Source organism: Caulobacter sp. UNC279MFTsu5.1, assembly GCF_900114015.1.
In the GTDB taxonomy this organism is placed as follows: domain Bacteria; phylum Pseudomonadota; class Alphaproteobacteria; order Caulobacterales; family Caulobacteraceae; genus Caulobacter.
This window is the reverse complement of sequence record NZ_FORN01000019.1, coordinates 1-54,630: the sequence shown is the minus strand read 5'-3', so window position 1 is coordinate 54,630 and position 54,630 is coordinate 1. Positions and strand designations below refer to the sequence as shown.

The 54,630-nt window shown below is 70.2% G+C and carries 57 protein-coding genes and 1 pseudogene (1 of these 58 only partly in view); 39 read left to right on the top strand and 19 right to left on the bottom strand.

Translation table 11 applies throughout. The features are described 5' to 3' along the window. The 4 genes in view from BM066_RS12555 to BM066_RS12540 are tightly spaced (at most 19 nt apart) and all read left to right on the top strand, a layout consistent with a single transcriptional unit that may run on beyond the window. Nucleotides 1-634 carry the final stretch of a replication-associated recombination protein A gene (locus tag BM066_RS12555; protein ID WP_089928387.1) on the top strand. It extends 668 nt beyond the left edge of the window, so only the last 634 of its 1,302 coding nucleotides appear in the window; its start codon lies off the left edge, out of view; it ends in the stop codon at nucleotides 632-634. Continuing rightward, nucleotides 631-1,404, top strand: a complete 774-nt coding sequence (locus BM066_RS12550) for a hypothetical protein (protein ID WP_089928384.1) — start codon at nucleotides 631-633, stop codon at nucleotides 1,402-1,404. The genes BM066_RS12555 and BM066_RS12550 overlap by 4 nt, the downstream gene beginning before the upstream one ends. Further along, nucleotides 1,401-2,219, top strand: a complete 819-nt coding sequence (locus tag BM066_RS12545) for an RluA family pseudouridine synthase (RefSeq protein ID WP_089928381.1) — start codon at nucleotides 1,401-1,403, stop codon at nucleotides 2,217-2,219. Before BM066_RS12550 ends, BM066_RS12545 begins: the two co-directional genes overlap by 4 nt. A 19-nt stretch (nucleotides 2,220-2,238) precedes the next feature. After that, the gene (locus BM066_RS12540; RefSeq protein WP_089928378.1) at nucleotides 2,239-2,751 is read left to right on the top strand and encodes a CC0125/CC1285 family lipoprotein; all 513 of its coding nucleotides are present in this window, start codon (nucleotides 2,239-2,241) and stop codon (nucleotides 2,749-2,751) included. On the opposite strand, the gene BM066_RS12535 is transcribed toward BM066_RS12540, so the two are convergent. Beyond that, nucleotides 2,748-3,992: a hypothetical protein gene (locus tag BM066_RS12535; RefSeq protein ID WP_089928466.1), complete on the bottom strand. Its 1,245-nt coding sequence runs from the start codon at nucleotides 3,990-3,992 to the stop codon at nucleotides 2,748-2,750. The two genes, BM066_RS12540 and BM066_RS12535, sit on opposite strands and share 4 nt — an antisense overlap. Before the next feature lie 276 nt (nucleotides 3,993-4,268). On the opposite strand from BM066_RS12535, the gene crcB reads away from it, so the two are divergent. The 4 genes from crcB to BM066_RS12515 all read left to right on the top strand — a co-directional run bounded on the left by crcB (nucleotide 4,269) and on the right by BM066_RS12515 (nucleotide 8,144). Next, nucleotides 4,269-4,655, top strand: a complete 387-nt coding sequence (crcB, locus tag BM066_RS12530) for a fluoride efflux transporter CrcB (RefSeq protein WP_089928375.1) — start codon at nucleotides 4,269-4,271, stop codon at nucleotides 4,653-4,655. Beyond that, complete coding sequence (locus BM066_RS12525; RefSeq protein ID WP_089928372.1) at nucleotides 4,652-5,641, top strand: RluA family pseudouridine synthase; 990 nt, start codon at nucleotides 4,652-4,654, stop codon at nucleotides 5,639-5,641. The genes crcB and BM066_RS12525 overlap by 4 nt, the downstream gene beginning before the upstream one ends. A gap of 58 nt (nucleotides 5,642-5,699) precedes the next feature. After that, nucleotides 5,700-5,906: a hypothetical protein gene (locus tag BM066_RS12520; protein ID WP_089928369.1), complete on the top strand. Its 207-nt coding sequence runs from the start codon at nucleotides 5,700-5,702 to the stop codon at nucleotides 5,904-5,906. 129 nt (nucleotides 5,907-6,035) lie between these two features. Next, nucleotides 6,036-8,144, top strand: coding sequence for a putative bifunctional diguanylate cyclase/phosphodiesterase (locus BM066_RS12515; protein ID WP_177218448.1), 2,109 nt, complete (start codon nucleotides 6,036-6,038; stop codon nucleotides 8,142-8,144). On the opposite strand, the gene BM066_RS12510 is transcribed toward BM066_RS12515, so the two are convergent. After that, the gene (locus tag BM066_RS12510) at nucleotides 8,141-9,415 is read right to left on the bottom strand and encodes a DUF1501 domain-containing protein (protein ID WP_089928367.1); all 1,275 of its coding nucleotides are present in this window, start codon (nucleotides 9,413-9,415) and stop codon (nucleotides 8,141-8,143) included. The genes BM066_RS12515 and BM066_RS12510 overlap by 4 nt on opposite strands. Further along, complete coding sequence (locus BM066_RS12505) at nucleotides 9,412-10,794, bottom strand: DUF1800 domain-containing protein (RefSeq protein ID WP_255367572.1); 1,383 nt, start codon at nucleotides 10,792-10,794, stop codon at nucleotides 9,412-9,414. The genes BM066_RS12510 and BM066_RS12505 overlap by 4 nt, the downstream gene beginning before the upstream one ends. 107 nt (nucleotides 10,795-10,901) lie before the next feature. On the opposite strand from BM066_RS12505, the gene BM066_RS12500 reads away from it, so the two are divergent. Together BM066_RS12500 and BM066_RS12495 are read left to right on the top strand one after the other, a co-directional pair. Further along, entirely contained in the window at nucleotides 10,902-11,627 is a 726-nt protein-coding gene (locus tag BM066_RS12500) for an ATP12 family chaperone protein (RefSeq protein WP_089928364.1), read from the top strand. A gap of 129 nt (nucleotides 11,628-11,756) precedes the next feature. After that, complete coding sequence (locus BM066_RS12495) at nucleotides 11,757-13,289, top strand: acyl-CoA carboxylase subunit beta (RefSeq protein WP_089928362.1); 1,533 nt, start codon at nucleotides 11,757-11,759, stop codon at nucleotides 13,287-13,289. A gap of 7 nt (nucleotides 13,290-13,296) precedes the next feature. On the opposite strand, the gene BM066_RS12490 is transcribed toward BM066_RS12495, so the two are convergent. The 4 genes from BM066_RS12490 to BM066_RS12475 all read right to left on the bottom strand — a co-directional run bounded on the left by BM066_RS12490 (nucleotide 13,297) and on the right by BM066_RS12475 (nucleotide 17,650). Next, nucleotides 13,297-13,794 (bottom strand): DUF2199 domain-containing protein, encoded by a 498-nt coding sequence (locus BM066_RS12490; protein ID WP_089928359.1) that lies wholly within the window; start codon nucleotides 13,792-13,794, stop codon nucleotides 13,297-13,299. Between the two features lie 25 nt (nucleotides 13,795-13,819). Further along, entirely contained in the window at nucleotides 13,820-15,385 is a 1,566-nt protein-coding gene (locus tag BM066_RS12485) for a hypothetical protein (protein WP_089928356.1), read from the bottom strand. Nucleotides 15,386-15,392: 7 nt separating this feature from the next. Then, nucleotides 15,393-16,715, bottom strand: coding sequence for a hypothetical protein (locus BM066_RS12480; RefSeq protein WP_089928353.1), 1,323 nt, complete (start codon nucleotides 16,713-16,715; stop codon nucleotides 15,393-15,395). Nucleotides 16,716-16,807: 92 nt separating this feature from the next. Then, complete coding sequence (locus BM066_RS12475) at nucleotides 16,808-17,650, bottom strand: RsiV family protein (RefSeq protein WP_089928457.1); 843 nt, start codon at nucleotides 17,648-17,650, stop codon at nucleotides 16,808-16,810. A gap of 132 nt (nucleotides 17,651-17,782) precedes the next feature. Here BM066_RS12475 and BM066_RS12470 point away from each other — a divergent pair, with 132 nt between their 5' ends. From BM066_RS12470 to BM066_RS12445, 6 genes are all read left to right on the top strand, one after another. After that, complete coding sequence (locus tag BM066_RS12470; protein ID WP_143093723.1) at nucleotides 17,783-18,277, top strand: hypothetical protein; 495 nt, start codon at nucleotides 17,783-17,785, stop codon at nucleotides 18,275-18,277. Between the two features lie 96 nt (nucleotides 18,278-18,373). After that, nucleotides 18,374-19,267, top strand: coding sequence for a polyprenyl synthetase family protein (locus BM066_RS12465; RefSeq protein WP_089928347.1), 894 nt, complete (start codon nucleotides 18,374-18,376; stop codon nucleotides 19,265-19,267). Then, nucleotides 19,264-20,235 (top strand): ABC transporter ATP-binding protein, encoded by a 972-nt coding sequence (locus BM066_RS12460; protein WP_089928344.1) that lies wholly within the window; start codon nucleotides 19,264-19,266, stop codon nucleotides 20,233-20,235. The genes BM066_RS12465 and BM066_RS12460 overlap by 4 nt, the downstream gene beginning before the upstream one ends. Next, nucleotides 20,235-21,434: an ABC transporter permease gene (locus tag BM066_RS12455; protein WP_089928335.1), complete on the top strand. Its 1,200-nt coding sequence runs from the start codon at nucleotides 20,235-20,237 to the stop codon at nucleotides 21,432-21,434. Before BM066_RS12460 ends, BM066_RS12455 begins: the two co-directional genes overlap by 1 nt. 11 nt (nucleotides 21,435-21,445) lie before the next feature. Further along, on the top strand, nucleotides 21,446-21,928 hold the full coding sequence (locus BM066_RS12450; RefSeq protein WP_089928309.1) for a sterol desaturase family protein: 483 nt from the start codon (nucleotides 21,446-21,448) through the stop codon (nucleotides 21,926-21,928). 33 nt (nucleotides 21,929-21,961) lie between these two features. Further along, nucleotides 21,962-22,420: a hypothetical protein gene (locus tag BM066_RS12445; protein WP_089928306.1), complete on the top strand. Its 459-nt coding sequence runs from the start codon at nucleotides 21,962-21,964 to the stop codon at nucleotides 22,418-22,420. A gap of 148 nt (nucleotides 22,421-22,568) precedes the next feature. Here BM066_RS12445 and BM066_RS12440 read toward each other — a convergent pair whose 3' ends face one another. The 3 genes from BM066_RS12440 to crtY are packed head-to-tail and all read right to left on the bottom strand — an operon-like array spanning nucleotide 22,569 to nucleotide 26,181. Continuing rightward, nucleotides 22,569-23,504: a phytoene/squalene synthase family protein gene (locus BM066_RS12440; protein ID WP_089928302.1), complete on the bottom strand. Its 936-nt coding sequence runs from the start codon at nucleotides 23,502-23,504 to the stop codon at nucleotides 22,569-22,571. Next, the gene (locus BM066_RS12435) at nucleotides 23,501-24,997 is read right to left on the bottom strand and encodes a phytoene desaturase (RefSeq protein WP_089928298.1); all 1,497 of its coding nucleotides are present in this window, start codon (nucleotides 24,995-24,997) and stop codon (nucleotides 23,501-23,503) included. The genes BM066_RS12440 and BM066_RS12435 overlap by 4 nt, the downstream gene beginning before the upstream one ends. Beyond that, nucleotides 24,994-26,181, bottom strand: a complete 1,188-nt coding sequence (gene crtY / locus BM066_RS12430; protein ID WP_089928296.1) for a lycopene beta-cyclase CrtY — start codon at nucleotides 26,179-26,181, stop codon at nucleotides 24,994-24,996. Before crtY ends, BM066_RS12435 begins: the two co-directional genes overlap by 4 nt. A 109-nt stretch (nucleotides 26,182-26,290) precedes the next feature. Here crtY and folD point away from each other — a divergent pair, with 109 nt between their 5' ends. After that, complete coding sequence (gene folD, locus BM066_RS12425) at nucleotides 26,291-27,169, top strand: bifunctional methylenetetrahydrofolate dehydrogenase/methenyltetrahydrofolate cyclohydrolase FolD (protein ID WP_089928293.1); 879 nt, start codon at nucleotides 26,291-26,293, stop codon at nucleotides 27,167-27,169. Nucleotides 27,170-27,263: 94 nt separating this feature from the next. Here the strand turns inward: folD and BM066_RS12420 are convergent, their stop codons facing one another. From BM066_RS12420 to BM066_RS12410, 3 genes are all read right to left on the bottom strand, one after another. Next, entirely contained in the window at nucleotides 27,264-27,746 is a 483-nt protein-coding gene (locus BM066_RS12420) for an Hpt domain-containing protein (protein ID WP_089928289.1), read from the bottom strand. A gap of 120 nt (nucleotides 27,747-27,866) precedes the next feature. Then, nucleotides 27,867-28,649, bottom strand: coding sequence for an NAD kinase (locus BM066_RS12415; protein ID WP_089928286.1), 783 nt, complete (start codon nucleotides 28,647-28,649; stop codon nucleotides 27,867-27,869). Between the two features lie 205 nt (nucleotides 28,650-28,854). Then, a complete protein-coding gene (locus BM066_RS12410; RefSeq protein ID WP_089928453.1) occupies nucleotides 28,855-29,943 on the bottom strand; it encodes a DUF2336 domain-containing protein in 1,089 nt (362 codons plus the stop codon). A 186-nt stretch (nucleotides 29,944-30,129) separates the two neighbouring features. On the opposite strand from BM066_RS12410, the gene glpK reads away from it, so the two are divergent. After that, on the top strand, nucleotides 30,130-31,620 hold the full coding sequence (gene glpK, locus BM066_RS12405; RefSeq protein ID WP_089928284.1) for a glycerol kinase GlpK: 1,491 nt from the start codon (nucleotides 30,130-30,132) through the stop codon (nucleotides 31,618-31,620). Nucleotides 31,621-31,634: 14 nt separating this feature from the next. After that, complete coding sequence (locus BM066_RS12400; protein ID WP_089928451.1) at nucleotides 31,635-32,585, top strand: SMP-30/gluconolactonase/LRE family protein; 951 nt, start codon at nucleotides 31,635-31,637, stop codon at nucleotides 32,583-32,585. Nucleotides 32,586-32,587: 2 nt separating this feature from the next. On the opposite strand, the gene BM066_RS12395 is transcribed toward BM066_RS12400, so the two are convergent. After that, on the bottom strand, nucleotides 32,588-33,049 hold the full coding sequence (locus BM066_RS12395; protein WP_089928281.1) for a hypothetical protein: 462 nt from the start codon (nucleotides 33,047-33,049) through the stop codon (nucleotides 32,588-32,590). A 60-nt stretch (nucleotides 33,050-33,109) separates the two neighbouring features. Here BM066_RS12395 and BM066_RS12390 point away from each other — a divergent pair, with 60 nt between their 5' ends. Continuing rightward, entirely contained in the window at nucleotides 33,110-33,595 is a 486-nt protein-coding gene (locus BM066_RS12390) for a MarR family winged helix-turn-helix transcriptional regulator (protein ID WP_089928278.1), read from the top strand. Here the strand turns inward: BM066_RS12390 and BM066_RS12385 are convergent. Both BM066_RS12385 and BM066_RS12380 read right to left on the bottom strand, forming a co-directional pair. Further along, complete coding sequence (locus BM066_RS12385; protein ID WP_089928275.1) at nucleotides 33,592-34,269, bottom strand: uracil-DNA glycosylase; 678 nt, start codon at nucleotides 34,267-34,269, stop codon at nucleotides 33,592-33,594. The genes BM066_RS12390 and BM066_RS12385 overlap by 4 nt on opposite strands. A 2-nt stretch (nucleotides 34,270-34,271) precedes the next feature. After that, the gene (locus BM066_RS12380; protein WP_089928273.1) at nucleotides 34,272-34,877 is read right to left on the bottom strand and encodes a LabA-like NYN domain-containing protein; all 606 of its coding nucleotides are present in this window, start codon (nucleotides 34,875-34,877) and stop codon (nucleotides 34,272-34,274) included. 14 nt (nucleotides 34,878-34,891) lie between these two features. Here BM066_RS12380 and folK point away from each other — a divergent pair, with 14 nt between their 5' ends. From folK to BM066_RS12355, 5 genes are all read left to right on the top strand, one after another. After that, complete coding sequence (folK, locus tag BM066_RS12375) at nucleotides 34,892-35,428, top strand: 2-amino-4-hydroxy-6-hydroxymethyldihydropteridine diphosphokinase (RefSeq protein ID WP_255367571.1); 537 nt, start codon at nucleotides 34,892-34,894, stop codon at nucleotides 35,426-35,428. 84 nt (nucleotides 35,429-35,512) lie between these two features. Then, the gene (locus BM066_RS12370; protein WP_089928270.1) at nucleotides 35,513-37,573 is read left to right on the top strand and encodes a M13 family metallopeptidase; all 2,061 of its coding nucleotides are present in this window, start codon (nucleotides 35,513-35,515) and stop codon (nucleotides 37,571-37,573) included. 59 nt (nucleotides 37,574-37,632) lie between these two features. Next, nucleotides 37,633-38,232: a YdeI/OmpD-associated family protein gene (locus BM066_RS12365; RefSeq protein ID WP_089928267.1), complete on the top strand. Its 600-nt coding sequence runs from the start codon at nucleotides 37,633-37,635 to the stop codon at nucleotides 38,230-38,232. 156 nt (nucleotides 38,233-38,388) lie between these two features. Then, a complete protein-coding gene (rpoZ, locus tag BM066_RS12360; protein WP_007671240.1) occupies nucleotides 38,389-38,748 on the top strand; it encodes a DNA-directed RNA polymerase subunit omega in 360 nt (119 codons plus the stop codon). Between the two features lie 173 nt (nucleotides 38,749-38,921). Next, on the top strand, nucleotides 38,922-41,072 hold the full coding sequence (locus BM066_RS12355) for a RelA/SpoT family protein (RefSeq protein WP_177218450.1): 2,151 nt from the start codon (nucleotides 38,922-38,924) through the stop codon (nucleotides 41,070-41,072). Nucleotides 41,073-41,113: 41 nt separating this feature from the next. Here BM066_RS12355 and kdsA read toward each other — a convergent pair whose 3' ends face one another. Both kdsA and BM066_RS12345 read right to left on the bottom strand, forming a co-directional pair. Next, the gene (gene kdsA, locus BM066_RS12350) at nucleotides 41,114-41,965 is read right to left on the bottom strand and encodes a 3-deoxy-8-phosphooctulonate synthase (RefSeq protein ID WP_089928264.1); all 852 of its coding nucleotides are present in this window, start codon (nucleotides 41,963-41,965) and stop codon (nucleotides 41,114-41,116) included. A 31-nt stretch (nucleotides 41,966-41,996) separates the two neighbouring features. Next, nucleotides 41,997-42,404, bottom strand: coding sequence for an NUDIX domain-containing protein (locus BM066_RS12345; RefSeq protein WP_089928261.1), 408 nt, complete (start codon nucleotides 42,402-42,404; stop codon nucleotides 41,997-41,999). A 75-nt stretch (nucleotides 42,405-42,479) separates the two neighbouring features. Here BM066_RS12345 and BM066_RS12340 point away from each other — a divergent pair, with 75 nt between their 5' ends. From BM066_RS12340 to BM066_RS12280, 14 genes are all read left to right on the top strand, one after another. Then, nucleotides 42,480-42,728, top strand: coding sequence for a type II toxin-antitoxin system ParD family antitoxin (locus tag BM066_RS12340; protein WP_089928258.1), 249 nt, complete (start codon nucleotides 42,480-42,482; stop codon nucleotides 42,726-42,728). Further along, a complete protein-coding gene (locus BM066_RS12335; protein WP_089928255.1) occupies nucleotides 42,725-43,030 on the top strand; it encodes a type II toxin-antitoxin system RelE/ParE family toxin in 306 nt (101 codons plus the stop codon). The genes BM066_RS12340 and BM066_RS12335 overlap by 4 nt, the downstream gene beginning before the upstream one ends. 31 nt (nucleotides 43,031-43,061) lie before the next feature. Next, entirely contained in the window at nucleotides 43,062-43,646 is a 585-nt protein-coding gene (gene pyrE / locus BM066_RS12330; protein ID WP_089928252.1) for an orotate phosphoribosyltransferase, read from the top strand. Between the two features lie 5 nt (nucleotides 43,647-43,651). Continuing rightward, nucleotides 43,652-44,407, top strand: a complete 756-nt coding sequence (locus BM066_RS12325) for a pyridoxine 5'-phosphate synthase (RefSeq protein ID WP_089928250.1) — start codon at nucleotides 43,652-43,654, stop codon at nucleotides 44,405-44,407. After that, entirely contained in the window at nucleotides 44,404-44,805 is a 402-nt protein-coding gene (acpS, locus tag BM066_RS12320) for a holo-ACP synthase (RefSeq protein ID WP_089928247.1), read from the top strand. The genes BM066_RS12325 and acpS overlap by 4 nt, the downstream gene beginning before the upstream one ends. A gap of 282 nt (nucleotides 44,806-45,087) precedes the next feature. Next, a complete protein-coding gene (locus BM066_RS26450) occupies nucleotides 45,088-45,228 on the top strand; it encodes a hypothetical protein (RefSeq protein WP_177218447.1) in 141 nt (46 codons plus the stop codon). A 169-nt stretch (nucleotides 45,229-45,397) separates the two neighbouring features. Further along, nucleotides 45,398-46,246 carry a signal peptidase I gene (gene lepB / locus BM066_RS12315; protein ID WP_089928244.1) on the top strand — a complete coding sequence of 283 codons (849 nt, stop codon included), beginning with the start codon at nucleotides 45,398-45,400 and terminating at the stop codon, nucleotides 46,244-46,246. A gap of 13 nt (nucleotides 46,247-46,259) precedes the next feature. Next, a complete protein-coding gene (rnc, locus tag BM066_RS12310; protein ID WP_089928443.1) occupies nucleotides 46,260-46,958 on the top strand; it encodes a ribonuclease III in 699 nt (232 codons plus the stop codon). Between the two features lie 167 nt (nucleotides 46,959-47,125). Then, the gene (gene era, locus BM066_RS12305; RefSeq protein WP_089928242.1) at nucleotides 47,126-48,094 is read left to right on the top strand and encodes a GTPase Era; all 969 of its coding nucleotides are present in this window, start codon (nucleotides 47,126-47,128) and stop codon (nucleotides 48,092-48,094) included. 208 nt (nucleotides 48,095-48,302) lie between these two features. Then, the gene (locus BM066_RS12300; RefSeq protein ID WP_255367570.1) at nucleotides 48,303-49,178 is read left to right on the top strand and encodes an arylamine N-acetyltransferase family protein; all 876 of its coding nucleotides are present in this window, start codon (nucleotides 48,303-48,305) and stop codon (nucleotides 49,176-49,178) included. Beyond that, a complete protein-coding gene (gene recO, locus BM066_RS12295) occupies nucleotides 49,179-49,910 on the top strand; it encodes a DNA repair protein RecO (RefSeq protein ID WP_089928237.1) in 732 nt (243 codons plus the stop codon). It begins immediately after the preceding gene. A 93-nt stretch (nucleotides 49,911-50,003) separates the two neighbouring features. After that, nucleotides 50,004-52,280: a DNA topoisomerase IV subunit A gene (gene parC / locus BM066_RS12290; RefSeq protein ID WP_089928234.1), complete on the top strand. Its 2,277-nt coding sequence runs from the start codon at nucleotides 50,004-50,006 to the stop codon at nucleotides 52,278-52,280. A 126-nt stretch (nucleotides 52,281-52,406) separates the two neighbouring features. Next, on the top strand, nucleotides 52,407-53,771 hold the full coding sequence (locus BM066_RS12285; RefSeq protein ID WP_255367569.1) for a serine hydrolase domain-containing protein: 1,365 nt from the start codon (nucleotides 52,407-52,409) through the stop codon (nucleotides 53,769-53,771). Nucleotides 53,772-53,901: 130 nt separating this feature from the next. Then, nucleotides 53,902-54,237, top strand: a complete 336-nt coding sequence (locus BM066_RS12280; RefSeq protein WP_089928228.1) for a UrcA family protein — start codon at nucleotides 53,902-53,904, stop codon at nucleotides 54,235-54,237. Between the two features lie 265 nt (nucleotides 54,238-54,502). Here BM066_RS12280 and BM066_RS27350 read toward each other — a convergent pair. Further along, a pseudogene (locus tag BM066_RS27350) lies at nucleotides 54,503-54,630 on the bottom strand (hypothetical protein); the annotation flags it as partial.

The following is a 54,630-nucleotide window of genomic DNA, read 5'->3' as shown; positions in this document are numbered from 1 at the left end:
GCTGAATCCGACCCAGCTGACCCAGTTCTTGCAGAAGCGCCGTCCGGCCTACGACAAGAACCGCGAGGAGCACTACAACCTGATCTCGGCCCTGCACAAATCGGTGCGCGGCAGCGATCCGGACGCGGCGCTGTACTGGCTGGCGCGGATGCTGGAGGGCGGCGAGGACCCGCTGTTCATCGCCCGCCGGCTGGTGCGCATGGCGTCGGAGGACATCGGCGCGGCCGATCCCTTGAGCCTGCTGCTGACCACGGCCGCCAAGGACGCCTACGACTTCCTGGGCAGTCCGGAGGGCGAACTGGCCCTGGCCCAGGCGGTGGTGCACATGGCCAGCGCGCCCAAGTCCAACGCCGTCTACAACGCCTACAAGGCCGCCCGCCGCCTGGCCAAGGAGACCGGCAGCCTGATGCCGCCGGCCCACATCCTCAACGCCCCGACCAAGCTGATGAAATCACTGGGCTACGGCGACGGCTACGCCTACGACCACGACGTCGAGGGCGGGGTCTCGGGCCAGAACTATTTCCCGGACGGGATGGAGCGGCCCAGCCTCTACGAGCCCAAGCCGGTCGGGGCCGAGGCCAAGGTCAAGGAACGACTGGACACCTGGAACCGCCTGCGGAGAGACGGCAAGTGAAGCTTACCCCTGCGGTCCGCGTAATCGCCGCGATCGCCCTGGTCCTGCTGCTGGCGGGCGGCGTCCTGTTGTGGCTGGCCGCCGTCACGCCCTGGCACACCGATTCCGGCGCCTATTTCGCCGCGTTGCAGAAGCTGCGCGCCACGCTCTATTTCGGCCAGCCCGACGCCGAAACCTTCAAGCGCGCCACCGCTCGGTTCGCCGCGCTGCAGAGCCAGTACGCCACCCGCAAGTGGCTGTACGCCGACCTCGCCTACGCCTGTTTCGGCCTGGGGGCCTGCGCGGTCGTCATCGCCGGCCTGGCCTTGCGGTTCGGGGCGCGGCTGCTGCGGACCCAGAAGAACGCGCTGGTCGTGCTGGGCGTGACGCTGCTGGCCCTGGCCGCCACCCTGGCGGGGCTGGCGGCCGATCCCCTGCACCGGTTCTATCGCGAGCAACTGCCCGAATGGTCCGACACCCTGGAGATTCCGCTGGCCGGGGCGCTGGTGGCGATGATCCCGATCGCGACGATCACCCTGCTGCTGGTCGTCCCGCCGCTGGTCTTCCGGCGCCGGGCCAGCGGGCCGCTGCTGGTCTTCACCCGGCCGCCGCATTGGCCGTCGATCGTCGCCAACGCCGTCTACGCCCTGCCGCTGGCCTTCGCGGTGTTCCTGCTGACCAGCTTCGCCTCGCGGGGCGGCTGGGCCCTGGCGCCGGCGGGCCTGATGCTGCTGTGGCTGTTCCTGAACGGCCGGGCGCTGTGGATCGCGCCGAGGGGGGAGGCCGCATGAGCCGTCCGCCCCCCGGCAAGCCGCCCAGGCGTCCGCCCGGCGTCGCCGCACCCAAGGCGTCGGACGCGCCCATCGTCCTGACCCCGGAGGAGATCGCGTTCACCCGGTCGCTGGTGATCCACGAGGACGACAGCGTCTTCGTGCTGAACAAGCCGGCGGGACTGTCCAGCCAAGGCGGGCGCATCCGGGCCCATACGTTGGACGACCTGCTGTGGGCCCTGGCCCGGCGCGACCGCCCGCGTCCGCGCCTGATCCACCGGCTGGACCGCGACACCTCGGGCGTGATCCTGACGGCCCGCACCAAGCCGGCCGCGACCTTCCTGGGCAAGGCCCTGATGGGCAAGCGGTTCCGCAAGACCTACCTGGCCATCGTCACGCCGGGCGCGCCCGAGCCGCGCGGCGGCCAGATCGACAGCTCCCTGCGCCGCGAGTCGATCGGGCGCGAGGCCTATATGCGGGTCTGCGCGGCCGACCACCCCGACGCCGAGACGGCCCGCAGCCGCTATCGCACCCTGGCGTCGACCGAGGGCGCGGCCCTGGTCGAGCTGAGCCCCGACACCGGCCGCATGCATCAGCTGCGGGTCCACATGGCCTCGATCGGCCGGCCGATCGCCGGCGATAGCCGCTATGGCGGGGCGCTGATGCTGGGCGGGGCGCCCGTGCCGCGGCTGATGCTGCACGCCGCCCAACTGGTCTTCCCGCACCCCGAGGGCGGCGAGCGGCGGATCAGCGCGCCGATTCCGGACGACATGCGCGCGGTTCTGGCTAAGCTGGGCCTGGAGGTTTCGGAACAGGGGCGCCCGGAAAGCCGTTAAGCCTGGCAGGAGATCCGCCATGAAACGTCACAATGCGAAGGGTTTGATCGCACTCGCCTTTTCCGCCGCCTTGCTGACCGCCTGCGCCAGCGCCCCGACGCTCTATGCGCCGCAGACCGCGCCGCGCGGGGCCGGCTATTCGGAGTACCGCCTGGAGGCCGGCCGCTACCGGGTCACCTTCCAGGGCAATCCCGGCGCGCCGGTCAACCAGGTCTCGGACTACGCCCTGCTGCGCTCGGCCGAGCTGGCCCTGCGCGACGGCTACGACTGGTTCCGGGTCGCCGACCGCGTGACCCAGCAGACCGGCTCGGGCGGCGGTTCGACCCTGTCGATCGGCGGCGGCTCGGGCAGCTATGGCCGCCGCAGTTCGGTTGGGCTGGGCGTGGGCACCAGCTTCAACCTGGGCCCGGGACCGGCGGTGAGCAGCTCGATGGAGGTGGTGTTCGGCAAGGGCCAGCCGCCGCGCGGCGCCGACGTCTACGACGCCCGCGCCATCGTCCGCACCGTGGGGCAGGGCCGGGCGGCGGTTTAACCCGTCGCCTTCTTTGTCGTGGTCGCGGCGATCGGGTGGGCGGCGCGCAGCGCCGCGTGGGTCAGGCCGGCGGTCTCGGCGGCGGCGAAGTAGCCTTCGGCCGGCAGGCCCTGCAGGGCGACCATCGGGGCCAGGCCCCTGGCGTCGCGTCCGAAGGCCATGATGTCGGCGGCGATCTTCTCGGCCGGGCCGCCCAGGTCGCTGGCGTCCAGGGTCAGGCCCTGCAGGCGGGCGTCGCGCAGCACGCGCAGCGCCTCCTTCTCGGGCGGCACGCGGGCGATCACGCCGCGGGTCAGGGCCTTCAGCAGGCCGACGACTTCCAGCAGGCGGCCGGCGGGCGTGCCGCGCGTGACGTCGACCAGCTCCATCATCACCCCGCCGCGCAGCAGCGCCAGGGACAGGCCCGAGGTGCCGGTCAGCATGTCGCGGCCGCGCTGGGTCCCCAGGGTGCGGAACGAGGCCGGCACGATCAGGTCGGGCCGGTCGTGGCCCTGCGAGGCGCGGGCGAAGACGGCGGCGTATTTCAGGGCCGCCTCGTCGATAAAGGCGGCGTCGCGGTCGGGCAGGCGCGAGACGGCGCGAGCGCTGATCTGCTTGCCCGAGCCCAGGTGGGTGACCACCGGCTCGATGCGCACGGCCGTGGCGATGTTGCGCTTTAGGCTGATCACGTGCTCGAGCGTGAAGTCGACGCGCAGAGCCGCGCCGCCGGCGGTGGTGAAGGCCACGGGCGTGCGCCGGGTCTCTTCCAGCGGATCGATGTCGAAGCGGATGGGCGAGCGGGTCGAGTCCCGTCGGGCCCGCGCGGCCAGGATCACGGCCGCGTCCACCGGACGACAGACCAAGCCGCCGGCCTCGACGCCGATCACCGAGCGCACGCCCAGGTCGGTGGGCTCGGCCGCGCCCAGCAGATGGGTCAGCACGTCTTCCAGGATGCGCACGCTGGTGGCCTGGGCCGCCAGACCCTGGTCGTTGTTCATGGCGATCAGGAAGTCTTCCTCGCCGATCCGGGCGCGCAGGTCGCTGCGGTCCAGGTGTTCGGCCAGCTTGCGCTCGACATAGGTCCAGACGTCGACGCGCTTCTTGTCCCACCAGTCGCCGGCCCAGCGGCGGATGGCCTTGACGCTGATGACGTTGACCGAGCCGCGGGCGATCAACTCCGACCCCGCCAGTCGCTGGAGTACGGGGCCGCTGAGAGCCAGGCGCTCGTTCCGGTCGTCGTTATGCATCGAATCGAAGGGCATGTTCGCCTTGGCGCGGGAGGAGCCCATAGGATGCCTTTTACAGCCTTAACGGTCGGTGCAGGAACACGGTTTGCAAACGAGGTTACCGCAACGCGCTCAAACGTTAAGGCGCCCATTTTCCGGGCCTTTTGCCGCGTATCCGGGGCCGCTTTATGGCTTTCCGAGGCGCCTGGACCACCGACGGCGCCCGGCGGGGTTAACACTCGCCGAGGCGGGCCGCGAAGGCGGTTTGCGGCGCGGCTTGGCGTTCGTGGCCGCGCGGCGCATAAGGGCGCGATGACCAAACTTCTCCTTGTCGCCGCCGGCGGCGCGTTCGGCGCCGTCGCCCGCTATCTGGTGGGGGTGCAGACCCTTCGCCTGTTCGGGTTCAACTGGCCCTACGGCACCTTCATCGTCAATCTGACGGGCGGACTGCTGATGGGGATGCTGGTCGGCTGGCTGGCCCATCGCGGCGACGCCAATCAGGAGCATTGGCGCGTCCTGCTCGGCGTCGGCGGTCTGGGCGGCTTCACCACCTTTTCGGCCTTTTCGCTGGAGACCGCGCTGATGATCGAGAAGCGCGCCTACGCCCAGGCCTTTACCTATACGACCGCCAGCGTGATCCTGTCCGTGGCGGCCGTTTTCGCGGGCCTCTTGGTCGCCCGCAGGATTTTCGCGGCATGAAAGAAGTACGCACGATCTATGTGGACGCTGGCGAGGACGGCGTTCGCCTGGACCGCTGGTTCAAGCGCCGCTGGCCGCACCTGAACCATATCCAGCTGAACAAGCTGTTCCGCTCCGGCCAGGTGCGGGTCGACGGCTCGCGCGCCAAGGCCGACACCAAGCTGGCGGCCGGCAGCCAGATCCGCGTGCCGCCGCTGCCCGACGCCCCTGATCCGTCCGAGAAGGGCAAGCTGTCGCCGCGCGACATCGCCTTCGCCAAGTCGCTGGTGCTGTATGAGGACGAAGAGGTCCTGGCCCTGAACAAGCCGGCCGGCCTGGCCGTGCAGGGCGGGACCAAGACCACCCACCACATCGACAAGCTGCTCAGCGCGTGGGGCGAGGGCGTCGACCGCCCCAAGCTGGTCCACCGCCTGGACCGCGACACCTCGGGCGTGCTGCTGCTGGGCAAGACCCCGGCCGCCGCCGCCCGCCTGTCGGGCGCCTTCGCCAAGCGTCGGGCCCAGAAGACCTACTGGGCGATCGTCGCGGGCAATCCGCACCCGACCGAGGGCGTGATCGAACTGCACCTGGCCAAGCGGGGCGTCGGCGATCGCGAACTGGTGGTGCCGGCCGAGCCGAAGGATCCCGACGCCCAGCCGGCCGAGACCGAGTTCGTCTCGATCAGCCGCGCCGGCCCGCGCGTCACCTGGATGGCCCTGCGCCCGCACACCGGCCGCACCCACCAGCTGCGCGCCCACATGAAGGCCATCGGCCACCCGATCCTGGGCGATCCCAAGTACAGCGACGACAAGTCCGCGCCGCTGTCGGAAGGCCTGAAGCTGCAGCTGCACGCCCGCTCGATCATCCTGCCGCACCCGACGGTCGGCACCCTGGCCATCGAGGCGCCGCTCAGTCCGGAGATGAAGGCCGGCTTCGCCAAGTTCGGCTTCTCGGAGGACGAGGCCGAGTACGATCCGTTCGCGCGGCGCCAGACGAAGCGGCGCTAACGCTTGAGCACCTCTCTGCGCTGTGAGATGGTTTTTCCTCAACCTTGAGGATTGTCTCATGGCCTTCGTCAGCTTCACGCGCCCGGACGACGCGACCGTCTCGATCAACACGGTCGAGGTGCTGAGCTTCGCGCCCGTGCCGACCGACGGACCCTTGATGGGGCCGCTGAAGGTCGGCACGCGGATCGCCTTCAGGAACGGCAAGCACCAGGACGTTCAGGAATTGGTCGAGGCGGTCGAGCGGAAGCTGAACGCGGCGGGGTAGGGCGCTTCTCCGAAGCGTCGCCGAACCTTCTCATGCGACATCGCACCGCAGGCGGGCGGGCGCGTTCTTCATCAACTTATTAGCGACGATCTCCGACCCTGCCGTCGTGGGCAGACAGAGGTTTTCGCCATGAGTTCGAAGGTCATCGCGCTGGACGTCGAGCGGCGGTCGGCCGGCATGCCCGCCGCGGAGATCGCCTTGCGGGCCGCGCTGAGCGGCGCCCCCAGCCCCATCGCGTTGCTCGACCTGGACCTGCGACCCCTGCTGTTCAGCCAAGGCTGGCGCGACCAGACCGTGACGCTGCGGATCTCGCCGTCGCAGGAGGCTCGTCCCCTGGCCCTGAGCGCCGACTTCACGGCGGCCGCGCGCCGCTGCCTCGAAACCGGCGCGGTGGAGACCTGCCGCGTCGAAATTCCGGTCGCCGACGGCGAGCCCGAGCGCTGGTTCAGCTTCGAGCTCAGCCCCTGGCCGCGCAACGGGGCGGCCTACGGCCGGCTGGTCGTCGTGGGGCGAGACGTGACCGAGGCGGTGCTGGCGGCGCGCGAGACGGACGCGGCGCGTCAGCGCCTGGCCGAGCAGAACGCGCGCTTCGACGCGGCCTTGAGCAACATGCCCCACGGGCTCTGCATGTTCGACGCCGAGAAGCGCCTGATCCTGTGCAACACCGCCTATCGCCGGCTCTACGATCTTCCGGACCGGCTCAGCGTCCCAGGGACGCCGCTGGACGACATCCTCGATCACCGCCGCTCGATCGGCAAAGGCCCCCGCAGTTTCGCGGCGTTCTACGCCGCCACCGTCGAAGCCGCCCTGAAAGGCGCGGCGGCGACGCGCGACGTGGAGCTGGACGATGGGCGCACCATCCGCATCACCCACAACCCGATCGCCGACGGCGGCTATGTGGCCACCCACGAGGACGTCACGGAGTCGATCCGCTCCGCCGCCCAGATCGAGTTCCTGGCCTTCCGCGATCCCCTGACCGGCCTGCCCAACCGCGCGGCCTTCCAGCGGGCCTATGACGACGCCGTGGCCGCCGCCGAACAGGGCGAGATGTTCGGCCTGATCATGCTCGACGTCGACCACTTCAAGGCCATCAACGACACCCTGGGCCACGACGCCGGCGACGCGTTGCTGAAGGCGTTGTCCGGCCAGCTCAAGCGGGCCTTCCGGCGCAGCGACACCGTGGCGCGGCTGGGCGGCGACGAGTTCGCCATCGTGCTGCGCGACCTCAAGTGCGAAACGGACATGACCCGTCCGATCGAGGTGCTGCAGGATCTGCTGCGCACGCCGATCGAACATGCCGGCCAAAGCTTCACCATCTGCGCCAGCATCGGCGCGGCGGTGCATGGCGATCCGGAAGCCGATCCCACCCACCTGCTCAAGAACGCCGACGTCGCGCTCTATCAAGCCAAGTACGACGGTCGCAACCGCAGCGTCGTCTTCCGGCCGGAGATGCGGACGCAGGTCGAACAGCGTATCGAACTGCTGCGCGAAGTGCGCCTGGCCATCAGCCAGGGCGAGTTCGACCTGTTCTATCAGCCGGTCGTCGACCTGGCCGCCAACAGCGTGGCCGGCTTCGAGGCCCTGATGCGCTGGAACCACCCGGAGCAGGGCGTCCTGCCGCCGGCCGCCTTCATGGCCGCCTTCGAGGACAACGACCTGTCGCTGCAGCTGGGCGAGGTGGCCTTCGAACGCGCCCTGGGACAGATGCGCGCCTGGCTCGACCAGGGCGTGGAGTTCGGCCGCGTGGCGATCAACATCTCCTCGGCCCAGTTCCGCACGGGGCGGCTGGCGGCGGAGATCACGGCCAAGCTGGCGCGCTGGAACGTGCCGGCCGACCGTCTGACCGTCGAGGTCACCGAGAACGTCTATATGGGCTGGGGCGCCGAGGTGGTCAGCGACACTGTCAGGCAACTGCACGACGCCGGCGTGCTGATCGCGCTGGACGACTTCGGCACCGGCTACGCGTCGCTGGCCAACCTGCGCCAGTTCCCGGTCGATCGCCTGAAGATCGACAAGTCCTTCGTCCAGAACAGCCAGGACGAGGCGATCGTCCGCGCCGTGATCAATCTCGGCTCCAGCATGGGCATGAAGGTGGTGGCCGAGGGGGTCGAGCGGCCCGAACAACTGGCGACCCTGACGCAGTACGGCTGCGACCAGGTCCAGGGCTATCACTTCGCCAGGCCGATGCCCGCCACCGAGGTGGCCGGCTTCATCGACGCCTTTTCAAGGCGCGGCTAGACCAGCCCCGTCACCGCCTTGGCGTCGGCGCTGTTCGGGAACACCTTGGTCTCCAGGGCCGCGCGGTCGACGCCCATGTGGTCGGCCAGCACGCCCTTGAACAGGCCGCGCATGTCGAGGGTGGGGCGCACGTCGCGGTTCTCGAACAGGGCCTCCTGTTTCAGGGTGGGCCAGTCGCCGATAATGCCGCCAGGCTTGAGGCCGCCGCCCAGCACCAGGGCGGTCGAGCCGGTGCCGTGGTCGGTGCCGCCGGTGCCGTTGGCCCGGGCGGTGCGGCCGAACTCGGTGGCCGCCACCACCACGGTGTCGCGCCACGCGTCGCCGAGGCCGGTGTTCAGCCCGTCCAGCACCGCGTCCAGATAGGACAGGCGGGTGTTCAGCTGGCCGACCTGGCCGGCGTGGGTGTCCCAGCCGTCCAGCGAGACGGCGGCGATGCGCGGCCCGCCCTCCTGCACCATGAACCCGGCCAGGGTCGCGCCCAGCTTGCGCGCGGCCTCGCGGCCCTGGCGCTGGCCGGCGATGGCCTGGGCGTTCGGGGCCATGGCCGGCGGAGCCATGACCTGCGGCGCCGCGCCCGGCGACATCGGGGCCGAGACGGGCGTCGGGGCGAGCGCGGTCGTCGCCGCCTGGGCCATGACCTCGGTCTCCAGGCCGCGCGCGAAGGCCGGGCCCATCAGCGGGTCGGCCTTGTAGAGATCCTGCAGCAGGGTGGGCAGGCGGCCGGTCTCGTCGACGCCCTTGCCCGGCGACCAGCTGGCGGCCTGGACCTTGCCGCGCAAAATCAGCGGTGCGGTGGCGCCCACCGACAGGCCCTCGACCTTGGACGGCCCCAGGACCTCCAGGGTGCGGTTCAGCCAGCCGGTGCTGACGCCATAGACCTGGGCCGCGCCGGTCTCCAGCACGTCCTGGGCCTCGAAATGCGAGCGGGCGCGGTCGGGGCTGGCGATGGCCGGGGCGACGCGGGCCTGGCCCTTCAGCGCCAGGGCGTGGACCGACTCCAGGGCCGGATGCAGGCCGAAGGTCCCGTCCAGCTTCAGCGCCTGGTCGGGCGTCACCGCCACCGCGCCGCGCAGGGCCGCATAGTCGGGATCGCCGATCGGCGGGCTGACGGTGAGACCGTCCATGCCGCCCCGGCAGATGACCACCACCATCTTGCGCCGGGCCATCGGCCCGTCGGCGGCGGCGAAGGCCGATCCGCCCAGGAAGCTAACGGAAACGCCCAGGCCGGCGGCCTGCAGCAGCAGCGAGCGGCGGGAGACTTGAGCGGTCATCGGCGTTGGAACTCCGGGCTCATCAACAGCAGCGCCACGGCCTCGCGGCGAGTCTCGGCCCGGGCCACCGCCTTGGCGACCGGCGGGGTCAGGCGTGCGCCCAAGGCGGTTTGGGCGAGGAGGTTCGGGTCCAGACGGTCGGCGACCACGGCGGCGAACCCTTCGCTGAACCGCAGGCGCTTGATCAGGGCGTCCGGCGCGCACCAGACCTGGGCCTCGTCGGCCCAGCCCTTGGGGGAGGGGGGCGAGAACGGCTTCTGGCCCAGGCCCGTCAGCACCGGCGCCAGCTTGTCGATCCCCGACGGCTGGGCGTCCACGGCCCGCCAGGTCGAGATCGCGAACTCGTAGGGGGTCTTGAACTTGACGGGAGCGGGGTCCCAGGCCTCGGGCGCGGCGACCAGGGCGCGGGCCATGTCGTCCAGGCGGCCATTGCTGTCGAGATAGGTCTTTTCCAACCGCGCCACGAGGGCCGGCGGCGGGACATCGCTGACGAAGTGGGCGGCCAGCTTGGTCGCGACGTGGCGGGCGGTGTGGGGGCTGGCCGCTAGGTCGCGCATCACCGCCAGGGCCTGGGCCTGGCCGTCCTGCGGATAACGCCGGCCCATCACCGTCCGCGCGCCCGGCTCGTGGGCGTTGTCGCGGAACAGGAACTGGTGCGGGCTGGGATCCCGCGGCCGGCCGACGCTGAAGCCGGTCATGGCCCGGGCGAACTCGGTGACGTCGGCCTGGCCGTAGCCGGCGTCGACCCCGACCGTGTGCAGCTCCAGGATCTCGCGGGCCAGGTTCTCGTTCAGCCCGCCGGCCGTCTTGCCGGTCTTGCGCTGATACTGCGCCGCCCGGCTGTCGGGACCGAGCGACTGGGCCTGGTCCAGATACAGCAGCATGGCCGGATGGGTGGACGAGGCGACCAGCAGGTCCTCGAACCGGCCGAAGACGTGCGGGCGGATCGCCTCCTGCTCGAACGGCCCCGCCACCGCGGCGACGGCCAGGCTGGTGGACGAGACGGTGAAGTGGTTGGCCCAGAACAGCGCCCAGCGCTCGCGGAACGCCGCATCGGTCGCCGCGCCCAGCCGGGCCCGGGCAAGGAAGTCGTCGCCGGCCTGGGCGCGCAGGTCCTTCTGGAGGTCCCTGACCGGCGGGCTCTTGGGGTCTCCCGCCATCTTGGCGTCGCGCTTCTGCATTTGGTAGTCGCTGACCTGCGCCAGGCGCTGGGCCGAGCCTTCGCCGCCCCGCGGCTGGTCGGCGCCTTCGGGACGGATCTGGGCCGCCAGGAAGCCGCGCGGGTCGCCCCGCGCCGCATCGATCTCGCCGGGACGCGCGCCCAGGCCGAAACGGGTCGCGGCGATGGCCGCCATCATGTCGTTGGAGGGCAGGCTCACGCCGTTTCGCTCCGTTGCCTCGCCCTCTCTTGCCTTGGGCGCGTTGTTTGATCATTCAACGGCTCGAAATCGCTGTTTTGATGTCCGGACCGAAAAGAAGTCTCGCCTTGGCCGACAAGCCCGACCTGCTGCAACGTCCCCGCCGCTTCTACAAGGCCGCCACGGCGGGGCCGGCGGACGGCGGTTTCGCCGTGCTGCTGGACGGCCGCACGCCCAAGTCGCCGGCCAAGTCGCCGCTGGCGCTGCCGACCCTGGCCCTGGCCCAGCTGGTCGCCGCCGAATGGGAGGCCCAGGTCGAGGTGATCGACTCGACGGCCATGCCCGCCACCCGCCTGGCCTTCACCGCCATCGACCGGATCCGCGAGACCCGGGCCGAGGTGGCCGCCGAGGTCGCGGCCTATGCCGGCTCGGACCTGCTCTGCTACTGGGCCGACCATCCCACGCCGCTGGTCGAGCGCCAGAAGCGCGACTGGGGCGCCATGCTGGACTGGGCCCGGGCCGAGCTGGATGTTCACCTGACGCCCGCGTCCGGCGTGATTCACACGGCCCAGCCGCCGGCCGCCCTGGCCAGCGTCGAGGGCCTGGCCCTGACGATGGACGACTTCACCCTGGCCGGCGTGGCCTATGGCGCGGGCCTGTTCGGCTCGACCGTCCTGGCCCTAGCGCTGCGGGCGGGCAAGGTCACCGGCCGCAAGGCCCTGGACCTGTCGCGGCTGGAGGAGATCTTCCAGGCGCAGACCTGGGGCCAGGACGCCGAGGCGGCCGCCCGCGCCGAGGCCCTGGCGGTCGAGGCGGAGGTGTTGGAGCGCTGGTTCGCCGCGCTGCGCCGCTGAGGCCGCGGCCGAACGAGGATCATGGCCGCGCTGCCCCAGGGTACGCCTTGCCACGGAAAGCTCGCGCCATTAGGGCTCGGCCCATAAGGTGGAAAAACCGCCCAGGTGAGAGAGCAGGGGAGCGTCCGCGTGCAGCATATTCTCGAGGAACTCGACCGTCGTCGTGAGCAGGCCCGGGCCGGCGGCGGCGAGGCGCGGGTGGCCGCCCAGCACGCCAAGGGCAAGCTGACGGCGCGCGAGCGGATCGACCTGCTGCTCGACGAAGGCTCGTTCGAGGAGTTCGACATGTTCGTCGAGCACCGCGGCGTCGAGTTCGGCATGGCCGAGCAGAAGGTGCCCGGCGACGGCGTCGTCACCGGCTGGGGCACGATCAACGGCAAGGTCGTCTACGTCTTCTCCAAGGATTTCACGGTGTTCGGCGGCAGCCTGTCGGGCGCCCACGCGGCCAAGATCGTCAAGGTCCAGCGCCAGGCCATGAAGGTCGGCGCGCCGATCATCGGCCTGTTCGACGCCGGCGGGGCGAGGATCCAGGAGGGCGTCGACAGCCTGGCGGGCTACGCCGACATCTTCCTGGAAAACGTCATGGCCTCGGGCGTGGTGCCGCAGATCAGCGTGATCATGGGCCCCTGCGCCGGCGGCGACGTCTACAGCCCCGCCATGACCGACTTCATCTTCATGGTGAAGGACACCAGCTACATGTTCGTGACCGGCCCGGACGTGGTCCGGACCGTCACCAACGAGGTGGTCACCGCCGAGGAGCTGGGCGGGGCGCGGGTGCACGCGTCCAAGTCGGGCGTGGCCGAGGGGGCGTTCGAGAACGACCTGGAGGCCCTGACCCAGGTGCGCCGCCTGATCGACTTCCTGCCCTCGTCCAACCGCGAGACCGCGCCCGAGCGCGAGAGCTTCGACGAGGCCTACCGCGCCGAGCCCAGCCTCGACAGCCTGATCCCCAGCGATCCGGGCAAGCCCTACGACATGAAGGAACTGATCCTGAAGATCGTCGACGAGGCCGATTTCTTCGAGATCTCAAGCGAGTGGGCCAAGAACATCGTCTGCGGCTTCGCCCGCATGGACGGGGAAAGCGTCGGCGTCGTCGCCAACCAGCCGCAGGTGCTGGCGGGCGTGCTGGACATCGACTCCAGCCGCAAGGCCGCCCGCTTCGTGCGGTTCTGCGACGCTTTCAACATCCCGATCATCACGCTCGTGGACGTGCCGGGCTTCATGCCGGGCACCAAGCAGGAGTACGGCGGCCTGATCAAGCACGGCGCCAAGCTGTTGTTCGCCTATGCCGAGGCCACGGTGCCGAAGATCACCCTGATCACCCGTAAGGCCTATGGCGGGGCCTATGACGTGATGAGCTCCAAGCACCTGCGCGGCGACTTCAACTACGCCTGGCCCACCGCCGAGATCGCGGTCATGGGCGCCAAGGGGGCTGTGGAGATCATCTTCCGCCAGGAGGCCAAGGATCCGCAGGCCCTGGCCGCTCGCGAGGCCGAGTACAAGGACCGCTTCGCCAACCCGTTCGTGGCCGCCTCCAGGGGCTATATCGACGACGTAATCATGCCCCACGGCACCCGCCGCCGCATCGTCCGGGCGCTGAAGAGCCTGAAGGGCAAGGAACTGTCGAACCCCTGGAAGAAGCACGACAACATTCCGCTCTAGAGGGCGGCTAGAGCGCGCCTCGCGCGTGCAGATAGTCGATGGCTTCCCGCAGCGTGACCCCTTCCTGCTGTTGCAGGACAAGCGGGTGGTCGGCTTCGTGGAACCTGATCAGCGGACGTTTGCGATTGTCCTGGGGCAGCACGTCGCAGGCCAGGCTCAAGGTGTCGGGATAGCCGCCGAGCCGATTGGCGAACCATCCGAACATCGGACCGAGCTTCGATTGGTCGGTGTCGTCGAACGTGTCGTAGTAGCGGCGGAAATTCTCGGCGCTGAGCGTGCTCCAGACCCCAAACTCGAAGACCTCGGTTTCGGAGTCCGTGATCGGAATTTGCAATACGCAGCGAATGAAGTAGTGCTCGTCGCGGAAGCTGCAGAAATCGTCGCTCAGGCGGAAGTCCTGTTCGCGTTCCTGCTCGCTGGCGGTCGCCCAGAGATCGGGCGCGCGACAGGCCCAGACCGGAAGGTCCTCGTGGGCGACGCCGCACTGACTGCAGACATATGACATTGCGGTTGAAACTCCTGACGATCGTCTAGTAGACGACCTCGGCCTCGGTGCGGAGCGGCCTGAGCGCTTCCGCCCGAGCCGTGTCACCGGCCCGCCGTACGCCGATCGCGCCGTCCATGGTCCTGACCGTCACCACCCCGTCCGCCCCCGGCGCGACGCGCAGGGCGCGCAACAGCTGCGGGCCTTCGCCCCAGTCCAGGCGGACCTCCAGCATCAGCGAGCCTTGCTCGCTCCAGCCGGCGAAGACGTAGGAAAGGGTCATCGGCGGCAGGTCGATCGGGCCGCGCTCGACGTCCAGGGCGTTGGTGGTGCGGCTGCCGTAGAACCACGACAGGTTGACGCTCATCATTGCCGTCTGGGCCTCGACCCAGTTGGCCTGGGTGGCGCTCTGCGGCAGGCAGGCGGCGGCCCAACGGGTGGGCGACTTGCCCTTCGGCTTGTCGTCCTGGCGCGGGGCGCACCAGACCAGGCCCGTCGTCCCGGCGCCGGCCATCGGCACGCCGTAGAGGGGCTGGCCGACCGGCAGGGCCTTGTCGAAGAACCAGCCCTTGCCGCGCACCTCCTGCCTGAGCACGCCGGTCACGCCGTGGCGCACGCCCACCGTGAAGAACGGCTGGCCCTTGGCGACGTCGCCGGCGACGACGACCGGGGCCGCGCCGGCCGCGACCAGCGGCTTCAGGGACAGCTCGGGCGCGGGCGGGACGACGGCCCGGTCGACCTTGGGAGGCGGCGCGGCCGACAGGTCGGCCAGGCCCGACAGCACGGGCTGGGGCAGGGACGCGGGCGGCAGGCGGCCCTCGACCCTGTAGCGCAGCGCGCCCGGCGTCGCGCCGGTCGAGGCCGTCACCTTCAGCGGACCCAGGTCGAAGGATCCGCCGCCGAGGGGAGCGGTCGCGCCGCCCTGGCAATAGGCGCCGGCCACGAACCAGCGGGTGTCGCCACCGGCCTGCAGGGCGCGGGCGAAGCGGGCGGGCTTCTTCACCCCGTCGCCGTCGCACCACTGGAAACCCAGGAGCAGGGTCGGATGTTCGTCGGGCCGGGCCTCGCGCCAGGTCGCCTTGCCGGCCAGGGTGCGGGGCGAGCCGACTACGTTGAAGCCGGCCGCGGCGAAATAGTAGGCCGAAAGCCCGGCCCAGCCCTGGTCGAAGGCGCCGGTCCCCTTGGTGTCGGTCAGGCACTCGAACGAACCGCGGCTGGTCCACTTGGTGTTGGCCCGCAGGTCGCACCAGACGACCAGCCCGGCTTGGCTGGCCACCTCGACCCGGGCCAGGGGCGTGCCGGCCGGGATCTCGCGGAAGCGGCCCTGGACCGGGCTGGTCAGCACGCGGGCCTGATCGACCCGCAGCACATGCTGGGCGATCACCCCGTCCCGGGACACCTCGCCCTCGACGGCGGTCGGCGCCGCGTCGGTCAGGGACATCGGCATCCGCGCGGTCTCGCCCGCCGCGCCGTACGAATAGACGGCCGGCGGCGAGCCATAGATTAGCGGCTGGTATCGGTAGCTGGAGGCGGCGACCGCGCTGGCCGCGCCGGTCAGCGACACCAGGCCGGCGATCGCCCAGGGCGACCGCCGGCGCGGGATCGGAGCCATGGCCGACCTAGGACGCGGCCGGCGCGGCGGCAGGAGCCGTCGGCGCGATCGGAGCCGAGGTCGGCGTGATGGCGGCCGCCGGCGCGGCGTCGACCGGCGGCGTCGAGGCCGGGACGGCCGCTTCGGGCGCCGGGGCGACCCCCGCCGAGGCCGTGGGGATCGGCTGGGCCTTGGAGCCCAGGGCGTAGCCTTCGGCGAACGGCCGGCCAGCGGTCTCAAGCGCGTACATGTAGGCGCCTTGGCATTGGCCAGTGGAGCCGTTGACGTAGGACGCCGGCCGCATCTTCTCGCCTAGGCCCGAAAGGGCCGGGAAGACGGCGCGATAGGGCTCCAGGGTCATTTCCGGGCCGATGGTGTTGGTCGCCGAGGCGGGGTCGAACGCGCCGGCATAGACCACCTCGCCGGCGGCGACCTCGAACGAGGGCGCGCCCAGGCACAGGCTGACCGTGAACAGGCCGGCGCTGAGGCGAGCGATCTTCCAGCGGCCGGGGGGCACGGCGAACACCAGGGTCGTGCCCTGGGCGCCGCCGGCCGTGGCCGTGGCCTTGACCGGCTGGGCGGCCGTGAAGCCGCCCGGACGGCCGTCGGCCCAGGCCGGCGTCTTGGCGTCGGGACCTTCGCGCTCGAAGCCCACCGACAGCGCGCCCGTGCCCTGGAGGTTGACGACGATCAGCGCCGAATTGGCCGGGATCTCGCCCAGCTGCTCGGCCTTCAGCGGCGCGGGCGGGCGGGCGCTCTTGGCCAGCTTGGGGGCTGGGGCCGGCTTTTCCTTGGTCGGCTTGTCGCTCTCGGGCGGGTCGCCCATGGCCTCGACGCTGAGCGCCGACTTGATGGTGTTGCGGGCGGGAGAGAACATGCCGGCGGTCTGGGCGGCGGCGGCGTCGTTGGCGAACACCCGCACGACCGTGCCCTCCGGCTCGGCGGCGCTGATCAGCGGCGTCATCCGGGCGGCCTTGGCGGCGGTGTCCAGCTTGCTGGCGGCCTCGCCGGCCACGGGGTCCAGGGCCACGACGCGCCAGCCCTTGACCACCATGCAATTCTCGACGTTCACCGGCCGGGCCTTGGCGTCGTTCATCGCCATCACGATGGCCTTGCCGATCGCCGCCCCGATGGCGCCGGCCAGGCCGGGCGCATAGACGGGCGGACTGGTGTCGGGCTGGTGCAGGCGGGCGGCCTTGACCTTGCAGTCGCGGACGTCGGCGTCATGGACGGCGACCTGGGCGCCGGGCTTGTTGAAATAGGTGTAGCCGTCCGACGACTTGGCCAGGTCGCTCGCGCACACCGGCGTCGCCGCCGCGGCCAGGGCCGCGGCGAGATAGAACTTACGCATGGAATCCCCCGATCAAAACGGGACCAGATTGCACTGGTTTGTGACAAGCGCAACCTTAAGTCGGGCGAGCGCGCGGGGAGGCGCGCCCGAAGTTACTTCAGGTCCATCCGCACGCTGAGCGTCCCGTCCGGATTGCCCGGCGACTTCGGGGCGTCGCCGAACGCGCCGGCATAGGCCGGGGCCAGCAGAGCCTGGAACGCCGAGAGGGGAACGACGACCTCGTAGTCGCCCTCGGAATAGGGACCGACCACGTAGGGATCGATCAGTACCGTCAGCCCGCCGATCTTGCCCGGGACGGTCGACGGGGCCGGGACCAGCACGGTCTGGCTCCACTTGGGGCAGGCGAACATGGCGTTGAGGGGCGCGGCGCCCTCGCGATGAGTCTTGGCCTGGGCCACCGCGTCGCAGATCGCCTTGTCCAGGGCGGACATGTCGGCGTCCGGGCGGAACAGGGCCTTGGGCTGGATCTCGCGGTCGGCGGCGCTGTCCCAGATCAGGCTCGCGCCGCCGTGATTGGGGTGCGCCCCGCCGGTGTCCTCGAACCACAGGGCGCGCAGGGCCGTCAGCGGCGCGGCGTCGGCGGCCAGGAACCATTGGCTCTGGCGATTGTAGGGCCGCCAGGGGAACTTGCCGTCAGAGGCCTTGTGGTCGGCCTGGGCCTTGGCGGCGAAGGCCTTCAGGCCCGCCGTCTCGCGGTCGTAGAGCAGGGCGTGCAGGGCGGGATGGTTGGCGATCTCGGCCGGCAGGCGCAGGGCGACCTTGGCCGCGTCGTCGGACTGGTCGAAGGTCAGGGGGCGCGCCATCGGCGCTGGGGCGGCGGCCACAGGAGCAGCGGCGGGCGGCGTTTTCGGCGGCGGGGCGGCCTTGCGCTCGCAGGCGCCCAGCACGGCGACCAGGCCGAGGACGGCGAGGGGAATGGATTTCGTGGACAGCATGGGCATCACTCCTGAACGCCGCCCCGGCCGGCGGGCTCCACCCTGCCTTGCGTCGCCGGACCCGTCCATGGGGCGCTTTCCGGACGCCGCGAACGTGGTTAGATCAGCGAAGGGCTGACAAGGGGACAGGGCATGGGGCGTCGGGGATCGTGGCTGTTGCTGGCGGCCAGCGCCGCGGTGCTGGGCGCGTGCTCGACCACCGCGCCACCAGCGGGGCCGGCGGCGCCCGCCGGGATGAAGTGGAACGCCTTCACCACGCCCGACAAGGAGCAGCGGCTGGCCTACGGCCTGCCCGACAGCGACGTGGTGGGGATCATCTTCTCGTGCCGGCGCAAGGCGGCCGCCGTGGACTTCCACACCAACCTGGTCGGCGGCAAGCCTGGAGCGGGGACGGTGCGGTTCCGGTCGGGCAAGGCCCAGGGCCGCTACGCCGCCAGGCTGACCCCATCCGAGATCTCCGACGGCCTGGATGCGATCGGCCAGATCCCGCTGGCCGACTCGGTGCTGGCCGCCTTCGAGAAGACCGGCCTGATCAGCCAGGTCGAGGACAAGGCCTATCCCCAGGACGCCCGCACCCCGGCCGAACGGGCCGACATCAGGCGCTTCTTCGGCTTCTGCCGGGGCTGACCGGCGCTTTCCGACCTTTCGGTTGACGCCCGACGGGAGCGCCCGTCAAATGCCCTCCGCCCGCGTCGGGGCGGACAGCAGGTCACGACCCGCGAGATGGACGACCAGGCCGCCTTTCTCCAGAGAGTCGAGACCCTGCGCGCCGGGGTGGACCGGCGGCTGGCCGAGCTGGCGCCGCCCATGGGCTCGGCGCCCGACCGCCTGGTCGAGGCCGTGCGCTACGCGTTGCTGGCCCCCGGGAAGCGTTTCCGCCCCATGGTGACCCTGCTGGCCGCCGCCGAGCTGGGCGCGCCCGAGGGGGCGGCGCTGGACGTGGGCTGTGCGTTCGAGATGATCCATGCCGCCTCGCTGATCCTGGATGACCTGCCGTCGATGGACGACGCGGGGCTGCGTCGCGGCTTGCCGACCATCCACCGCGCCTTCGACGAGGCCACGGCGATCCTGGCCGGGGTCGGGCTGCTGAACCAGGCCTATGCGGTGATCGCCGCCGACCAGGGCCTGCCGGCGCCGCTACGCGCCGAGCTGGCCGGCCGCGCGGCCCAGGCCGTGGGCTTTTCGGGCCTGATCGCCGGCCAGGCCCGCGACTTGTTCGATCGCGACCATCTGCGCGATCCGGCCGTCCTGGACCGGCTCAATCACGAGAAGACCGGGGTGCTGATCATCGCCGCGGCCCAGGGCGGGGCGATGGTCGCCGGCGCCGCCGAGGCGGCGGTCGAGGCGATGGGCGCCTTCGCCCGCCATATCGGCCTGGCCTTCCAGATCCGCGACGACCTGATCGACGCCGAGGGCTCGACCGAGGCCGCCGGCAAGGACGTGGGCAAGGACGCGGCCATGGCCACGGTGGTCTCGACCCTGGGTCCGGCCGGAGCCCGCCAGGTCATGGACGAGCATCTGGCCAAGGCCGCCGACGCCTTGACCCAGGCCGGCTGCGGCGATCTGTTGGGCCGCTACGTCGGCGAGCTGTTCGCCCGGCGCAAGGCGGCGGCGTGACCGCCGAGCCCCTTTCGCCGGAGCCCATCGCCGCCCTGCCCATCGTGACGGTCAGCGGCGCGGTCCACGCCTATGGCGGCCAGCCGGTGCTGCGCGGCGTCGACCTGGCGCTGCGCCCCGGCGAGATCTACGCCCTGCTGGGGCCGAACGGCGCCGGCAAGACCACCTTGATCCGCGTCCTCTGCGGCCGCATCCGGCCCGACGGCGGCGCGGTGCTGCTGAACGGCCGCGATCCCGCCCGGGTCCCGGCCGCCCGCGCGGGGCTGGGCCTGGTGCCCCAGGAGATCGCCCTCTATCCGAACCTGACGGTGGCCGAGAACGTCGAGACCTTCGCGGTCCTGGCCGACGTGCCGCGCGCCGGCCTGCCGTCGGCCGTGGCTCGCGCCTTGGCGCTGACCCGCACGACGGATCGCGCCCACGTGCCGGTCAAGCACCTGTCGGGCGGCTACCGGCGTCGGGCCAACATCGCCGCCGCCATCGTCCACGAGCCCAGCCTGCTGATCCTCGATGAGCCCACGGTCGGGGTCGACCTGGACGCCCGCGAGGCCGTGGACGCGGTGATCCGCGGCCTGCGCGACCTGGGCGTGGCGGTGCTGATGACCACCCACGACCTGGACCAGGCCGGCGCCCTGGCCGACCGGGTCGGCTTTCTGCGCGAGGGGGAGCTGGTGCTGGAGGGACGGCCCAGGGCCCTGATCGCCGAGGCGTTCGGCGAGCGGATGGAGATCCAGGTCCACCTGGCCGAGGAGGTCGACGCCGCCGGCCAGGACCGCCTGGCCGCCGAGGGGCTGGAGCCCACGGGGCGGGCGACGGTCTGGACGCGGCTGGACGCCGACGGCTACGCGGCGGCGGGGCGGCTGGACCAGCGCCTGCGCGAAGCGGGGCTGGCCCCGCGCGAGATCCGGGTGCGCGAGCCGTCCCTGGCCCATCTGTTCACCCTGGTGGCCGACCGGAAGCTGGCGGCGTGATGCGATCGGTCTGGAAGATCGCCGCCATGATGCGAGTGATGGCGCTGGATCTCTGGCGCGACCGCGGCGCCCTGCTGATGACCTTCCTGCTGCCGCCGCTGGTGTTCCTGATCTTCTCCTCGGTGTTCGCCGGGACGACGGGCGACGACATCCAGCTGAAGCTGGCGGTGGCCGACACGGCCCATACCCCGGATTCCGGCCGGCTGGCCGCGGCCTTGGCCCGCTCGCCCGAGGTCCGCGCCGAGACCGCGCCGACGGCCGATGCGGTGCGGCGGCGGGTCAAGGCGGGACAGGCCGACGCCGGCCTGGTGATCCGCGCCGATCCCGCCTCGGCCGACAAGCCGTTCCTGATCATCGCCGACCCCAGCCGCGCCGTGGCCGCGCCCCTGGCCCAAGCCCGGGTGCAGCAGGTGCTGGCCAACGCCCTGCCGGACGTCACCCTGCGCCGCACGATCACCCAGCTGGAGCCCGCCCTGGGCGGCTTCACCGACGAGCAGGTCGAGAACGCCGACAGCGCCGCGGCCCTGATGCGCCAGGATCCGACCCACGACGACGGCGGCTTCTTCGAGCGCGAGGCGGTCAAGGACGCCAAGGTCGGCGGCGGGGTGATCGCCTACTACGCCGGAGCGGTGATGATCCTGTTCGCCCTGTTCTCGGCCATGCAGGGGGCGCTGGGCCTGATGGACGAGCGCAGCACCGGCGTGGCCGACCGCCTGCTGGCCGGCACGGCGGGCATGGGACCGGTGGTCAGCGGCAAGTTCCTGTTCCTGGTCGGGCAGGGGACGGTCCAGGCGCTGCTGATCTTCGCCACCGCCCAGGGCGTCTACGGCGTGGCGGCGGCGCAGCACGCGGTCCTGTGGCTGCCGACCACCCTGGCGGCCTCGGCCTGCGCGGCCGGCGTCGCCCTGGGGCTGGTGTCGGTGTGCCGCACGCGCGAGCAGGCCCAGATGCTGTCGACCTTCGTGATCCTGGTCCTGGCGGCGGTCGGCGGCAGCATGGTGCCGCGCTTCCTGATGCCGCCCTGGCTGCAGTCGGTGGGCTGGCTGACGCCGCACGCCTGGGCCATCGAGGCCTATCAGGCGATCCTCTGGCGCGACGCCGGGATCGGGGCGGTGTATAAGGCCTGGTGCGTGCTGACCGCCGCCGGCCTGGCCGGCCTGGTCCTGGCGCATGTGTTGGCGCGCCGGCTTCGGCGGTAAACGGGACGACGATGGCGACCCTTGGTCTGCACCTGGCCCTGTTCCTGGCGGCCCTGGCCTTCATGGAGGGCTTCGCCTGGGTCATGCACCGCTACGTGATGCACGGCTGGCTGTGGGCCTGGCACCGCTCGCATCACGAGCCGCGCACCGGACCGTTCGAACTCAACGACCTATTCGCGGTGGTGTTCGCCGCGCCGGCCATCGCGGCGATCTATTTCGGGGTGCACGGCGTGCCCTGGCTGTTGCCGGTCGGCCTGGGGGTCACGGCCTATGGCGCGATCTATTTCGTGTTCCACGACGGCATGGTGCACCAGCGCTTCAAGGTTCCGCTGGGCCGGTCGCGCTACTGGAAGCAGCTGATCCAGGCCCACCGGATCCACCACGCGGTGCACACCAAGCACGGGGCGGTGTCGTTCGGCTTCCTACTGGCCCGGCCGGTGCGCGAACTGAAGGCGAAACTGCGGGAGCGGGGCGTCGACGGCGCGCTGCTGTAACAACAACCAGACCGTCGGCCAGGGGAGGCTGGAATGACAGGGGTGAACACGATCAGCGGGGCGCCGACCAGGACCCCATGGCACCTGTGGCTGGTGGGCGTCGTCGCCGTGCTGTTCAACGCCATCGGCGTCTTCGATTTCGTGATGAGCATGACCCAGGGCGCGGCCTACATGAAGAGCGCGGGCATGACGCCGGAGCAGATCGCCCACTACCAGCAGATGCCGGCCTGGATGACGATCGACTGGGCGATCGGGGTGTTCGGCGCGTTGCTGGGCTCGGTGCTGATCCTGCTGCGCCACAAGCTGGCCTGGCCGGTCCTGGCCGTCTCGCTGGCCGCCTTCCTGCTCAGCCTGGCCTACACCTATGTGCTGACCGACGGGGGCAAGATCATGGGTCAGTCGATGGCGATCATGAGCGCGGTCATCGCGGGGCTGCTGGCGTTCTTCATCGGGTACGCTTGGTGGATGACGCGGCGAGGGGTGCTGCGATAGGGGGCGAGCGGCGAACGCTTGCCCCCTACTGGCCTTCGGCCGTCTTCCCCCATAGGGGGAAGAGCCTGATACGCGAAGGCTCCGCCCCCTATGGGGGCGGACAGGCGGCGAAGCCGCCAGGTGGGGGCAAGTCAGTGCGCCTGGGCGTTCAGATCCTCGACCACATCGCCGGCCGCTCCGGCGCCTTCCCCCAACGGTCCAGCGTCGCCGAGCGCAGCGCCACGACGCCGCCTTCCAGCGCGCGCCAGGCCTTCATCCGGCCGCTGACCACGACCCGTTCGTCCCAGGCGCTAGCCCCCGCCTTCACGACGTCCAGCCCGATCTGGCGGTAGACCCCGCGCGCCGCGCCGATCGCCCAGGCGCAGCGGACCGGCAGGTCGCGCAGGCCCCAGCGGGCCGAGGCGTAGTAGGGTTCGGCGGCGTCGACCAGGCGTTTCGCGAGCACGGCCACGGCGGCCCGGTGAGCCGGATCGGCGACGGCGATGGCGTCCGGCGGCACGCCCAGCTCGGCCAGCCAGTCGCCGGGTACGTAGACGCGGCCGTTGCGGGCGTCCTCGACGACGTCGCGGGCGATGTTGGTCAGTTGGAAGGCCAGGCCCAGGTCCTGGGCGCGGCGCAGGGTGGCCAGGGCGTCGGGCTTCACGCCCATGACCAGGGCCATCATCGTGCCCACCACCCCGGCCACGCCCCAGCAGTAGTCCAGCAGGTCATCGAGCGTGGCGTAGCGCCGCCCGGCCACGTCCATGGCGAAGCCGTCGATCATGTCCAGGGCGTAGCGCTCGGGAATGGCCCGGCGCAGAGCCACGGTCTGGAAGGCGGCGAACACCGGGTCGGTCGGCCTCTCGCCGGCCATGGCCGCGCGGGTCTGGGCGTACAGCGCCTCCAGCCGGGCCGGGGCGTCGGCCACTGGGCTCATGCCATGGCCCAGGGTCTGGCCGTCGATCACGTCGTCGCAGTGGCGGCACCAGGCGTACAGCATCTCGGCGTCGGCCCGGGTCTGGGCGTCGAACAGGGCGGCGGCGGCGGCGAAGCTCTTGCTGCCCTTCTGGATCGCCTCGCGACTTTGCGCTTCGAGGTCGCTCATGCCGGGACGTAGTCGTCGATCATCAGCCCCGCCGTCGCCTTGGCCGAGCTGACCACGCCCGGAATGCCCGCGCCCGGATGCGTGCCGGCCCCGACGAAATAGAGGTTGGGGATCACGTCGTCGCGGTTGTGGGTGCGGAAGAAGGCGCTCTGGGTCAGGATCGGCTCCAGCGAGAAGGCCGCGCCCTTCCAGGCGTTCAGGTCGGCCACGAAGTCGTCCGGGGTGATGAAGCGGCTGGTGACCAGATCCGCCGAAAGCCCCGGAATGTAGTGCTTTTCCAGATAGGCCAGGATCTTGTCGCGGTATTTCGGCCCTTCCACCGACCAGTCGATGTTCGCGGTCTTCAGGTTGGGCACCGGCGACAGGGCGTAGAAGGCCGAGCAGCCCTCGGGCGCCATGGCCGGGTCGCTGGCGGTCGGGTGGTGCAGGTACAGCGAGAAGTCGTCGGCCAGGCCGTCCTTGCCGTAGATCTCGCCGATCAGCTCGCGATAGCGATTGCCGAAGCAGATGGTGTGGTGGCGGATCTCGGGGTGGGGGGTCTTCAGCCCGAAATAGACCACGAACAGCGAGGGGCTCCAGCGCTTGGCCTCCAGGGCCTTGCCGACCTTGGCGCCCCTGGGATCGTCGGCGAGAAGCTCGCGATAGGTGTGCATGACGTCGGCGTTGGAGGCGACGGTGTCGAAAGCCTCGAACTGGTCGTCGGCGCGGATCACGCCGGTGACGCGGCCGGCCTTGGTGGTGATCTTCCGGATCGGCTGGCCCAGGTGGATCTTGCCGCCCAGGTCCTCGAACAGTCTCACCAGCGCCCGGATCAGGGCGTGGGTGCCGCCGCGCGGGAACCAGACGCCGCCGCGCCGCTCCAGGGCGTGGATAAGGGCGTAGATCGACGAGGTGGCGAACGGGCTGCCGCCGACCAGCAGGCTGTGGAACGACAGCGCCTGGCGCACGTGCTCGTCCTTCACGAAGCCTGAGACCTTGTCATAGACGCTGCGCCAGGCCTGCAGCTTCATCAGGGCGGGGGCGCTGGCGACCATGCTGCCGAAGTCGAGGAACGGCACGGCGCCCAGCTCGACATAGCCCTTCTGGTAGAGCTCCTCCGAATAGGCGTGGAAGCGGCGATAGCCCTCGACGTCGGCCGGGTTGCGGGCGGCGATCTGGCGGTCCAGCCCGGCCTGGTCGTTGACGTAGTCGAAGACGTCGCCGTCTTCCCAGACCAGGCGGTAGAACGGATCGACCGGCAGCAGCTCGACATAGTCCTCGATCCCGCGGCCCGAGAGCGCGAACAGCTCCTTCAGGCAGTCGGGATCGGTGACGACGGTCGGGCCGGCGTCGAAGGTGAAGCCCTGGTCGTGCCAGACATAGGCCCGGCCGCCCGGCTTCTCGCGCCCCTCGAAGACGGTGACGTCGAAGCCCGAGGACTGCAGGCGGATCGCCAGGGCCAGGCCGCCGAAGCCCGCGCCGATCACCGCCGCCTTGGGTTTGCTCTGCGTCATGCGTCTTGTCCTCCGAACACCGAGCTTTCGTCGATGCACTTGATGGCCGCCGAGATCGGCACGGGCGGCTTGCCGATCAGGATCCGCGTCTTGTCCCAACGGGTCAGCCGCGCGGCGTAGAAGCGCTGGATCAGGCCCGGCGACAGCCGGTAGAACCGCTCCAGCACCTTGTAGCGGTCCTGTGGCGCGCAGGCGCGGAACAGCATGCGGTTCAGCAGGCGCAGGAAGCGCCGCCGCCGCCAGACCGTCTTGGACTGGGCCTCGACGCTGGCGCGGACGCTGGCGCTGGTGATGCGGGGCAGGGCGGCGATGGTCTCGGCCAGGCGGGCGGCGTCGGGCAGGGAATAGCCGGTGGTCGGCTGGAACAGGGCCGCGCGCAGCCCCACCTCGGCGACGTGCGGCCGCGCCTCGCGCCAATAGGCGTCGATGTCGCCGCCCAGGGCGATGGGCAGGACGCCTTCCTCCTCGCGCTCGACCTGGGCGATGGTCCAGCCCTGGGCCTGGGCGTAGGCGGCGATGGCGCGGCGCAGGGCGGGCCGGTCCAGGGCCGGGCCGTCGCTGTAGCGGGTGTCCTCGATCAAGAGGCGCGTGGCGTCCAGCGGCAGGACGTAGACGAAGCGGTAGCCGTCCTCCTGCGAGACCGTGGCGTCCATGATGATCGGCCGGGTCAAGCCGTGGGGCGCGGACAGCCGCACGCCCTGGCCGACGAACTTCTGGTAGCCCAGGGCCAGGCTGCGGCTCTTGCGCGGACCGCGGCCGTCGATCACCGCGCCAGCGGCGATGGTCCGGCCGTCGGCCAGGGTCACCTGGTGCGGATTGACGTCCGACACCGTGGCCGACAGCCAGGCGTCGGGGCCGAGGGCGGCGCCGACCACCTGGTGCAGGCGCTGGGAGGTGATGGCCAGATAGTCGGTCGACAGCTGTCGTCGGTGGCCCGGAAAGCGGACCTCGTAGCCCGACCAGCGATGGACGATCAGCGGCCGCAGCCAGCCGGCCTCGACCACGTCGACATCGGTGGCGAAGTGGCACCAGGTGTGCTCGCCGCCTAGGGTCGGACCCTGTTCCAGCAGGATCACGCGCAGCCGCGGCCACAGGCTTTTCAGCCGCAGGGCGATCAGGCCGTTGGCCAGGCCGCCGCCCACCAGGACGACGTCGGCGCGTTGGGTCGGGAGCGCGGAGACCATGCTCCGGCTCTAGCATGATTGGGCGAAGCTCAAGCGACTTCTGACGCGCGTCCGGACATATTGCGCGCGAACGGGGGAGGGGCTAGGCACGCGCCAACAGGAGACGTCCATGTCGCAAGCCAGAATCATCGACGGCAAGGCCTTCGCGGCCCAGCTTCGCGAGCAGGTCGCCGCCGACGTCGCCAACCTGAAGGCGCAGCACGGCCTGACGCCGGGCCTGGCGGTGGTGCTGGTCGGCGAGGACCCCGCCAGCCAGGTCTACGTGCGCAGCAAGGGCGAGCAGACCCTGGCCGCCGGCATGCATTCGGAAACCCACCGCCTGCCGGCCGAGACCAGCCAGGCCGAACTCTTGTCGTTGGTCGAGCGGCTGAACGACGATCCGGCCATCCACGGCGTGCTGGTGCAGTTCCCGGTGCCCGACCACATGAGCCAGGCGGCCATCGTCGCGGCGATCTCGCCCGACAAGGACGTCGACGGCCTGACCGTGACCAACGCCGGGCGCCTGGCCAGCGGCCTGCCGGCCCTGACCGCCTGCACCCCGGCCGGCTGCATGGTGCTGCTGAAGGACGTTGTCGGCGACCTGCGCGGCAAGCGCGCGGTGGTGGTCGGCCGCTCCAACCTGATGGGCAAGCCGATGGCCCAGCTGCTGCTGGCCGCCGACTGCACCGTCACCATCGCCCATTCGCGCACCCAGGACCTGGCCGCCGTCTGCCGCGAAGCCGACATCCTGGTGGCGGCCGTCGGTCGCCCTCAGATGGTCAAGGGCGACTGGATCAAGCCGGGCGCGACGGTCATCGACGTCGGCATCAACCGCATCCCCAAGGAAGACGGCAAGACGCGCCTGGTCGGCGACGTCGACTTCGAGGCGGCGAAAGAGGTGGCCGGCGCCATCACCCCGGTGCCGGGCGGCGTCGGGCCGATGACCATCGCCATGCTGCTGGCCAACACCGTCAGCGCCGCCAAGCGCCTGAACGGGATCGCGGAGTAGGGCGGGAGCCTCGCGGGGCGCGAAGATCCCTCCAGGCGCAAAGAAAAAGCCCCGGCGTGACCGGGGCTTGTCGGAATCTTCGAGGCGGGGCCGGTCAGCCCGCCAGGTACTCGGTCACACGGCCTTCCAGCTCGGCCGCCAAGACCTTGCCCACCGGGTGGGTGTCGACCTTGATGTCGTCGCGCACACAGGCCTTGATGGCGTCGATGTGGGCGTCGACCAGGAACATCGGGGCCGAGAGGCGGGTCGCCGGATCGTCGATCAGCTTGCACAGCGAGCCGGCCAGGCGGGTGATCAGCGGGAATTCGTAGGTGGTTCCCAGGCCCTTCAGGTCGTGGGCGCGCAGGTAGAGGGTCTCGACCGTCTGGGCGGTCAGGCCCTGGGCGCGGACGTCCTGGCGGGCGGCCTCCAGCTTGACGATCTCGTCGTTGAGCCACTGGGCGAAGTTGCCCGACAGGCTTTTCAGGGCGGCTTCGGCCTTGGCGATGGCCGCCATGTCGATACCGCCTCGTCCGCCAACCTTGAGCTTGAGCATGTTCGGCACCTGAATCACTTCCGCGGCGGACTTGTTGGTCACGGACGCTTCTCCCTGGGCATTGGTCTGGAATATAGGGTCAAGGCGTTAACATTAGATGAGACGCCCATTTCTATCTGACCAATGGACAGGGAGTGCCCTGACCAATAATCCTTCGTGTTGTCAGGCCGAGAATTGCTCCGTCAGAACCCGCTCCTCTAGGCTTCGACCCGCGTCGAAGAGCATGGAAAGGCTGGCGCTGCTGTCCTCGGCGATGTGAACCTCGACGACGTCGCGAACCTCGAAATTGTCGGCCACGGCGCTTACTGGTCTCTTATCGCATTCCAGGATCTCGAACGTCACCCTAGCTGTCTGCGGCAAAAGCGCGCCACGCCAGCGCCGCGGACGGAAGGCGCTGATCGGGGTGAGGGCCAGGACCTGGGCGCCGATCGGGATGATCGGGCCGTGGGCCGACAGGTTGTAGGCCGTCGAGCCGGCCGGGGTGGCCAGCAGGGCGCCGTCGCAGACCAGCTCGCCCATCCGCACCTTGCCGTCGATGCTGATGCGCAGCTTGGCGGTCTGGCGGGTCTGGCGCAGCAGCGACACCTCGTTGATGGCCAGGGCCCGGTGCTGCTTGCGGTTGGCGTCGATGGCGACCATGGCCAGGGGATGGATCACGGCCCGTTCGGCGGCGTTGATCCGCTCCAGCAGGCCGTCCTCGCTGTATTCGTTCATCAGGAAGCCGACCGAGCCGCGGTTCATGCCGTAGATCGGCGTCTGGCGCTGCAGGGTGTCGTGCAGGGTCTCCAGCATGAAGCCGTCGCCGCCCAGCGCCACGATCACCTGGGCGTTTTCGTCGCCGACGTCGCCGTAGCGCGCGATCAGCCGCTCGCGCGCCTCCTGCGCCTCGGGGCGGTCACTGGCCTTGAAGGTCAGGCGAGTCACGAAGGGCAGGGGCTGGAACATGCCGCCAAGTGGCTGGATCGGCGTGGGGTTGTCAAACCTGGGCTTGGGGGCGCTTTGCGTGAGCTGTTCCCGGACAAGCCCGGCAGAGCCGGGCGCAGATCCGGGATCGCCGGAAGCGCCGCGTTCACGCGTCGGTCCCGGATCTTCGCGCCGCGCGCTTCGTCCGGGATGACAACGAAATTGGGAAGGATCGAAGAACGGCCGCTCAGGCCGCGCTGACCGCCTGGCGGAAGGCCATGGCCGCGATGTCCGGCGCGAAGGGACCGAAGGCGCCGCTGGCCCGGCGGGCGGCCTCGGCCCCGCCGCCGGGGCGGCCGCCGTTCAGCTCGCGCACATGGGCCAGGATGGTCGGGAAGACGCTGCGGTCGATGCCCACGGCCGAGCAGGCCAGGGCCAGCAGTTCGGGGCGGTTGCTGTCGACCGCCCGCCGCACCTGGCGGACGTCGAAGCGGCCCAGCCGGGCCAGGGCGAACAGGAACAGCGGCAGGCGGCGCTCGCGCAGCACCCGCAGCAGGTAGCCGGGCCGCAGCTGGCCGGCGGCGTCCAGCTTCTCGACCAGGGCCGCCTCCATCTCCTCGCGGTCCTCGGACTGCTCGACGGCGGGCTGGTCGGCGACCACGGTCGCGCCGGAATGGGCGCCGCGCAGGGCGGTCTCGACGGCCGCGGCCATCTTGTCGGGATCCAGCTGGAAGCGGGCGGTCAGGCTGTCGCGCAGGGCGCGGCCGACCCACAGGTACAGCTGTTCGGCCAGGTCGCCGGAGAGGTTGGGGTGCCGGGCCAGGGGCGAACGCAGGGCGACGACCTCGCGGGCCTTGTCGACCAGGCGGCGCAGGCCCTCGGGCGAGATCTGGGCGGTCGGGTTGGAGGCCAGGGCGGTCAGCACGGCCGACTCGTCCTTGGCCAGGATGGCCTCGACCACGGCCGGCGACAGCTGCGGCCGGCGAGCGATCTCGATCTGGTGCTCCAGCGTGGCCTGGACCAGCAGGCGGATCAGGTCGTGGTCCTGCAGGATCGGGCTGCGGGCGATGATCGGGCGGGCGATCTCGATCTCGTCCAGGGCCAGGATGTTGATCAGGGCCGGCGGGGCCCAGGCGGCGTCGGCCAGGCTCTCGGCCAGGCGGGCGCGGATGTCGCGCTCGGCCTCGACCACCAGGGTCATGAAGATCGAGTCGAGCAGGATCTGGACCTCGGGCGCGGCGGGGCGGCCCTGGGCCTGGCCGGCGTCGCACATCTCCACGATGCCGGCGAGCAGACGCTCGCGATCGGCCGGCTCGCGGCTGCGGGCCAGGGACAAGAGCTGCGCGGTCTGGGCGGACTGGCTCACCAGCCTCCTCGAAATCCAAGCTTTACCAAGACGGACCTTGGCGGCGTCAGATGAAAACATGCTTAAACAGGGGAATCCACGCACGGACGATGACAAGCGTCGCGATGCCGCAGAAATAAAGACCGTCGAAAAGACCGCCAGGGAGACGCAAGACGCATGGGCCAACCTCTGATCCTCGCGCTCGATCAGGGCACGACCAGCACCCGGGCCATCCTGTTCCAGGCCGACGGCAAGCCGGTGTGCGACGCCAGCCGGCCGCTGCGCCAGAGCTATCCGCGTGACGGCTGGGTCGAGCACGACGCCGAGGAGATCTACGCCGCCTGCGTGGGCGTGCTGCGCGACACGGTCGAGACGTGCGACCGCGACAGCGCCGACATCGCCGCCCTGGGCGTCACCAACCAGCGCGAGACCGTGGTGGTCTGGGACAAGGCCACCGGCCGCCCGATCCATCCGGCCATCGTCTGGCAGGACCGGCGCACGGCGGATGTCTGCGACCGCCTGCGCGCCGAGGGCCACGAGCCGGCCGTCACCGCCGCCACTGGCCTGCTGCTGGACCCCTATTTCTCGGGCACCAAGATCGCCTGGATCCTGGACAAGGTCCCCGGCGCGCGGCGGCGGGCCGAGGCGGGCGAACTGCTGTGCGGCACCATCGACAGCTGGGTCATCTGGCGGCTGACCGGCAACAAGGCCCACGTCACCGACGCCACCAACGCCTCGCGCACCCTGCTGTTCGACATCCAGGCCCAGGACTGGTCGGACGAGATGCTGGCCCTGTTCGACGTGCCCCGCACCCTGTTGCCAGCGGTGCTGGACTGCGCGGCCGACTACGGCCAGGTGACGCCGGACATCCTGGGCCGCCCCCTGCCGATCCGCGGCGTGGCCGGCGACCAGCAGGCGGCGCTGATGGGGCAGGGCTGCATCCGGCCCGGCGAGATGAAGGTCACCTACGGCACCGGCGGCTTCATGCTGGTCAACACCGGCGAGAGCCGCCCGCATTCGGCCTCGCGCCTGCTGACCACGGTGGCGGCGCGCGTCTCGGGCAAGACGACCTATGCGCTGGAAGGCTCTATCTTCGTGGCCGGGGCGGCGATCCAGTGGCTGAACGAGGGGATGGGCGTCACCGGCGGCCCGCGCGGGGCCGAGGCCCTGGCCCGGGCGGCGCGGGCCGACCACGGCGTGGTGGTGGTCCCGGCCTTCACCGGCCTGGGCGCGCCCTGGTGGGACGCCGAGGCGCGGGGCGCGATCTTCGGTCTGACCCGCGACGCGGGCCTGGCCGAGATCGCCCAGGCCACCTTCGATTCCTGCGTCTTCCAGGGACGCGACCTGATCGAGGCCATGCGCGCCGACGCCCCCACGGCCTTCGAGGACGCCGCCCTGCGCATCGACGGCGGCATGGCCAAGAGCGCCTGGTTCAGCCAGCGCCTGGCCGACCTGACCGGCATCCCCGTACACCGCGCCAGCTACCAGGAGACCACCGCCCTGGGCGCGGCCCTGTTCGCCGGGGTGGGGGCGGGGGTCTACGACTCGGTCGAGGAGGCGGTGAAGGCGCGGCCCGAGGCGGAACTGCTGACGCCGGGCGTCGGCGTCACGGTGCGCGAGGAGGCCTACGCCCGGTGGCTGGACGCCCTGCCGAGGGTGCGGTCGTGAGCGTGAGTTCCCAGGTGACCTACAAAACCGTCGGCCGGATCCACCGGCTCTCCCCAAAGCTCGACGCCGTCATCGCCCCGGACGCCGAGATCCAGCAACTGGCCGACGGCTTCATCTGGACCGAGGGGCCGGTCTGGGTGCGGGATGGCGCCTACCTGGTGTTTTCCGACGTGCCGGGCAACGTCATGTACCGCTGGAGCGAGGCGGACGGGGTCAGCGAAGTGCTGAACCCGTCGGGCTATGACGGCCCGCCCACCGACGCTTTCGCCGAGCCGGGCCAGAACGGCATGGCGCTGGACGCCGCCGGCTTTCTGCTGGCCTGCGACCATGGCAATCGGGCCCTGGCCAGGATCGATCTGAAGACGCGGAAGAAGACCCTCTTGCTGGAGCGCTGGCAGGGCAAGCGGTTCAACAGCCCCAACGACCTGGCGGTGGCCAGGACGGGGGCGATCTATTTCACCGACCCGACCTATGGCCTGAAGGGCCGCAACAGCTCGCCGCTGCGCGAGCTGGATTTCAACGGCGTCTATCGCCTGGCGCCGGACGGGACGCTGGAGCTGCTGGACGCCGACCTGACCTTTCCGAACGGGATCGCCCTGTCGCCGGACCAGAGCCGGCTCTATGTTTCGGTCTCCGATCCGGACGCGCCCAAGCTGGTGGTCTACGACCTGGGGCCGGACGGGCTGCCTACGGCCAAGGCGCTGTTCTTCGACGCCATGCCGCTGCGCGCGGCGGGCGGCCCGGGCCTGCCCGACGGCCTGTGCCTGGACACCGACGGCCGGCTCTACGCCACGGGTCCGGGCGGGGTGCTGGTGCTGACGCCTGACGCCGAACTGATCGGGGTGATCGAGACGGGGACGGCCATCGCCAACTGCGCGTTCGGCGAGGACGGAAGCACGCTGTTCCTGGCTTCGAACCACACCCTGGCGCGGGTGCGGCTGAAGACGACGGGGCTGGTGTGGTGAGGTCAGGCGGCCAGCAGGGCGATGATCGCCAGGCACAGCGACACGGCGGCGGCCAGGTCCAGCAGCAGTCGCCAGCCGCTGGCGCGGACCCAGGCCATGGCGCGGGCATGCTGGTCGGCGTCGAAATCGCCGGCCTTTTCGAACGCAAACGCGCGCGGAATGAAATAGGCGAACGACCAGGCCCGCATCGCCCCGTGGGCGGCCAGAGCCGCCAGCAACCATTGGCGCGCATCGAGACGGGGCCAGGCGGTCCACAGCGCCGCGCCCAGCAGGGCCTCGAAGGTGAAGTGCGCCGGTATCCAGAACCGCTTGCGATCAATGCCGCCTCGGCTGGGTTGGACCAGGGCGGGATTGTCGGGCCACAACCGGTCGATCAGCGCGGTCTCGTAGACGCCGCCGCCCAGGCTGCCGGCGACCAGGATCAAGGCGGCGAAGGCCGTGACGACGGCGATGTCCATTCCCATTTGGTCGGTTCCTTCGACGAATGTATCTTAGTTGCAGAATATCTTAGTGAGTAAGATAATATGACGAAGGCGTCAACGGGCGGCGAGGACGGTCGCCAGGCCTTGCTGTGGCGACTGCAGGCGGCGATGCGCGAAGCCAGCGCGCAAGGCGTGCTAATCAGCCAGACGATCGCCGACCGGGCCGGGTTGAACGCCAGCGACCTGGAGTGCCTGGACCTGATGCAGTTGCAGGGCCCTCGCACGGCGGGTGAACTGGCCAGGGCCACGGGCCTGACCAGCGGCGCGATCACCGGACTGATCGACCGGCTGGAGCGCGCCGGCTACGTCACGCGCGAGAGCGATCCCGCTGATCGCCGCCGCGTGGTGGTGCGGGTGAAGGCCGAGAGCCTGACCGCCCTGAACGCGCTGTACGCCCCGCTGCAGGCCGCCAGCGAGGACTTGAACGCCCGCTATTCGGACGAGGACCTGGCGCTGATCGTCGCGTTCATGGAGCGCAACATCGCCATGGCGCGCGACTTCATCGCGGGCTTGAAGGCCGCGTCCTAGGGATTGGCGTCCAGATAGGCCTTCACCCGGGCGAACAGCTCTTCGAACATCGGCGTCGTCAGCCGGCCGGTGTTCGTGTTCAGCCGCGAGCAGTGGTAGCTGTTGAACACCCGGTACGGCCCGGCCTGGAACTCCGTGCCGTGGCCGGGAAGGCCGGCCGAGGCCTTCAGGCCCAGGGCCTTGAGCAGGTTGCGGCGCGAGACGTCGCCCAGGGTGACGATGGCCTTCAGCCTGGGGAACATCTCCAGCCGGCGGGTGAGGAACGGCCGGCAGTTGTTCTCTTCGCTGGTCTCGGGCTTGTTGCCGGGCGGGGCGCAGCGGACGGCGTTGGTCACCGCGCTGCCGATCAGCCTCAGGGAGTCGTCGGGCCGGGCCTCGAACTTGCCGGTCGCGAAGCCGTACTTGACCAGGGTGTCGTAGAGCAGGGTCCCGGCATAGTCGCCGGTGAACGGCCGGCCGGTGCGGTTGGCGCCCTTGCGGCCGGGGGCCAGGCCCACGACCAGCAGTCGCGCCTCATGGTCGCCGAACGACGGGGCGGGGCCGTTGAACCAGTCCGGATAGAGGTCCTGGTTCTCGCGGCGATAGGCCACCAGGCGCGGGCACAGCGGGCAGTCGCGCGGCGGCTCGGCCGGCGAGGGCACGACCTCGCCGGGGATGTTGGAGTGCTGGCCCATGCTCAGTCCTCGTCGGCGTCGTCGGGCTGCGCCGGACCTCGGGCCGGGTCGGTGACGAAGCGGGGCAGGCTGCTGGAGCGCTGCGGTCGGCCGATGATGGCGCCCAGGTCGGCCAGATCGACGAAGTTGTCGGCCTGGCGGCGCAGGTCGTCGCTGGTCATCGGCGGCTGGCTCTTCATGGTCGAGACCACGGTGACCCGGCGGCCCTTGCGCTGCACGGCCGCGACCAGGGCCCGGAAATCGCCGTCGCCGGAGAACAGCACCAGGTGGTCGACGGTCTGGGCCATCTCCATCATGTCGACGGCGATCTCGATGTCCATGTCGCCGCGCCAGCGCTTGCGGCCCTGGCTGTCGGTGAACTCGCGGGCCGGCTTGGTCACCAGGGTGAAGCCGTTGTAGTCCAGCCAGTCGACCAGCGGCCGGATCGGAGAATACTCCTCGTTCTCGGCGATGGCGGTGTAGTAGTAGGCGCGCACCAGCAGGCCGCGCTTGCGGAACTCGTCCAGCAGCTTGCGGTAATCGATGTCGAAGCCCAGGGCCTTGGCGGCCGAGAAGAAATTGGCCCCGTCGATGAACAGCGCCAGGCGCTCGGTCGGGTAGAAGGTCACGTGATCGGAATTCCTTGAAAAATCAACACGATCAAAAATGGCTCGATCAGGCGGTGGTGATCGCCCTGGGCTGCAGCCTGCCCGGATCATACCCGAGTCGCGAAGTCTTGCTCGACGCGGCGGTCGACGCCCTGGCGTCGGAGGGCCTGGCCGTGGCGGGGCGGTCCTCCTGGTGGACCTCGGCCGCCTGGCCCGACCCGGCCGCGCCAGCCTATTTGAATGGGGTTGTCCTGGTCGAGACGGCGTTGCCGGCGGAGGCGGTGCTGGCGACCCTGCACCGCCTGGAGGCCCGTTTCGGCCGGGTGCGCGCCGAGGCCAACGCGCCCCGCACCCTGGATCTCGACCTGATCGCCCATGGTCGGACGGTGCTGGACGGGGCGGTGGTCGTGCCCCATCCGAGGGCCCACGAGCGGCTGTTCGTGATGGGACCACTGGCGCAGATCGCGCCGGCCTGGCGTCACCCGGTCAACGGGCGGACGGCGGCGGACCTGGCGGCGGGTGCGAGCGTGGGGACGGACGCGACGCCGCTCGCGGACATTGCCAAACTTTAATTCGCTCCCTGCCCAAGGCGGCGGGATAGTCCGCGCCAAATCGTGCTGAGCGCCGCCGCGCTCGCGCTTCGTGGGACCTCCTGCATGACCCTGACCCGTTCGCTGCTCGCCTGCGCCGCCGCCTGCGCGCTGCTGTCCGCCGCTCCGGCTTTCGCCGCCGACCTGAAAAGCGGCGTCGACAAATCCGCCTTCGACACCGCGATCAAGCCCGGCGACGACTTCTGGACCTACGCCAACGGCGCGGCGATCAAGGCCAATCCGATCCCCGCCGACCGCAGCAGCTACGGCGTCGGCGCCATCCTGATCGAGAAGACCGCCAAGCGCACGGTCGACCTGATCCAGGCCGCGGCCCAATCCGGGGCCAAGGACGCCGGCTCGGCCGACGCCAAGAAGGTGGGCGACTACTACGCCAGCTACATGGACGAGGCGGCCATCGAGAAGGCCGGCCTTGCGCCGATGAAGGCGGGCCTGGCGCGGATCGCGGCGATCAAGACCCGCACCGGCCTCGCCGCCGTGCTGGGCGGCAACGTCCGCGCCGATGTCGACGCCCTGAACGCCACCGACTTCTACACCGACAACGTGCTGGGCCTGTGGGCCTCGCCGTCGTTCGACGACACCAGCAAGTACGCGCCGTTCCTGCTGCAGGGCGGGCTGGGCATGCCCGATCGCGAATACTACCTGTCGGACAAGGCGGCGATGAAGACGGTGCGCGACAAGTACGTCGCCCACATCGCCAGGATCCTGACCCTGGGCGGCGTCGCCGACGCTCAGGCCAAGGCCGCGCGGATCATGGCGCTGGAGACGAAGATCGCCCAGGCCTCGGGCAGTCGCGCCGACAGCGCCGACGTCCAGAAGGCCAACAACAGCTGGACGCCGGCCGACTTCGCGGCCAAGGCCCCGGGGCTGGACTGGAAGGCCTTCTTCGCCGCCGCGGGCCTGGCCGACCAGCCGCGCTTCATCGTCTGGCATCCGACCATGGTCACGGGCCTGGGCAAGGTCGCCGCCGGCGAGACCCTCGACACCTGGAAGGACTACCTGACCTTCCACTATCTGGATCACTATTCGAACCTGCTGCCCAAGGCCTTCGTCGACGAGCGCTTCGCCTTCTACGGCCAGGCCCTGCAGGGCACGCCGCAGCTGTCGGCCCGCTGGAAGCGTGGCGTCAACTCGACCAACGCCGTGCTGGGCGAAGTGGTCGGCAAGCTCTATGTCGAGCAGTATTTCCCGGCCCGGTCCAAGGCGGAGGTGTCGGCCATGGTCGACAGCATCAAGGCCTCGTTCGAGCGCCGCATCGACGGCCTGGACTGGATGGCGCCGGAGACCAAGGCCGAGGCCCGCCGCAAGGTCGAGGTGCTGAAGGTCGGGGTCGGCTATCCCGACCAGTGGCGGGACTATTCGGCGCTCCGGATCGTGCGCGGCGACCCGGTCGGCAACGTCCAGCGCTCCGAGAAATTCGAGACCGCCTACTGGATCGGCCAGCTGGGCAAGCCGGTCGATCGCGGCCAGTGGGTGATGACGCCCCAGACCGTCAACGCCGTGAACCTGCCGATGCTGAACGGCCTGAACTTCCCGGCCGCCATCCTGCAGGCCCCGTATTTCGACGCCGACGCCGATGCGGCGGCCAATTACGGCGGCACGGGCGGCACGATCGGCCATGAGATCAGCCACAGCTTCGACGACCAGGGCGCCCAGTTCGACAGCCAGGGGCGCCTGCGCAACTGGTGGACCCCGACTGACCTGGAGCATTTCCAGAAGGCCGGCGCGGCCTTGGCCGACCAGTTCGACGGTTACAAGCCGTTCCCCGACCTGGCCGTGAACGGCAAGCAGACCCTCAGCGAGAACATCGCCGACGTCGCCGGCCTGGCCGCGGCCCTGGACGCCTACCACGCCTCGTTGGGCGGCAAGCCGGCCCCGGTGATCGACGGCCTGACCGGCGACCAGCGGTTCTTCCTGGCCTACGCCCAAAGCTGGCGCGGCTATTCGCGTCCGGAAGCCGAGCGCCAGCAACTGGTCACCGATGGCCACGCGCCTGACCAGTACCGGGCCGACACCGTGCGCAACCTCGACGCCTGGTACGCCGCCTTCGACATCAAGCCGGGCGACGCGCTGTACCTGCCGCCAGAAAAGCGCGTGAAGGTCTGGTAGGGGGAGTCTTCCGGTCCCGGGCCTCGCGCCCGGGGTGTCCGCTTGCCTGAGAGCTGTTGATGGCCGCCATCGAGGTCAATCCCGCCCACGTCCAGGAATTCATTGACGCCGACGCGTTCCACGACTGGCTTTCGCGCCACCACGACAAGCAGGGCGAGGTCTGGATCAAGATCCACAAGGTCGGGTCGGGCCTGCCCTCGATCACCGCCAAGCAGGCGATCGACGTGGTGCTGTGCTGGGGCTGGATCGACGGGGTCAAGAAGAGCTTCGACGAGCGGAGCTTCCTGCAGCGCTACACGCCGCGCACGAAGACCAGCATCTGGAGCCAGATCAACGTCGACAATGTCGCGCGGCTGATCGACGAGGGCCGGATGACGGAGCACGGCCTGCGCGAGGTGGAGGCGGCCAAGGCCGACGGGCGCTGGGACCGCGCCTACGCCGCCGGCAAGGACATGAAGGTCCCCGACGGCCTCCAGGCGGCGATCGACGCCAGTCCGAAGGCCAGGTCGATGCTGGCCAGGCTGTCGGCGCAGAACCGCTTCGCCCTGGCCTTCCGCGTCCACAACATGAAGACGCAAGCCGGGCGAAAGAAGAAGATCGAGACCTTCGTCGCCATGCTGGAGCGCGGCGAAACGATCTATCCGCAAAAGAAGAAGTAGGAGAAGGCACCCTCCGCGCCGTCCCGCTGGACTTCTCCGACCAAACCCGGCATAAGCGCCCCCTCGCGAAAGCCGGGACTTAAGCCGATGCGGCGTTGTGTAACGCCGCCGCAGACCCTATTTTGCGATAACCAAGGCTCATAGCCCGAGGAATTCATGGCCCGCGTCACCGTCGAAGATTGCGTCGAGAAGGTTCCCAACCGCTTCGCTCTGGTCTTGCTGTCCGCCCATCGCGCGCGCGGCATCTCGGCCGGCGCCTCGCTGCTCGTCGATCGCGACAACGACAAGAACCCCGTCGTCGCCCTGCGCGAGATCGCCGACGACGTGGTCGATCACGAGGGCCTGAAGGAACAGCTGATCACCACGCTGCAGCGCGTGGACGAGCACACCGAAGCCGAGGAAGAGGCCGAAACCCTCGCCCTGCTGGCCGATCCCACCCACATGCAGATGAGCGAACTGGAACTGGTCCGCGCCCTGCAGAGCGACCGCGACGGCGGTCAGGAGGAGCGGTACTGAGCCCCGACGGCGCAGACCCTCTCATTCTCGAAGCGGCGCCCGCCGCCGCTCCTTCCGAACGCGCGCCCGATTCCGAATCGGGCGCGTCTTCGTCTGCGGCTTCCGCCAACGACACCGCGCCGGCTCCCGCTCCCGCGGCCAAGCCCCGCCAGAAGTTCCTCCGCCAGTACGAACTGATCGAGCGCGTCCACGCCTACGATCCGACCGCGGACGAAGCCCTGCTGAACCGCGCCTATGTCTACGCCATGCGCATGCACGGCAGCCAGACCCGGGCCAGCGGCGACCCCTACTACGCCCACCCGATCGAAGTGGCCGGCATCCTGACCGAGTACCGGCTGGACACCGCGACCATCGTCACGGCCCTGCTGCACGACGTGATCGAGGACACCCCGGTCACCAAGGACGAGATCGCCAAGCTGTTCGGCGAGGAGATCGCCGAGCTGGTCGAGGGCGTCACCAAGCTGTCGAAGCTGGAACTCCAGGCCGAGCACGCCCGCCAGGCCGAGAACCTGCGCAAGTTCATCCTGGCCATCTCGCGGGACGTCCGTGTCCTGCTGGTCAAGCTGGCCGACCGTCTGCACAACATGCGGACGCTGCACTACATCAAGAGCCAGGCCAAGCGCGAGCGCATCGCCCGCGAGACACGCGATATCTACGCGCCCCTGGCCCGCAACATCGGCTGCCACCGCATCTGCACCGAGCTGGAGGAGCTCAGTTTCGAGCACACCAATCCGGTGGCCCGCAACGCGATCATCCGGCGGCTGGACACCCTGCGGGCCGAGCAGGGCGGAGCCGTGGCCCTGGTCAGCCAGGAAATCTCCGCCCGCCTGGAATCGGCCGGCCTGCCGGCCCGGGTCTTCGGTCGCGAGAAGTCGCCCTATTCGATCTGGCGCAAGCTGCAGCGCAAGTCGATCGGCTTCTCCCAGATGTCCGACATCTACGCCTTCCGGGTGATCGTCGACAGCGAAGAGGACTGCTACCGGGCCCTGGGCGTGGTGCATCGCGCCTGGTCCAGCGTGCCCGACCGCTTCAAGGACTTCATCTCGACCCCCAAGCGCAACAACTACCGCTCGCTGCACACCACCGTGGTGGGGCCGCGCGGCATGCGCATCGAGATGCAGATCCGCACCGAGGCCATGGACCGGGTCAACGAGGAGGGCGTGGCCGCCCACTTTCGCTACAAGGACGCCTCGTACGGCCTGGACCTGGAAGGCATGGAGGCGGCCGGCGGCCGTGACCCCTTGGCCAACCTGCGCCAGCTGGTCCAGGTGCTGGAGCACGGCGGCGACGCCGAGGAGCTGGTCGAGCACGCCAAGCTGGAGATGTTCCTCGACCAGGTGTTCGTCTTCACCCCCAAGGGCAAGCTGGTCAGCCTGCCGCGGGGGGCCATGCCGCTGGACTTCGCCTATGCGGTCCACACCAGCGTCGGCGACACCTGCATCGGGGTGAAGATCAACGGCGAGCTCAAGCCGTTGCGCACCCTGCTCAACAATGGCGACGTGGTCGAGGTGGTCCGGGGCTCCAAGCCCGTGGTGCCGCCGGACTGGCGTTCTCTGACCGTGACCGGCCGCGCGCGCTCGGCCATCCGCCGGCATATCCGCCAGACCGAGAAGGAAGAGTTCCTGCGCCTGGGCCGGGCCTCGGTGGAGCAGGTGTTCGAGCGGGCCGGCAAGAAGCTGAAGGACGTGTCGCTGCGGCCGATCCTGGAGCGCTTCGCCCTCGACACCGAGGAGGCCCTGTTCGACGCCGTCGGCCGGGGCCGAGTCTCGCCCAGCCAGGTGCTGGAGACCGCCTTCCCGGGCATGAAGGACACCGACGTGGCCGTGGCCACGGCGCGGCGCAAGATCGAGGGCGGCACGGCCGCGCGGCTCTATGTGCGCGGCGGCGGCCTGACCCCGGGGGTGTCGCTGCACTTCGCCCACTGCTGCAGCCCGGTGCCGGGCGACCGCATCGTCGGCATCCTGCGCGAGGACGGGGCGGGTCTGGACGTCCACACCATCGACTGCCCGAAGCTGGCCGAATACGAGGACCGCGAGGACCTCTGGCGCGACCTGAACTGGACGCCCGAGGCCGAGCGCGAGACCGTCTCCCTGGCCCGCCTGCACGCCACCATCGGCAATGCGCCGGGCGTGCTGGGCCAAGTGTGCACGATCATCGGCGAGGCCGGCGGCAACATCGTCAACCTGCGCATGCACCACCGCCAGAGCGACTTCTTCGACGTCGACATCGACGTCGAAGTCCGCGACGCCAAGCACCTGACCAACATCTCGGCGGCGCTGCGCACCTGCCCGACCGTGGAGACGGTGGACCGGACGCGGGGGTAGGGGGGCAGGCGCCTTGCCCGCACCCCCAAAAAACGTCCTTCCTAAGCCCGCACCACTCCGTGCAGCGCCTTCAGCGTCTTCAGCAGGCCCGCTGCGTCGCTCAGCGGCAGGCAGCTGGGGCCGTCGCACAGGGCCTTGTCGGGATCGGTGTGGAATTCCAGGAACACGCCGTCCGCGCCCGCCGCCACGGCGGCCTTGGCGATGATCGGCACGCCCTCGCGACGACCGCCCGTGGAACCGCCGGCGGTGCGGGGATCGGCGCCCGGCAGCTGGACGGCGTGGGTGGCGTCGATGGTCACCGGCACGCCCAGGCTCTGCATCTGCGCGATGCCCAGCATGTCGACCACCAGGTTGTTGTAACCGAACGAGGCGCCGCGCTCGCACAGCACGATCTGCAGGTCCGGGGCGGCCTCGCGGGCCTTGTGGACGATGTTCTTGCAGTCCCACGGGGCGATGAACTGGGCCTTCTTGACGTGCAGCCAGCCGCCGGCGGCGGCCGTGGCGCGCGAGGCGGCGACGATCAGGTCGGTCTGGCGGCACAGGAAGGCGGGGATCTGCACCAGGTCGGCGACGGCGGCCACCGGCTCGGCCTGGTCGACCTCGTGAATGTCGGTGGCGATCGGCACGTCCAGCTTGGCCTTGACCTCGGCCAGCATGGCCAGGCCGTCCTTCAGGCCCGGGCCGCGATAGCTGGTGATCGACGAGCGGTTGGCCTTGTCGAAGCTGGCCTTGAACACATAGGGCAGGCCCAGCTGCGCGGTGATCGCCTTCAACTCGCGCCCGACCTCGAGGGCCAGGTCCAGGTTCTCCAGCACGTTCAGGCCCGCGATCACCGCCAGCGGCTGGCCGGCGCCCATCGAGAGGTTCCAGCGCTTCAGGGTGACGACGGACATGGCGGTCTTCCTCGCAAATCAGGTGGCGAGCTTATGCCCTAAGCGCGGCGACCGCGTCGAGGGTGGCGGCGGTCAGGGGCGAGGGCAGGGCGTCTAGGGCGAACCAGCCCCAGTCGGCCAGGGCCTGCGGCTCCCGGATCGCCGGCTCGCCCACGCAGCCGTCGGCGCGATAGGTCACGGCCACCCAGTGGCTGTCTTCGGCGATCATGTCGGTGACGCACAGCACCGGGCCGGCCACGATCGTGATCCCCAGTTCCTCGAGGATCTCGCGTTCGGCGCAGGCCCGACCGTTCTCGCCCCAGTCGAGCTTGCCGCCGGGCTGGCCCCAATGGCCGGCCTCCGGCTGACGCTTGCGCTGGACCAGCAGGATGCGGCCCTGGCCGTCGAGGATCGCCGCGCCGCAGCCGACGCGGGGGCGGGGAGGAGAAGTGTCGTTCACGCAAACTGTCCGGTCACTTGAAGCCTGGCGCGCCAGGGCGCACCTTAGGCGGACATCTGACACAAGGCGCGACCCATGGCGACTAGCGTCCAGCTTACCGACGACCTCGAACGCTTCGCCCGCGATTGCGTCGATGCCGGACGGTACGACACGGTGACCGACGTGGTTCGGTCGGCGCTGAATCTGATGCGCGATGTCGAACGCCAACGCGCAGAGTTTAACGCCATGCTGGCGGCGGCCACGGCCGAAGCGGATCGTGACGGCGTGTTCACGGCCGAAGAGATTTTCGCGGAGATTGATGCAAAGCGTGCCGGCGAACGGTGAGCCGGGCGGAGTTTTCGCCGCTTGCCCGGCGTGATTTGATTGAGGCGGAGGCTTGGATTCGTGCTGATCGCCCGACGGCCGCCGCGGCCTTCCGATCAGCGGTGTTGCGGGGCGCGCAACTCATCGCCGAACGACCGAGAAGCGGGGTCGAACGTCTAGAAATTGCTGACCTGCCCCACCGCTTTCTGGCCGTTCACGGCTTTCCCTATTTGCTGATCTACAATGCCGAGCGACGGCCGCCTCTGATCGTCAGGGTGCTGCATGGCGCGCGCGATCTACCGTCGCTACTGAGCGGTTTGTAGACTCGCCGCCACCGGCCTATATCCAGCCCTCATGACCAACGACGACGTCCTCGACGAATTCCGCGCCGCCGGCGCCCTGCGCGAAGGCCACTTCGTGCTGTCCTCCGGCCTGCACAGCCCCGTCTTCCTGCAGAAGAACCTGGTGTTCATGCGGCCCGAGCGCTGCGCGCGCCTCTGCAAGGCCCTGGCCGAGAAGATCGTGGCCACGGTCGGCCAGCCCGACGTGGCCGTCTCGCCGGCCGTGGGCGGGATCATTCCCGGCTACGAGACCGCCCGCTGGCTGAACGTCGCCTCGATCTATGTCGAGCGCGAGGGCGGCGGCTTCAAGTTCCGCCGCGGCTTCCATCTGGAGCCCGGCCAGAAGGTCGTGATGGTGGAAGACATCGTCACCACCGGCCTGTCGTCGCGCGAGTGCATCGCCGCGATCCAGGAAGCCGGCGGCGAGGTGATCGCCGCGGCCTGCATCGTCGACCGCTCGGGCGGCAAGGCCGACGTCGGCATGCCGCTGGTGGCTCTGGCCAGCCTGGAGGTCCCGGCCTATCCGGCCGACGCCCTGCCGCCGGAACTGGCGGCGATCCCGATCGAGGATCCGGGCAGCCGGCGCCTGAAGGGCTGACGGGCATGCTGCGGCTCGGCGTCAACATCGACCACGTGGCCACGATCCGCAACGCGCGCGGGGCCAGCTATCCCGAGCCGGTGCGGGCCGCCGAGCTGGCCCTGGCGGCCGGCGCCGACGGCATCACCGCCCACCTGCGCGAGGACCGCCGCCACATCAGCGACGCCGACATCGTCCTGCTGACCGACCTGTGCCTGAGGCGCGGCAAGCCGCTGAACTTCGAGATGGCGGTCACCGACGAGATGGTCGGCATCGCCCTGCAGGCCCGGCCGCACGCCGCCTGCCTGGTGCCCGAGCGCCGCGAGGAGGTCACCACCGAGGGCGGACTGGACGTGGTGCGCGGCGCCGATCGCGTCGCCGAGGCCACCGCCCGCCTGCGCACGGTCGGGGCGCGGGTGTCGCTGTTCATCGAGGCCGACCCGGCCCAGATCCAGGCCTCGGCCGACGCCGGCGCCCAGGTGGTGGAGCTGCACACCGGCGCCTATTGCGACGCCGCCCGCGAAGGCCACGCCGACCGCGCCGCCGCCATCCTGCAACGCCTGAAGGCCGGGGCGGAGCTGGCCGCCGGCCTGGGCCTGGAGGTCCATGCCGGTCACGGCATCGACTACGCGACCGTCAAGCCGATCGCCGCCATCCCGCAGATCGCCGAGTTGAACATCGGCCACTTCCTGATCGGCGAGGCGATCTTCGTCGGCCTGCCCCAGGCCATGCAGCGGATGCGGGCGCTTATGGACGCCGCCAGGCTCGAGATCGCAGCGTGATTATCGGGATCGGCTCGGACCTGTGCGACATCCGCCGGATCGAGAAGACCCTCGAACGGTTCGGCGACCGCTTCACCCACAAGAGCTTCACCGAGATCGAGCGCAGACGGTCCGAGCGCAAGCCCGACCGCGCCTCCAGCTACGCCAAGCGCTTCGCCGCCAAGGAGGCCTGCTCCAAGGCCCTGGGCACGGGGCTGAAGGGCGGGGTGCACCTGTCCGGCATGGGGGTGGTGAACCTGCCGTCCGGCAAGCCGACCATGGCCCTGACCGGCGGCGCGGCTGAGCGTCTGGCCGCGATGGTCCCCGAAGGCATGACCCCGGTGATCCACCTGTCCCTGACCGACGACCACCCCTACGCCCAGGCCTTCGTGATCATCGAAGCCGTGCCTGCGGCCTAGGTTCAGATCCTTCCCCTGTGGGGCGGGAGAAACGCATCTGGATTTCTGAGAAAAGAGCTGTCATCCCGGACAAGCGAAGCGCAGATCCGGGACCGCCGGAAGCACTCGCGTTCACGCGTCGGTCCCGGATCTTCGCGCTGCGCGCTTCGTCCGGGATGACAGCCGTTTTTGGATAGATGCGTTTCCCTTGCCTCACAGGGGAGGACCTGCAGGGCCCGGCCCCCGCCTTGCACCGCGCTCCCCAAGCGCCGCCTACGGCGCCGTTCTGGGACGGGGAAACACATGGCCATCTGGAGCGATGTCGAGACGAAAACAGGGCGCGGCCATCAGCCGAAGCCTTGGCAGGCGCGGCCGTTCGCGGGGCTGCTGGTCGGCTGGGGCTTCTTCGCCTTCGTGCTGGCGGCGATCCTCGCCACAATTTGAGTCCGGATTCCACGGTCAAGCTGGTCGCGCGTCGTTCGGGGCGCGACGTCGCGCCGCGTACGCCATGACGGCGAGTTAACGGGCGCCACGCTTGCCCCCGTCGTAAACCCCGTCTAGCTAGGCGCGTCGGGTTCGCCCGCCGTCCATTCCGTCGAGAGCCCCACAGCGCATGACCGAAGCCGCCGAAACCGAAACGCCCGACGACAAGGCCGGGGCGGTCAAGGAGTTCATCGAGATCGTCAAGACGGTCGCCTACGCCCTGGGCATCGCCCTGGTGCTGCGGGTGCTGCTGTTCCAGCCGTTCACGATCCCGTCGGCGTCGATGGAGCCCAACCTCTACCAGGGCGACTACATCATCGTTTCGAAATACAGCTACGGCTGGTCCAAGCACTCGATCCCGTTCAGCCCGCCGCTATTCGACGGCCGCATCCTGGGCAAGGCGCCCACCCGCGGCGACATCATCGTCTTCAAGCTGCCGCGCGATCCGAACGTCGACTACATCAAGCGCCTGATCGGCCTGCCCGGCGACAAGGTCCAGGTGCGCGGCGGCGTGGTCTACATCAACGGCAAGCCCTTGCCGCGCAGGGAACTGCCCTCGGCCCTGGTCGACACCGGCTACGGCACGATCCGGGCCGGCCGCTTCGAGGAGACCAATCCCGAAGGCCGCAAGTACGCCACCCAGGACTACGGCCCCGACAGCGACGCCGACAACACCGGCGTCTACACCGTGCCGGCCGGATGCTACTTCTTCATGGGTGACAACCGCGACAACTCGCTGGACAGCCGCTTCGACCCGGGCGTCTCGGCCTTCAAGACCGGCCCTGGCACGTGCAAGTGGGACTACGCCAACGACCAGTACATCGGCATGCAGGAAGGCGTCGGCTTCGTGCCGGCCGAGAACCTGGTGGGCCGCGCCCAGCTGATCCTGCTGTCGTGGAACGCCGACGCCCACCTGTTCAAGCCGTGGACCTGGTTTACCGACGCCCGGCCCAGCCGCTTCTTCCGCGTCCTCAAATAGCGGCCGGATGACCATGGACAGGCGCGCCGTCGCCGTCGGCGACCTGGAGCGCCGGATCGGTCACAGCTTCCAGGACCGCCAGCTGCTGGAGCTGGCCCTGACCCACGCCAGCGTGGGCGACGGGGCCAAGAAGGCCGGCGACAACGAGGTGCTGGAGTTCATCGGCGACCGCGTGCTGGGCCTGCTGGCCGCCGAGGCCCTGGCCGAGCGCTTCCCAAAGGCCAAGGAAGGCGAGCTGGCCCCGCGCCTGAACGCCCTGGTCAGCCGCGAAACCTGCGCCCGGGTCGCCCGCGCCGCCAGCCTGGGTCCGGCCCTGCGCCTGTCGGCCTCGTCCAGCAAGATCGGCGGCCGCGAGACCGATTCGATCCTGGCCGGCGCCGCCGAGGCGCTGATGGCCGCCCTCTATCGCGACGGCGGGCTGGAGACGGCCCGGCGGGTGTTCCTGGACCTGTGGGCCGACGAGTTCGAGCGCGCCAACCAGGGCAAGCCGCGCGATCCCAAGACCGCCCTGCAGGAATGGGCGCAAGGCCAGGGCAAGCCGTTGCCGACCTATCGCGTGCTCGACCGCGCGGGGCCGGACCATGCGCCGGTGTTCACGGTCGAGGCCACGGTGAAGGGCGTCGACCCGGCGATCGCCAAGGGCAAGTCGCGGCAGGAGGCCGAGAAGGCGGCGGCCAAGGCGCTGCTGGAGCGGGAAGGGGCGGGGATCTAGGCGGTTAGCACTTGCCCCCTACGGGTCGCTTCGCGACCGTCTTCCCCCAGAGGGGGAAGAGCTTCGCACTTTCGGCTCCGCCCCCTATGGGGGCGGACAGACCGCGCAGCGGTCAGGTGGGGGCAAGTGTTAGCCCCCGGGCCTCATCGGTGCTACACGCACCCGCAATGACTGAAACCACCTCCCAAAACCCCTCGGGCCAAACCACCCGCGCCGGCTTCGCCGCCATCATCGGCGCGCCGAACGCCGGCAAGTCCACCCTGGTCAACCGCATGGTCGGGGCCAAGGTCTCGATCGTCACCCAGAAGGTCCAGACGACGCGCTTCCCCGTGCGCGGCGTGGCCATGACGGGGTCGACCCAGATCGTCCTGGTCGACACCCCCGGCATCTTCACCCCGCGCCGGCGCCTGGACCGCGCCATGGTCCGGTCCGCCTGGAGCGGCGCCGAGGACAGCGAAGTCGTCGTCCACCTGGTCGACGTCCAGGCCGAGCTGGCCGTGCGCGAGCGCCGCGCCACCCCCGGCGAGCACCGCTCGGTGCAGGACGTCCAGACCATCATCGAGGGCCTGAAGGCCGCCGATCGCCAGGTGATCCTGGCGCTGAACAAGATCGACGGCGTCAAGCGCGACACCCTGCTGGCGGTCACCCAGGACCTCTACGACACCGGCGTCTATTCCGAGGTCTTCATGATCAGCGCCGCCACCGGCGCCGGCGTCGACGACCTGATGGCCAAGCTGGCCTCGCTGATGCCGGAAGGCCCGTGGCTGTATCCGGAAGACCAGACCGCCGACCTGCCGGCCCGCCTGCTGGCCGCCGAGATCACCCGCGAGAAGATCTATCTGCGCGTCCACGAGGAACTGCCGTACGCGGCCTCGGTCGAGACCACGGCCTTCGAGGAACGCGCCGACGGCAGCGCCCGCATCGAGCAGACCATCTATGTCGAGCGCGACGGTCAGCGGGCCATCGTGCTGGGCAAGGGCGGCGAGGTGATCAAGTGGATCGGCAAGGCCTCGCGCGAGGAGCTGGAAGACATCCTCGACCGCAAGATCCACCTGTTCCTGCACGTGAAGGTGAAAGAGAACTGGGCCGAGGAACGCGGCCTGTTCAACGACATGGGCCTGGATTTCGACGTTTAGCCCCCAAACTCCGCTCATCCCGGCGAACGCCGGGACCCAGATCCTATGGCGGTGTGGCTGATGGGACAGGCTCGGCGCTTCTGGCGTCAGCCTTCAAGCTATCCCATCTGGGTCCCGGCGTTCGCCGGGATGAGCGGCGTAGGGAAAGCTTGACTCCGCCTTCCACACCCTGTCCATGAACCGTGAACAGACAGGGAATATCGCGCTCGTGAGCAAGCTCGACATCGCGCCCGCCGCGGCGGTCCAGCCTTCGGTCGACCTGGACGCCTATTTCGCCCGCATCGGCTATGACGGCCCGCGCGAGCCGACGCTGGACGTGCTGCGCGCCCTGCACCAGAAGCACCCCGACGCCATCGTCTTCGAGAACCTCGACGTGCTGCTGGGCAAGGCGATCAGCCTGGATCCGGCCGATGTTGACGCCAAGCTAATCGGGGCCGGGCGAGGGGGCTATTGCTACGAACAGAACGGCCTGTTCAAGCGGGTGCTGACGGCGCTGGGCTTCGAGGTCACCGGGCTGATGGCGCGGGTGCTGTGGATGGTCCCCGAGCATCTGCCGCCGCGCCCGCGCTCGCACATGGTGCTGGCCGTGCGCGTTCCCGGCGACGACACGGTCTGGCTGGCCGACGTCGGCTTCGGCGGCTGCGTGCTGACCGGACCGCTGGCGCTGTTCTCCGACGCGGTCCAGGCCACGCCCAACGGCGACTTCCGCATCCTGCCGATCGACGAGCTGGGCGGCGAGCGCCAGGTGCAGGCCGACCTCTCGGGCCGCTGGGCGGCGGTCTATCAGGTGGCGCCCGGCGCCTGGGCCGACCAGGACTACGAGCAGGCCAATTTCTACACCTACGCCCATCCCAGCTCGCACTTCACCTTCAGCCTGACGGCCGGCCGCACCACGCCGGCCGCCCGCTACGCCCTGAAGAACAACCGCCTGACCCACCGCGACGCCACGGGCGCCCTGGTCGCGCAGCGCGACCTGTCGGCCGACGAACTGGAGGCGGCCCTGCGCGACGTGCTGGGCCTGCCGGTCGAGCCGGGCTGGCGGCCGCTGATCGAGACGATCGTGGGCTGGGGGACCCCGGCCTAGATGGAGTGGGAAGACGAGGCCTTCGTGCTGTCGGCGCGGGTCCATGGCGAGACCGGGGCCATCGTCGAGCTGCTGACCCAGGACCGGGGCAAGTTCGCCGCCCATGTCTCGGGCGCGGCCTCGCGGCGGATGAAGCCGTTCCTGCAGGCCGGGGCCAAGGTGATCGCCCGCTATCGCGCCCGCACGGGCGACCAGCTGGGCGCCGCCAGCCTGGAGCCGATCGGCGAGGGGCCGTCGTCGCTGTTCGACGAGCCGCTGGCCCTGTCGGGCCTGTCGGCCGCCGCCGCCGTCGCCGCCGGGGCCCTGCCCGAGCGCGAGGCCCATCCCGGGGCTTTCCACGCCCTGGAGGCCCTGATCGCCGCCCTGGCCATTCCCGAGATCTGGCCGGCCGTCTATGTGCGGTTCGAGGCCGGCCTGCTGCAGGACCTGGGTTTCGGCCTGGACCTTTCGAAATGCGCCGCCACCGGGTCGCTGGACGACCTGGTCTATGTCAGTCCGCGGACGGGCCGGGCGGTCAGCCGCGCGGCGGGCGCGCCCTATCGCGACAAGCTGCTGCCGTTGCCGCCGTTCATGCTGTCGGCCCAGGGCGGCCTGGCCGAGGGCGACGTCAAGGCCGGCCTCGACATCACCGGCCACTTCCTCGAGCAGTTCGTGTTCCACCCCCTGAACAAGCCCCTGCCGCCGGCCCGGGTGTGGCTGCTGGACCGGCTGGGCGAGGCGGGACGGCTTTAGGCTTTCCGATCCGGCGAGAACAAAACGCGTTCGGAGGAGGATTTGCCGCGCGGGATTGGCTAGGATGGCCGCCACGCGTAACGAATCTCCCCGATGAACAAACCAGTCCTACCTCCCCCCGGCGGCCCGGAAGACGGCCGCATCCTCGACGAGCCGCTGAGCGAGGCGCTGTCCAAGCGCTACCTGGCCTACGCCCTGTCGACGATCGGCTCGCGAGCCCTGCCCGACGTGCGCGATGGCTTGAAGCCCGTGCACCGCCGCGTGCTGCACGCGATGAACAACATGCGCCTCAACCCCGAAGGCGCCGCGCGCAAGTGCGCCAAGGTGGTCGGCGAGGTGATGGGCAACTTCCACCCGCACGGCGACCAGTCGATCTACGACGCCCTGGTCCGCCTGGCCCAGGACTTCGCCCAGCGCGTGCCGCTGGTCGACGGCCAGGGCAACTTCGGCAACATCGACGGCGATAACCCCGCCGCCATGCGCTACACCGAGTGCAAGATGACCGCCGCGGCCATGCTGCTGCTGGACGGCATCGACGAGGACGCGGTCGACTTCAAGCCGTCCTATGACGGCCAGGACGAGGAGCCGGTGGTCCTGCCGTCGGGCTTCCCCAACCTGCTGGCCAACGGCTCGTCGGGCATCGCCGTGGGCATGGCCACCTCGATCCCGCCGCACAATCCGGCCGAGCTGATCGACGCCTGCCTGCTGCTGCTGTCCAAGCCCGAGGCGACCACGGCCGAGATCCTGGAGCGCGTGCCGGGCCCGGACTTCCCGACCGGCGGCGTGATCGTCGAGTCCCGCGAGAGCCTGCTGGAGACCTACGAGACCGGTCGCGGCGGCGTGCGCACCCGCGCCCGCTGGGAGAAGGAAGACACCGGCCGCGGCACCTACCAGATCGTCGTCACCGAGATCCCGTACCAGGTCAAGAAGTCCGACCTGGTCGAGCAACTGGCCGACCTGATCGACAGCAAGAAGGCGGCCCTGCTGGGCGACGTGCGCGACGAGAGCGCCGAGGACATCCGGCTGGTGCTGGAGCCCAAGTCCAAGAACGTCGAGCCCGAAGTGCTGATGGAGAGCCTGTTCAAGCTCTCGGCGCTGGAAAGTCGCTTCCCGGTCAACATCAACGTGCTGGACGCCAAGGGCACCCCGGGCGTGATGGGCATCAAGTCGGCGCTGATGGCCTTCCTGGCCCACCGCCGCGAGGTGCTGACCCGCCGGGCCCGCCACCGGCTGGCCAAGATCGAGGCCCGCCTGCACATCCTGGACGGCCTGCTGATCGCCTACCTCAATCTGGACGAGGTGATCCGCATCGTCCGCTACGAGGACGAGCCCAAGCAGAAGCTAATGGCCGCCTTCGCCCTCAGCGACATCCAGGCCGACGCCATCCTCAACACCCGCCTGCGCCAACTGGCCAAGCTGGAGGAGATGGAGATCCGCCGCGAGCACGCCGAACTGGTGGAGGAGCGCGACGGCATCCTGGCCATGCTGGCCAGCGACCGCAAGCAATGGGACCTGGTCGGTACGGGCCTGCGCCAGGTGCGCGCCGTGCTGGTCAAGATCGCCCACCCGCACGACAAGCCGCGCCCGACCGGCGTGATCGGCCGCTCGATCTTCGAGGACGCCCCGCAGGTCGACGCCGACGCCGCCCTGGAGGCGATGATCGTGCGCGAGCCGATCACCGTCATCCTGTCGGACCGCGGCTGGATCCGCGCCGCCAAGGGCAAGATCGACGACCCGTCCGAGCTGAAGTTCAAGGAAGGCGACAAGCTGGGCTTCCTGGCCCCGGCCGAGACCACCGACAAGCTCCTGCTATTCACCAGCGACGGCCGGTTCTTCACGATCAGCTGCGCCAACCTGCCGTCGGCGCGCGGTCACGGCGAGCCGGTGCGGATGATGATCGAGCTCGACGACAAGGTGAAGATCATCGACATGTTCCCGTTCAAGGCCGGGCGCAAGCGCTTCCTGGCCTCGAAACAGGGCTACGGGTTCCTGATGCCGGAAGAAGAGGCCGTGGCCAACCGCAAGGCCGGCAAGCAGGTGCTGACCGTCGATGCGGCCGGGGCGGCCTTCTGCCTGGAGGCGGTAGGCGACCAGATCGCGGTGGTCGGCGACAACGGCAAGATCCTGATCTTCCCGCTGGAGGAACTGCCGGAGATGCCGCGCGGCAAGGGCGTCAAGCTGCAGTCGTATCGCGAAGGCGGGCTGCGAGACGCGATCTCGTTCACCACCGAGGGCGGCGCCTTCTGGATCGACACGGCCGGTCGCCGCCGCGACTGGACCGAGTGGAAGGACTGGATCGGCCGCCGGGCCGGGGCCGGCAAGCTGTCGCCCAAGGGCTTCCCGACCTCCAAGCGGTTCCGGCCCAAGTGACGAACGCCTTCTCCGTCATCCCGGACGAGCGCGCGGCGCGCCGATCCGGGACCGCCGCAAGCTCCGGGCTTGGGGTCGGTCCCGGATCTCCGCTACGCTTGGTCCGGGATGACAGGATCTGATCATATGAGCGCGGTGTTCAGGCGCGCCGCCAGCGCCCTGGCCGGGCTGCTGGGGCTGGCGGCCGCCGGGTCCGTGGGGGCCGCGCCCTTGCCCGCGGCCAGGCCGGAAGCCGCCGGCTTCTCGGCCGAAAGGCTCCGCAAGCTGGACGAGACCATGCAGGCCCTGGTCGACCAGGGCCAGATCGCCGGCGGCGTCACCGTGCTGGGCCGCCACGGCCGCGTCGTGTCGATGAAGGCGTTCGGCAAGCGCAGCCTGGAGACCGGCGAGGCCATGCCCGCCGACGCCCTGTTCCGCATCCGCTCCGAGACCAAGGCGGTGACCGGGGTGGCGATGCTGATCCTCTACCAGGAAGGCCGGTGGCGGCTGGACGATCCGGTCACCGAATATCTGCCGGAACTGGCCGATTTGCGCGTGGCCTCCGGCGTCGACGCCCAGGGGCGGCCGATCCTGACCCCGGTCAGCCGTCCGCCGACCATGCGCGAGCTGATGACCCACACGGCCGGCTTCGCCTACGGCCTGGCCGACGATCCGGCCAGCGTGGCCGACCAGGCCTACTACCGGGCCGGGGTGCTGCAGTCCGACAGCCTGGACCACCTGGTGCGCAAGGTGGCCATGCTGCCGATGTACGCCCAACCCGGGGTCATGTGGCGCTACAGCGTCGCCGCCGACCTGCAGGGGCTGATCGTCGAGCGCCTGACGGGCCAGACCCTGCCGGTGTTCATGGAGGAGCGGATCTTCCGTCCCCTGAAGATGAAGGACACCGCCTTCTGGGCCCCGGCCGAGAAGCTGCCGCGCCTGGCGGCCCTCTATGACGGCGATCCGGCCACCGGCCGGCTGATCCCCGCCAACGAAGGCCCCTGGCGTGACGTTTCCCGGCCGCCGGCCGCGCCGTCCGGGGGCGGGGGGCTGCTGTCCACCGCCGGCGACTTCGCCCGCTTCGCCCAGATGATCCTGAACGGCGGCGAGCTGGACGGGGTGCGCGTTCTGCGGCCCGAGACCGTGGCCCTGATGCGCTCGAACCACCTGCCGCCCAGTTTCCAGGTCACCACCAACGGCACGGCCGGGGTGCTGCGCCCCGACCAGAAGCCTTTCCCGTTCGGCGCGGGCATGGGTTATGGCCTGGACGTGGCCGTGGCGGTCGAGCCACGCCTGTCGGGCGCGCCCGTCGGCCCTGGCACGATCAGCTGGGGCGGCAGCGCCGGCACCTGGTTCTGGATCGACCCGGCCAACGACCTGTTCTTCATCGGCATGATCCAGCGCCTGGGCGGGGTGGGCTCGGGCCTGGACGCCACAACCCGCACGGTGGTCTACCAGGCGCTGGAACGGCCGCCGATCAAGGAAGCGCGGCTGAATTCTTCTTCGCGCTAGAGGATTACAAGTCGTTCACTCTGTGAATACGACGTCATGAAGCAGACGTAACGCGTATTCGCGAAGAAGTCTGGTCATTCTATCCCTCGAAGGCGACGCGGACGGCGTCGCCAGAACAGGGGAGGACGACATGGGCCGTTTCATCGCCAAGCTGTCGACGGTCGCGGTGCTGGGTCTGGCGGCCCTGCCGGTGCTCGGCCTGATCCAGCCGGCCGCGGCCGCGCCGGCCAAGCCGGCGGTGCTGGCTGCGATCCCGGTCGGCGACCTGGACCTTTCCCGCCCCGACGACGCGCGCCGGCTGCAGGCCCGCATCGACGCCGCCGGCCAGGCGGTCTGCGAGGCCCGCACGCGGGCCGAACGGCTGGACCGCTGGTCGGCCCGGGCCTGCCGCATCGACATCCGCGACGAGGTGCAGTCCAAGCTGTCGGCCCGGCAGGTCAAGGCCCTGCGCGCGGTCGGCGGCTGATCCACGAGATCCTCCCTCCGGGGAGGTGGCGGGAGCGCCGGACGCGCCACGCGGCCCGGCCGTTCCATCCCTCAGAACGCTCACGGCGTCGCATGTCCCCAGCCCCAATGGGAGACGCCACGAGGCTCCCGCCGAGTTGTCGACGTCATCAGCGCCCTGACGCGCGCGTCTTCACCCTCTCCCTCTGGGAGAGGGTTCAAGGAGGTTATGCTCGGCGGATAGCGAACAAAGTCTCGCGATTTCAACGTCCTGCATTTTCTCGACCTCAATCTGTCCCCACCTTCCAAACCCGCCGTATCCTGGTCTCACCTCGACGCAGGGAAAGGGCGCATGGCCAGCGACCGATGCGGCGGCGGGGGGCGATCGAGCGGGACTGGGCTGGAGGGGGTTACT

What these genes read in the sequence shown, in the direction of transcription:
- BM066_RS12545 (WP_089928381.1), top strand. Translation starts at nt 1,401, where the DNA reads ATGAGCCGTCCGCCCCCCGGCAAGCCGCCCAGGCGTCCGCCCGGCGTC.
- BM066_RS12540 (WP_089928378.1), top strand. Translation starts at nt 2,239, where the DNA reads ATGAAACGTCACAATGCGAAGGGTTTGATCGCACTCGCCTTTTCCGCC.
- BM066_RS12535 (WP_089928466.1), bottom strand. Translation starts at nt 3,992, where the DNA reads ATGCCCTTCGATTCGATGCATAACGACGACCGGAACGAGCGCCTGGCT.
- crcB (WP_089928375.1), top strand. Translation starts at nt 4,269, where the DNA reads ATGACCAAACTTCTCCTTGTCGCCGCCGGCGGCGCGTTCGGCGCCGTC.
- BM066_RS12525 (WP_089928372.1), top strand. Translation starts at nt 4,652, where the DNA reads ATGAAAGAAGTACGCACGATCTATGTGGACGCTGGCGAGGACGGCGTT.
- BM066_RS12520 (WP_089928369.1), top strand. Translation starts at nt 5,700, where the DNA reads ATGGCCTTCGTCAGCTTCACGCGCCCGGACGACGCGACCGTCTCGATC.
- BM066_RS12515 (WP_177218448.1), top strand. Translation starts at nt 6,036, where the DNA reads ATGAGTTCGAAGGTCATCGCGCTGGACGTCGAGCGGCGGTCGGCCGGC.
- BM066_RS12510 (WP_089928367.1), bottom strand. Translation starts at nt 9,415, where the DNA reads ATGACCGCTCAAGTCTCCCGCCGCTCGCTGCTGCTGCAGGCCGCCGGC.
- BM066_RS12490 (WP_089928359.1), bottom strand. Translation starts at nt 13,794, where the DNA reads ATGTCATATGTCTGCAGTCAGTGCGGCGTCGCCCACGAGGACCTTCCG.
- BM066_RS12485 (WP_089928356.1), bottom strand. Translation starts at nt 15,385, where the DNA reads ATGGCTCCGATCCCGCGCCGGCGGTCGCCCTGGGCGATCGCCGGCCTG.
- BM066_RS12480 (WP_089928353.1), bottom strand. Translation starts at nt 16,715, where the DNA reads ATGCGTAAGTTCTATCTCGCCGCGGCCCTGGCCGCGGCGGCGACGCCG.
- BM066_RS12475 (WP_089928457.1), bottom strand. Translation starts at nt 17,650, where the DNA reads ATGCTGTCCACGAAATCCATTCCCCTCGCCGTCCTCGGCCTGGTCGCC.
- BM066_RS12470 (WP_143093723.1), top strand. Translation starts at nt 17,783, where the DNA reads ATGGGGCGTCGGGGATCGTGGCTGTTGCTGGCGGCCAGCGCCGCGGTG.
- BM066_RS12465 (WP_089928347.1), top strand. Translation starts at nt 18,374, where the DNA reads ATGGACGACCAGGCCGCCTTTCTCCAGAGAGTCGAGACCCTGCGCGCC.
- BM066_RS12455 (WP_089928335.1), top strand. Translation starts at nt 20,235, where the DNA reads ATGCGATCGGTCTGGAAGATCGCCGCCATGATGCGAGTGATGGCGCTG.
- BM066_RS12450 (WP_089928309.1), top strand. Translation starts at nt 21,446, where the DNA reads ATGGCGACCCTTGGTCTGCACCTGGCCCTGTTCCTGGCGGCCCTGGCC.
- BM066_RS12445 (WP_089928306.1), top strand. Translation starts at nt 21,962, where the DNA reads ATGACAGGGGTGAACACGATCAGCGGGGCGCCGACCAGGACCCCATGG.
- BM066_RS12440 (WP_089928302.1), bottom strand. Translation starts at nt 23,504, where the DNA reads ATGAGCGACCTCGAAGCGCAAAGTCGCGAGGCGATCCAGAAGGGCAGC.
- BM066_RS12435 (WP_089928298.1), bottom strand. Translation starts at nt 24,997, where the DNA reads ATGACGCAGAGCAAACCCAAGGCGGCGGTGATCGGCGCGGGCTTCGGC.
- crtY (WP_089928296.1), bottom strand. Translation starts at nt 26,181, where the DNA reads ATGGTCTCCGCGCTCCCGACCCAACGCGCCGACGTCGTCCTGGTGGGC.
- folD (WP_089928293.1), top strand. Translation starts at nt 26,291, where the DNA reads ATGTCGCAAGCCAGAATCATCGACGGCAAGGCCTTCGCGGCCCAGCTT.
- BM066_RS12415 (WP_089928286.1), bottom strand. Translation starts at nt 28,649, where the DNA reads ATGTTCCAGCCCCTGCCCTTCGTGACTCGCCTGACCTTCAAGGCCAGT.
- glpK (WP_089928284.1), top strand. Translation starts at nt 30,130, where the DNA reads ATGGGCCAACCTCTGATCCTCGCGCTCGATCAGGGCACGACCAGCACC.
- BM066_RS12395 (WP_089928281.1), bottom strand. Translation starts at nt 33,049, where the DNA reads ATGGGAATGGACATCGCCGTCGTCACGGCCTTCGCCGCCTTGATCCTG.
- BM066_RS12390 (WP_089928278.1), top strand. Translation starts at nt 33,110, where the DNA reads ATGACGAAGGCGTCAACGGGCGGCGAGGACGGTCGCCAGGCCTTGCTG.
- BM066_RS12385 (WP_089928275.1), bottom strand. Translation starts at nt 34,269, where the DNA reads ATGGGCCAGCACTCCAACATCCCCGGCGAGGTCGTGCCCTCGCCGGCC.
- BM066_RS12370 (WP_089928270.1), top strand. Translation starts at nt 35,513, where the DNA reads ATGACCCTGACCCGTTCGCTGCTCGCCTGCGCCGCCGCCTGCGCGCTG.
- BM066_RS12365 (WP_089928267.1), top strand. Translation starts at nt 37,633, where the DNA reads ATGGCCGCCATCGAGGTCAATCCCGCCCACGTCCAGGAATTCATTGAC.
- rpoZ (WP_007671240.1), top strand. Translation starts at nt 38,389, where the DNA reads ATGGCCCGCGTCACCGTCGAAGATTGCGTCGAGAAGGTTCCCAACCGC.
- kdsA (WP_089928264.1), bottom strand. Translation starts at nt 41,965, where the DNA reads ATGTCCGTCGTCACCCTGAAGCGCTGGAACCTCTCGATGGGCGCCGGC.
- BM066_RS12340 (WP_089928258.1), top strand. Translation starts at nt 42,480, where the DNA reads ATGGCGACTAGCGTCCAGCTTACCGACGACCTCGAACGCTTCGCCCGC.
- pyrE (WP_089928252.1), top strand. Translation starts at nt 43,062, where the DNA reads ATGACCAACGACGACGTCCTCGACGAATTCCGCGCCGCCGGCGCCCTG.
- BM066_RS12325 (WP_089928250.1), top strand. Translation starts at nt 43,652, where the DNA reads ATGCTGCGGCTCGGCGTCAACATCGACCACGTGGCCACGATCCGCAAC.
- BM066_RS26450 (WP_177218447.1), top strand. Translation starts at nt 45,088, where the DNA reads ATGGCCATCTGGAGCGATGTCGAGACGAAAACAGGGCGCGGCCATCAG.
- lepB (WP_089928244.1), top strand. Translation starts at nt 45,398, where the DNA reads ATGACCGAAGCCGCCGAAACCGAAACGCCCGACGACAAGGCCGGGGCG.
- rnc (WP_089928443.1), top strand. Translation starts at nt 46,260, where the DNA reads ATGGACAGGCGCGCCGTCGCCGTCGGCGACCTGGAGCGCCGGATCGGT.
- era (WP_089928242.1), top strand. Translation starts at nt 47,126, where the DNA reads ATGACTGAAACCACCTCCCAAAACCCCTCGGGCCAAACCACCCGCGCC.
- recO (WP_089928237.1), top strand. Translation starts at nt 49,179, where the DNA reads ATGGAGTGGGAAGACGAGGCCTTCGTGCTGTCGGCGCGGGTCCATGGC.
- parC (WP_089928234.1), top strand. Translation starts at nt 50,004, where the DNA reads ATGAACAAACCAGTCCTACCTCCCCCCGGCGGCCCGGAAGACGGCCGC.
- BM066_RS12285 (WP_255367569.1), top strand. Translation starts at nt 52,407, where the DNA reads ATGAGCGCGGTGTTCAGGCGCGCCGCCAGCGCCCTGGCCGGGCTGCTG.
- BM066_RS12280 (WP_089928228.1), top strand. Translation starts at nt 53,902, where the DNA reads ATGGGCCGTTTCATCGCCAAGCTGTCGACGGTCGCGGTGCTGGGTCTG.